Consider the following 57,671-nt stretch of genomic DNA (forward strand, 5'->3'; position numbering starts at 1 on the left):
TTCTCGGTGAATATCTGTCCACTGATGAGGGGCTGCCTGAAGCAGACGGACAGCGATACAATCTGCCCGCGGGTGCCTTCTTTGATATCCGCGATGGGCAGGTGGCGCGAGTGACCAACTACTACAATCTGCAAGACTGGATCGCCCAGGTGTCAGGCTGATCGGCGATGTTGAGATTTAAGCGGTTCTCAGGTGAAGCCTTAGTTCGCTACCTTCCTGAACTGGCGCAACTACGCATCCGGGTGTTTCGTGACTGGCCCTATCTCTATGACGGTGATCTGGCCTATGAGGAGCGTTACCTGCAAACCTATATACAGGCGCCCGACAGTATCATCGTGTTAGCGTTTGATGGGGATCATGTGGTCGGTGCTTCCACCGGTATTCCGCTGGTACATGAAACCCCAGAGGTTAAACAACCCTTTATCGAGGCTGGTTTTGATCTCGACAGGGTCTTTTATTGTGGTGAATCGGTGCTGCTCTCCGCTTATCGGGGGCAGGGCGCGGGGGTTGAGCTTTTTCAGCAACGGGAGGCTCATGCCCATGAAGTTGGCGGCTTTGACTTATGCTGTTTTTGTGGTGTGCAACGTCCCGATGACCATCCGGCCCGTCCTGCGGGTTATGTGCCGCTTGATGATTTCTGGCGTAAACGGGGTTACCGTAAACACCCGGAACTGAGTACCACATTCAGTTGGAAAGAGTCAGGCGAAGCCCATGAATCGCCCAAGCCGATGGCCTTCTGGATGAAGCGGCTATAATTCTGGCAGGATCTGAGTCAGATGGTCTGGCCGATCAGTATATGCAGATAGAATCGGAAACAGCGGATGAAAAACGTCAAAGTAGCGGTCTCTCAGTACGACATCGGCTTTTTTACACAATGGTCAGATTTTTCTGACAAGTTAACCTGTTGGGTGAAAACCGCGGCTGATAACCGGGCGAAATTACTGCTCTTTCCGGAATATGGCAGTATGGAACTGCCATCGTTGTTGGGTAAAACGGTTTACAACGATCTTCATGGTCAGCTGGACGCGATGCAGTCCCTCTATCCGCAATGGCAGAGGTTGCATATCGAGCTGGCGCGGCAGTTTGATCTGATGATCTTAGCGGCCTCTTTCCCGGTACAGCAACCGGATGGCTCGTTTCGCAACCGTGCTAACCTCTATGGTCCGGATGGCCTGATCGGTTATCAGGATAAACTGATCATGACCCGCTTCGAAAATGAACAGTGGCGGGTGGCGGCAGGTAGTGAAATCAAAATAATAGAGTCTGATATCGGTCCACTGGGCATCAATATCTGTTATGACTCAGAGTTCCCTATGATCGCCCGTCAACAGGTCGAAGCCGGGGCTAACCTGATACTGGTGCCCAGCTGTACTGATACCGAGGCCGGGTTTCACCGGGTACGGATAGGCTGTCAGGCCCGCGCTCTGGAGAATCAGTGTTATGTGCTGCAATCCCCCACCTTTGGCCGGGCGGACTGGTCAGAGGCGGTCGATATCAACACCGGTCGGGCCAGCATCTACACTCCGGTCGATTACGGTTTTCCCGATAATGGCATCCTGATCGAAGGCTCGTCAGACCGGGCCGAGTGGGTCTATGCTGAGCTGGATCTGGAATCAATCGCACGGGTACGGGCAGAGGGACAGGTGTTTAACTATCGGGACTGGGAGAAACAGGAGGGGCTGATATCGAAATGAGTCTGGAGGCTTATGCCTTTAAGTGAAAGGACTTGTTTACACCAGGGGGGCTAAGAGTACCGGGGTAGTGAGTTTGCTCTGAACTGTCGGGTTCAGAATTAGCCCGGTTAAACGCTGTTTTATTGATTAAAAACAACTTATTAGCGTGAAAAAAGCAGGATATAAAGCTGACTGGTTTTATACTGTGAGAATGTCATAGAATGGTCATTCTCTTAGTCAGGCTGCGTTGGTGTCTCTGTGAACAAGCCTCTTCGTTACTCCCGCACTGAATGGCGGCGGCGTGCGGCAATTATAGCGTTTGCTGTTTTTGCCTTTGTCAGTTACATCGTACTGATCTCCCTCAGCCTGTACCATGCCAGAGAGCGGGAGTTAGAAACGGTGCTGACTCAGCAGACGAGCCTGGTGAAGGTATTAGAGAGTCAGGCTGACGCCACCCTCAAAAAGATCGATACAGTACTGCTCTCAGTGCAGCAAAAGCTCACCGGAACGCCAGCAAACCTCCGCCCTGCGCCCTCCGTTATGAATCAGATACTGGCATCTCACCTTGCGTTGATCGGTGAGTCTCAGAGTCTTCGTGTGGCGGATGCTCAGGGGCGATTTATCTACGATGCCAGTGGTGTTCTCCATTCCGCGACCATCAGTGATCGCAAATATTTTTTACGTAATCGTGCCGATCCCAACGGCGAATTAATCATCTCTGAACCGTTGTTTGCCCGTATCACCCATAACTGGGTGGTTACTGTCAGTCGGCGCATCAATGATGACAAGGGTGGGTTTGCAGGGCTGATTCAGGCAGCTGTGCGAGCCGAGTTCTTCGAAAACTTTTATGAGTCTCTCAATCTGGGAAAATCGTACAGCGTGACTCTGGTCGATGGAAAGTCGCGCATGCTGGCCCGCTTCCCCGCAAAAGAGGACCAGTTGGGTAAACCTATCAAGAGTCCTCTGTTACGTGATTTTATGGCGAGTGGTGCCAACGATACCCAGTACACAACCATCTCTGCAGTGGATAATGTCGAACGAAGTTATATGGTGCGTAAGGTCGGCCCCTATCCCCTCTACCTGATCATCGGTCATACAAAAAGCGATCAGTTGTCTGCATGGCACCAACAGCTAGTCTGGAGTATTGTCGGCATCGTCGTGCTGGGAGGAGTGTTGCTGGGCTGGATCATTGTCTGGCTCCGCAGTTACGATTCGGCACTGGCGCTGGCGGGACGAATGACCTCGGCTTACGAAGTAACACTGCAACGTATGCGTCATCTTGCCGGACATGATCCACTGACTGACTTGCCAAACCGGGCTCTTCTGGAAGAGCGGATGGCAACTGCACTGGCTGATACAAAAGGTCGCCGGGCGGATCTGGTGCTGATGTTTATTGATCTGGACCACTTCAAGGATATTAATGACACCCTTGGTCATGCAGTGGGTGACAAACTGTTGGTTCAGGTGGCAGAACGTTTGCGGCAAGGGCTGACGGATCAGGATACGATAAGTCGTCAGGGAGGGGATGAGTTTGCCGTTCTGTTGCGGGGGTATGCCAACCTGACCCAGGTGGCAGAAACGGCGCAACGGCTGATCGAACAGCTTGATCCACCCTTCGAGGTCAATGAGCACGAACTACGGGTAACGGCGAGTATCGGTATCAGTGTTTATCCACAGGATGGCCCCGATATTGTCACACTGCTGAAGAACGCGGATACCGCCATGTATCAGGCCAAAGCAGAAGGGGGGCGGGCCTTTCATTTCTTTACTGAGGAGATGAATGCCCGGGTGCTTAATCGCGTTACTCTGGATAAAAATCTGCACTCTGCGCTGGAGTATCAGGAGTTTGTGTTACTCTATCAACCGCAGGTTGACGGAGCCAGTGGACAGATTACTGGCGTCGAGGCTTTAATCCGCTGGCACCATCCGCAACAGGGGGATATCTCCCCGGCCCAGTTTATACCTGCAGCTGAAGAGAGCGGAATCATTAATGGCATCGGCGACTGGGTTTTGAATCAGGCCTGTTTTCAGACACGGCGCTGGCTCGATCTCGGTCTGCCAGAACTGACCATGGCGGTGAATATTTCAGCGGTGCAGCTGCGCCAGCCCGATTTTGTCGATAAAGTGATGGCCACTCTTTGCCAATATGGCCTGCCGGCCGAATACCTGGAACTGGAAATTACCGAAAGCGCGCTGATCCGCGATACTCAGAGAATTGTCCGCATACTCAATGAGTTGCGTAAACAGGGCGTGCGGCTCTCGGTAGACGATTTTGGCACGGGTTACTCCAGTCTGGCTTATCTGAAAAACCTGCCCTTCGATAAGATCAAGATCGATCAGTCCTTTATCCGGGGGATCCCTGAAAGAGAGGATGATGCCGCAATCACTGAAGTGATCATTGGGATCGCCAAAAGCTTAAAAATGGAACTGATTGCGGAAGGGGTGGAAACCAAAGAGCAGTCCGCTTTTTTGTTACAGCATCATTGCCAGCAGATGCAGGGGTTCTTTTTCGGCAAACCGATGCCCGCAGCGGAGATTGAGCAGCGTTTACGACAGAGTGTCGAAGCATGCCCCGTTCAATAACGCCGGATTAACGGGGTGCATGCCGTTTATGTGAAGGTGGCTCCTGCCGTTATCGGTCAGATAGATCATCAACAATATAGCGGTGCCTTTTCCCTGGAAGCGGTTTTTATGGTATTCCTGCAGTTATGACTTTATCCCGTGAATTTTATCGCCATGGCCCCGTTGTCCGACAGGGGCAGTCCGTTACCTTTCTTGATGTCAGAAAACGTTTTGATTTCAGAACCATCGGCATTGGCCGCTGGGTGACGCAGCCGGAGCAGGAAAGGGCAGCTGGACTGTTTTATGATGCACTGGTTGATCTGATGACCATCTTAAGCAGTCCAGAGACGCTGATATCTCTGCGTGGAACCCTGTCGCTGCAATATGGGATCGGTGGGCGTCCCGGTGTCGCGGCGCATTATCAGCCCTCGACGCGCTGCTTCTCGCTGGCTAAAAATGCCGGGCCCGGCAGTATTGCCCATGAGTGGTTTCATGCGCTGGATCACTACCTTGGCGGTACGGCCTTTGCAGATGCCCCGACAGGGATGTTTGCCTCAAAAGCCTGGTTGTCAGAGGCGACGCCGGTGGTTCATCCCCTGAATGATGACCTGTACGCCTGTTTCAAAAACATTATGTTGGATGAGGACGGTGACTCCCCCAGCGAGTTATTTGAGGCATCCGTTAAGATCGACAGGGAGATGAATCAGGTGTATTACAGCCAGGCTGAAGAACTCTGCGCCCGGGCGTTTGAAGCTTTTGTTCAGGATGCTGCTATAGCCAATAATTTTCTGGTTTCCGGGACGAAAGCCACAGCCGAAGCCCGGCATGGCCTCTATCCGCAAGGCGAACAGCGGCAGCGTATCAATGCTGCGTTCAAGCGCTATTTTAATCGCCTGGGGGCGGCATTGAATCGTGAGACTCGCAGTAATACTGGTTAGGGAGGAGGGAAGCGAACAAGGGTTTTCGCTGGGCACAGATGTTGGTCATAGCAGAGACTGAATGATCTCAAATATCACCACAGAGGGCACAGAGAACACGGAGAGAGGCTTAGCCCCCTCCCTCGTGTATCGTTAGCAGAATACTTCACGAAATAGATCTGTCGCCCGTTCCTTTTCTTTTTCCTTTTAGTTTAGAAACTAAAGTTAAGCGCCAGGCTCAGGCGCGTATCTTCACTATTATCGTTGGCAACCATCTGCACTACGCGGCCATTCAGTGAGGTTTGTTGTGAAATCTGACCATTGATGCCCAGCGTGATCTGACCATAACTGTCATCCTCGCTGACAGACGGCAGACTAAAGCGGTTGTTTGGCATACTGGTCAGCGCAACGGATACCGGGTCTGGATCGTTACCGAAACTCTGTGTCCAGACTGCCGCAGCGAAAGGTTGCCAGCGTCCTTGTGTTGACTGCAATTGCCAGCCCAGACTGCCGGTGAATTGATTACGGGTCTGGCTGTCATATTTCATCGCCGTGGCGCTGCCGGTTGAGCTCTCTTCGGTGAATCCAGACAGATCCTGCAGTTGGTAGCCCAGTCGCGCAATGGGGCCATGACTCAGGGAGTCACTGCCAAACAGGTAGTTTACGCCCAGTTGCATACTGATCTGGGTTCCCTCGGTGCTGCCTTTAACGGTGCGTGTCGCTGGTCCAAGATCAACCTTACGACGGGTGTCGTAGTCACCTTTGGTGACGACAACACTGGTCTGCCACTGCCATTGGGAACGTTGCCAGCCACTGTACAGACTGAAGGAGCGGGCTTGCGTCTCGACAGAACCACCTGACAGGTCAACATCGTCGCGGCTGACATGAAAACCAAAGCCGAAGCTGTGATCTGCATTACGCTGAGTGATGCCTGCCCCGATGGATGCCCGGCTGCCCTCTAGTTCGGCATTCCCCGTACCGCCCTCTCCGATAACCCACAGATCGGTACTGTCTTCCGCTTGCAGAAAAGATTGTGCCAGACGTCCATCAATCGCATCCATCAGGGCAAGCTGTTGGTAGTGAACGGCACGGCTCATGCCTTCAGCAAAGGCCGGCGCGCTGAGAATGCTCTGCACGTAATCACTGATAATCTGGTGACCGCCACTGGTCGGATGAACACCATCAGCGTAGAGGAATGTCTGGTCTGTCCCGCTAGCATACCCTCCCGCACCTTCAACACAGAGTAGCGAGGCCGTTGCACCACAGGCAGGCGTCGTGACATTGGTAAAACCATACATTGCTGGTTGTGCCGAAACCTCTCTAAGCAGCGTAAACATGTCGACCGGTATCACCTCGATACCACTCGCCTGCAGGGTAGCCAGTAAAACATTGTTATAACCCGCAGACAGGGCGGTCAGGCTGGCGGCACCGGCGGCCCCCTGAGACACACCAAAGGGAGTTGCGCCGATATCGGGCAGGGTTGGCACCAGCAGATAATGTGCACCCGCCGCTTTCAGTGCGGCTAGTGCCTGTACCTGCTCACCGGCTGTGGTCGTAATATAACTGGTGATGTCAGCCGGAAGCACGCCGCCGCCAGCGATCCAGAAGATATCATTGGCACCACCCCAAAGCGTGTACAGGGCATTGGGGTCAGCAACACCGCCATTAGCGCTCAGGTAATTTTGCACCTGGGTTGCAATCGGCGTTGCGCCACTGGCAGGTGCCGCTCCAATGCCGGGGCTGCCGCTAATGCGGGCACCACCTTCAGCATAGTTAGTGCCGCCCTGGTTGGCAGGGCTCAGCGTACCGCCATACTGACTGGCGAGCAGTTCAGACCAGACGGGGCCTGGATTGGTGGTAAATTTAGCGGCCCCGGTATACGTCGGGTCGACCATCTGCAGAAGCGGTAGAAATGAGCCCGAGTCGGTGAGACTATCGCCAAAATAATAGGTATTACTGAAATCCGCCGCCTGAATCTGAGACGCCATTAGCACTGTTATCAGGGAGGAAAGAACTGTTTTGTGAGTCATTTTGCCTTCCATGCTTATTATTCTCTATGAGTAAGAACAGGACTCCTGAACTTAAGCAAAACCACGTTCTGTCGCAATGGCAAAAACCGCAAGAATATGTGGCAAATCAAGTCACGCGCGAATATTCGATCAGGGCCGGGATAAGTCTTGTATTTTGCATGTCGATAACTAACAGTTATTCAGTTGAGTTGCTGTTCTGTAAAACGCAAGACCCGCCCCATTGACCCACTTGCCTCGTGCATATAAAAATTCACTACAGAGGGCTCGAAGGCCATAGAGATAAAGCAATAACGTGAGAGGTAATAGATCGAAACTCTTTTATGTACGATCCGCTTAGCTTACAGACTCACCTGCTTTGAGATACTTCAGCAATTCACTTTCATCAATGGGGCCAGTGATTTCCTCGTCCAGAATGGATGAGTCTTTCCACCAGTTGTTGATACTTTTTCAATATTATTGGCCTGTTTGTTTGCTTACACTGTTTTAAAAATTTTTCTTCCAACCCTGTTTGAACAACCTCCATAAAGGTTTCACCAACGCCATCAACCCCCCGGCTGAGGCCGCGAAAACTACCCGCTAATGAGCGAACAGTGGTTACCTTTCCCTTTCTGGCATTATCCAATGCTTCTGTTGAGCGTTGAAGCATTCCATGAAAGTTGGGTAGAACCCGGTTCTGCCAAAACGATTCTTCAAAGGCCATTACATCGTTTGGTTTGAACTCTGGATGTTGCTGTCGGTACGCTTTGTAAGCATCGAAAGCATCCAGCCCTGTTTGAATAAATTGCTGGTAGTTTGTAATAAACTCTTCGATGTATTCCAGGCTCTGAAATTTGCGTTTCAAAAGCGTTATTTTCAGTGTCTGATTCATAGTCCAGCGTCCGGCCAATTGGTTGGGAACTACACCTCAAGACCCTCCGCTAAATTTGCAAATCTACTATAACAATCGGATAGCTCCATATTGTTTGCCAAATCACCTTCAATGAATAAACGATCAAGCCTTATGCGCCCCAATACCGCATACTGATTCATGCTCTTAACTTGGTTAAATATGACTTCAAGCTCATTCAAAGCTACAACTGCATTTTCGCTAGAAACAGCTTCTTGTTTAAGAAGCTGTTCTAGTGACTTTGCCTCAGTTTTTAGTCTTTTAAGTTTGTCTTCTGACATTTTATTGCCCCGTTATGTAACGATTCATAGATTGAGCTTCCGTAAACAAATCACGCCTTGTCACTAACGTTTGAATCTCTCCGCCGCTTCTCAAATACTCTCCATTGTTAACCGAGAACTTTGCGATCTGACTTTGGAAAACATCAACATTGCTTTTCGCTGTTATTGAATATAATTCAAAGCTATTGGGGACTTGTGGCAAACCGAGTATTTCCCCAATAGTTTGAGGATTATTAGGCAAACGCTCTAGTACATCCCCAGTCACAAAATATGGAGTTGAGCCACTCGGTGGTGCCCCTGTTGGAACTAACTTAAATAACTGGTCGCCCTGTTGTAGTGATACTGTAGATGGTAAATCAGTGCCGGATTCCAACATATCCCGTGACATACGCAATGCCCTATCTGGGGACACCCCTGCTTGCTGCAAGGACTCAAACATTTGCTTACCAACTGCATAATCTCTTGGGTCGCTTATTTCCATGCCTAAGGCTCTTGAAGTATTCCAGCTAACTTCTGCTGGAGATACTAACGCCTTGTCTGGAACAACAAGCTAGGAGTATTTCTGAATCAAATGTTGCAACCTATTCTCTGACTGGCTCATTAATGTTAAGTATGCCAACAAGTCCTCGTCTTCGTCTCCAGAGCTCCCAAATCCAGCAGGGCTACCAGCTGGTTTGCTTTTCCACCACGCATCATATTTCAACGAAAAAATAATGCCCTTCCTATTACTTACCTTAAATTCTGAAACACCATCTTCAGGCTGATTAAAACTCAGCGAGATGTCAGGTTCAGTCAAGTCAGTTTCGATATTTCGATACCTGAGAAGCAATTTTCCATTAGATGAATAAAAGTAGATTAGCTCTCCTTCTAGAATATCCCCAACACCAGTTACAACTTCTCCACCAACTTCATCGACGTATGTATATTTAGATGATTCAAGTTCATCGCCCACATTAATTAGTTTTGGGTAATCATTGAATTTTTCTAACAACATTTCATGTACCCCTAGTATTTCGAAGGATCAATGCCCAGAAGCATATTAATTTCAGGATCTTTTCTGAGAGAGGACTCAATCACAAGATCCCAATCTCCTAACTTATCAAACATCTGGTTTGGGGTCGGCCCTACCCCTGCATTAGGGTCTCTAAATCGTTTTATGTTGCCACTTTCTAACAAATTGACCTCGGCTTGAGTCATCAATGATCGAGCCTCCATTTTCTGGCTATTTCGTTGCAACACAACTCGCCGTGCGATTTCTTCTGAACTCCGCCCAGCCTCTCTCATCGACGAAATAGCATTTTCGAGCTCACCAGTTCCACTAATATAGCCCTCTCGAATTTGTCGATTTCTAGCCACAAATGCTTCGTCAGTAAAATCGAATAACTCATGATCGTATCTTGACCCCTGTTTCGGTAAGTAACCATAAACCCCTCTGCTATCACGCAATATCCCATCGGGGATATTGTCTGGAACAACACTCCCACCCCGCATCGTACCATCATTTCGATTCCCATCAACCCGCTTAGGCTCTGCCACTTTCTGTGCTTTCGGGCGCCGAATTTCCAGCTTCTCCAGCTTATTACTCATCTTGCTGAATATGCGTTCTGAAAGTTTAGCTTTTTTCAGCGCTTTACCCAGATCAACCAGAAGTTTACCCAGATCGGCAAACTCTTTAGCCACTCTCCCTGCTACAACGGCCCCGCCTGCCCCCAGTGTCGTCGCCGTTAAGATCGCACCCAGAATAGTTACAATTACCGTTGGTGCCACGGATTCTGCAAACTCTACACTGTCTTGAGCGGCGATGTATTCTCTTCCGAACTTAGTCAGCATTTTTTGAGTAGGCGGATCCTCATACACAAAGTTGGCAAATTCATAGGCTTCTGCCAGTTGAGCCATGGTGATCTTTGAAGGATCAAAGCCCAGCGCTTCTACCCACTCCCTGTGCTGAAGATCGTTATAAGTTTCTCTGAAGGTTTCCGACCAGTCTGATTCAGGCCCTGTCTGACGTGCCACATAAGCAGCTTGTAATGCATTGTTATAAGCAACCACTGGATTAATAACGTCAGACCACTCTTTAACAGCAACAACTGAGTCTTTAGCCAGGTTCCAGATACCCCACATCACAGCACCGGTATGCACCCGAACATTATCAACAACACCCATCTGATCTTGCAGGGACTGATGTATTGCCGCCTGGGCTTTTTCTTTCTCAATGATCGCGGTGAGGGTTTTCTGAATCGAGGTACGAAGTGCTGATAACTCGGTGTTATCCAAATCTGGTTTTAGCTGAGCTTTATAGAAGAGGGAGGAAACCCCTGTGACCTGCAGATGACCATTGGCGGGTAGCATGTATCGCTGCACTACACCATTATCAAAGCTCAGTTGTATGGGAATTTCACCCACTGACTGGCCATTATCCCAGACACACTGAAGGTCAACCACATACTCTTTATCTTTTGCTTTTTTGTCTTCGCTCAGCAGGTATTTGTTGTTGACTGCGATACTATCGGCAAAACTCATTGGTGCTGTTTTCGGCTGATCCGCAGGGTTGATACGACCACTGCTGAAGCTACTGCGATTCAGCGCCCGTTCGATGGTGGTGCGAAACAACAGTGATTCCCGTTCTAAGCCGGATGTCTGCAGCTCACCATTTCGTTGACTGACAACCGGTGCCGTGATCATGCGGGCATAGTATTAGCCGACCAGTACGGATAGCGTTTTCCAACGATGAGGGAAAGGGTAAGCGTTGTGTATATCGGGTATGCCGGGGCATTGGGTCAAAGCGGATCAGCTTCGAGCGCTCGAAGTCATTGGACCACATCCGCTGAGCGACACTGAGGGCATTCTGTGGACGTAAAACATAGGGGAGTTTTTCGGCAGTCAGATCGTTGCCGTCGCATAACTGAGCCCTGTCCATGGCGTGTAGCATACTCACTGTCCTTGTGAGGTTGGTTTTTGAAGAGTGCAGAAGATAACCGATTTGAGGTTAAAGTAAAACCACTCTGTCAGATTGTGTTAAAGAGTTTACCGGTAAAGTGTACCGTTATAATCAAGGTTGAGGAGGCTCGCTGGCATACCCTTTGGGTATCGCGCGGCGATTAAATCCGATGATCTATCTCTACGCTTCGATCGTTTGTAACTGGCATTATCTTATTCAACGAACCTGATCATACCATTCAAAAAGTGGAGACACATCCGGCCTTCCATGTTCTTTCTATTTTTTTATGACTTCCTATAACCAAAACTTTGTCTTGTAAGTGTTTCTATAGGGTTGTAATAAAAATATCTTTTGTCTGTCCTCTGGGGTTCACAATTCCTCCGTAAGCTTCAGACCCATGATGTGAAATTCGGGTCTGGTTGAAGATATGTCGAATAAAGTGATACTGGTGCTGCTGGATGGTCTTGCCTATGAGACCGCACAACAGTGTATGGGATTTACCCAGGGGTTGGTGGAACAGAGTCCGACTAAAAAGTGCAGGGCAACGCTGTACAAACTGCAGTGTGAACTGCCATCAATGTCCCGGCCACTGTATGAAGCGATTCTGACCGGTGTTGCACCGGCAGACAGTGGTATTGTCCACAACCATATTATCCGTAGCTCCAATCAGCAGAGTATTTTCAGCCTGGCCCGTCGTGCCGGACTGAGCACTGCTGCGGCGGCCTATCACTGGGTGAGTGAGCTGTATAACCGTAGCCCATACGATGCGCTGCGGGACCGTTTTACCGATGATCCCGAGCAACTGATTCAGTATGGGATTTTTTATCATCAAGACAGCTACCCGGATAGCCATCTCTACCTGGATGCTGAATGGTTGCGCCGTCACCATGATCCCGATTTTCTCTTAGTGCATCCGATGAATATCGATGATGCTGGTCACCGGGCCGGGTTAGATAGTGCTCACTATCGCAACACCGCCCGTCATTCCGATACCTATCTCTCTGAATACCTGCTGACCTGGATCGATGCGGGTTACCAGATTCTGATTACCGCCGATCACGGTATGAATGGGGACAAAAGTCATGGCGGTACGCTGGCAGAAGAGCGGGACGTGCCCCTGTATGTGATCGGTGAACGTTTCTCCCATGATCCGGATGCCGCGCCGCGCCAGCTTGAACTGTGCGGCACTCTGTGTGAGCTGCTGGGGATTGAGGGTCACATGAAGCCGGTTGCGACTGCACTGCTGAACCAAGGGCTGAACAAAGGACTGAACCGATGACTCTGGCGATCTTTGATCTGGATGAAACCCTGTTAGCCGGAGACAGCTGCACCCTGTTCTGCCAGTTTCTGGTGGATGAGGGGATCGCGTCAGAGGCGTTTTTACAGCAGGATGTTCTGATGATGCAGCGCTATCACGCCCAGACGCTGGTGTTGGCTGACTACGTCGGTTTTCTGCTTGAACCGGTGCTGCATCTGTCTGTCGATCAGATTGACGCGCTGATGCCGCGTTTTGTTGAACGCTATATCGCGCCTCGCATCTATCCCGAAGCACAACAATTGCTGGCGGATTATCAGCAGCAGGGGCTGCGGCCTCTGATTATCTCCGCCACCTCAGAGTTTATCGTTAAGGCAGTGGCTGCCCAACTGGGGGTCAATGATCTGCTGGCGATTCAGCTGCAGACTGAGAATAACTTTTATACCGGTGATGTCCGCGGTGTTCCGACTTTTCGCGAAGGCAAGGTGACCCGCCTGCATAACTGGCTGGCGGAGCAGCAGGAGTCCCTCGAGGACGCGCTGTTTTACAGTGATTCAATTAACGATCTGCCGCTGCTGGAACAGGTCGAATACCCGGTGGCGACTAACCCCGATACCGCGCTGCTGGCAATTGCCAGCCAGCGCAACTGGCCAGTGCTGCAATGGACAGCTCCGAAATGGACTGCGCCGCAGCTAAACCGATCTACCCCAACCCACGATCAACCCTTATTACGACAGGAGCAAAACCATGTCTAAACTTTTCATCGCCGGTGCTATGGCACTGATGGCGGGTAACGCACTGGCTGTCTGCCCGGCGGTTACCGGACCCGACGCGGGTGGTGCCTATCCTCACCTGTTTGAAAAAGCTGAATTTGAAAGCCAGCAGGGCTGCACACTGAGCTTCAGTGAAAACCCGGCGATCAGCCAGCTGAACAGCCGCATTGCCGGTAACCCTGCACTGTTACCTCTGGCCCAGCGTCTGCCGCAGGAGCCGTTAGTGATTGCGCCTTATCAGAGCATCGGTCAGTACGGCGGGGTACTGGATGGTATCTCTAAAGCCACTGAGTCTGGTACCTCTGATCTGCTCTCTGTACGTCATGTTAACCTGGTACGTTTCAGCGATGATCTGGCGACAGTTGTACCTGAGGTCGCGAAATCCTGGGAGTGGAACGCTGATTTCACCGTACTGAAAGTGAATCTGCGTAAGGGCCATAAGTGGTCTGATGGGGCACCGTTCACCGCTGCCGATATCGCCTTCTGGTACAACAACATCCTGATGGACAGCCATGTGATCGAGAAGCCAAAGGATCGCTTCCTCTCCGCCGGTAAGCCTGTCAAAGTGGAAGCTCTGGATGACACCACCGTGCAGTTCACCATGAATGAGCCCGCCCCCGGTTATCTGGATAACTTCGCGCAGGACTATGCTCAGCCATTTCTGCCGAAGCATCTGCTGGAAAAATTCCACCCGGCGTTTAACAAGGATGCCGACAAACTGGCGAAGTCACTGGGGTTCGACGATGGCTATGCGCTGGTTAACTTCTATTACGGTCAGTCTGACTGGAAGGATATCCCGACGCCGCTGCTGAAAGATAAAGCCGCCACTGAGCGTCTGGTCAAAGCGGGCTACACCGCCATTATGCCGACCCTTGAGTCCCATCTGGTGGTTGAAGATACCCTGGAAAAACGTCACCTGGTGGCGAACCCATACTTCTTCCAGGTTGATACTGCCGGTAACCAGTTGCCCTATATCAACGAGATCAATGAAGTCTATATCGGTGATGAGGATATTCAGACCGCTAAGCTGATCTCCGGTGATGTGGACTATAAAGCGCAGGCGGTTAACCTGCCGCAGGCACCGGTGTTGCTGGAAAACAAAGATCAGGGTAAATATACCGTGGCACTGCGCCCGACCATTGCCCAGACCACCTTTGCCTTCAACCTGACCGATAAAGATGTCGAAAAGCGGGCGGTGTTTAACGACGTTAACTTCCGTCGGGCGATGTCGGTTGCCATGGACCGTAATCAGATCAATGAGATCGCCTATTTCGGCCTGGGTACACCCACCCAGTACACCGGATTTGACGCTGACACCACGCCGTTTATTACGGACAAACAGAAAAACAGCTGGATTCAGTATGACCCGAAACTGGCTGGTGAGCTGCTGGACAAAGCCGGTGTTGTGGATAAAGACGGCGATGGCCTGCGTGATCTGCCATCCGGCAAGAAGTTTGAACTGAACATCCAGTATGCCACTCAGGGGACGCCCTCTGAAGTAGTTGAGATCGTGGCAAAAAGCTGGAGCGATGTGGGGGTGAAAACCACCATTAAGGAAGTGACCTCAGATGAGTACCGTAACTCTCAGACAGCCAACGACCTGAGTGTGCTGAGCTGGGTTATGGGCCGTCCGCTGGCCAATATCGCCAGCAACACCGAGACCCTGGTGCCACCGTATGGCAGCTTCTTCGATCTGCGTACCGGTATGCTGTGGTCGCAGTATCTGGACACCAACGGTGCTGAAGGGGTGGCGCCGCCTGCGACTGTTGCGGAAATGAAGAAACTGACGGATCGCTTCGTCACCCTCAAAGCGGGTACCGAAGCGTCCAACAAGGTGGGCAGTCAGATCGCCGACAGAGTAGTGGATGACCTGTTTATCATCGGTACGGTGAAAGCGGTATCTCCCGTCTATTACAGCAACTCACTGAAAAACTTTGAAGTGCCTAAGACCTCCTCCTATGAGTTCTATCGCATGTACCCCTACCTGCCATCGCAGTGGTACCTGAGCGATGAAGGGGTTGCTCAGCAATAAACCTGAGTGAATCAGAAAAGGGAGGGGCGGGGCCTCTCCCTTTTAGCCGTTATAGCAGCGATTAATGATGATCGTTTTTTTGGGTAGTCGTTTACTAACCCAATTCTCAGGTCTGTAAACCCGGGTTCAGATAATCAGACCTGGAAATAGGGTTAGTAAGCTCAGCAAGGAGTCTTATTGAAATGATGCAATTCTTATCTGATACCTGGCTGCTGTGGATTCTCCTCAGCGTCGGCGGCCTGCTCTGGTGGAGCGGCCGTGACAGCCAGTATTTTCACTATGTGTTTAACCGCTATCTGTTGGCGCTGGCAACTCTGCTGCTGGTTAGCGGTATTGTGTTCTCTCTGATGGAGGTGTTGCCGGGGGATTGTGCCGAGAAGTATATCGCCTATAAAAACACCCAGGGGGAGACCATCACCCAGGCGGATATTCAGGCGGAACGGGTGCGCATGGGGCTGGATAAATCGCTGCCGGAGCGCTGGGGCCGCTGGGTCACCAACCTGACCCTGCGAGGCGATCTGGGGTTTAGCTGTGCCAAGCGGCAGTCGGTTAATCTGGCGCTGGGCAACCGCTTCTGGATGAGCTTTATGTTCTGTATTGCCGGGCTGGTGTTTGCCTATCTGATCGCGGTGCCGTTTGGCATTCTGTCAGCCTTCACCATCAATAAATCCTGGCGCGATACAAATCCGCAACACAGCAAAGCTGAACAACTGTTCGGTACGGCGATTCTCAGCCTGCAAAAAATGGTGGATCTGCTGTTGCGTATTATCAGTTACCTTGGCCTGGCACTGCCCAACTTCCTGCTGGCGCTGACTATTATTCTGCTCTATGTGTTTGCCGGTGAGCCGATGCCTACCGGGCTGTTTTCTGACCAGTGGGCTAATGTGCCCTGGTTTGGCGTTGATGGTTTTAGTACTGGCAAACTGTATGACTTCCTCGGCCATATCTGGTTGCCGATCTTTGTGATCGGCTGGTCGGCCACCGCACTACAGCTGCAAACCGTGCGCGCCCTGGTGGTGGATGAATCCAACAAACTCTATGTCGATGCCGCCCGTGCCCGCGGGGTAGACGGGGTTGCCCTCTGGGCCGGTTATCCGGTACGGCACTCCATCAGTCCGCTGTTCAATTCCATCGGTTTTGACTTTCAGCGGGTGTTCAATGATCTGCCGATTGTCGCGGTGGTGATCGGCCTGACGGATTCCGCCGCATTGCTGATCGAAGCGCTCTCTATGACCAACGATCAGGAGCTGGCCGCCGGTATTCTGTTTCTGGTGGCGCTGGTGGTGATCAGTATGAATTTTATAACCGATGTGGTGTTGGCGGCGATCGATCCACGTGTACGTAAGAGTGTCCTGGGGAACTGATGATGACTGCACTGTTAGCCCGCTTCCGGCGTAAGCCGAAGCCACAAAACGATGAGTCTTATTACACCGCCGGACAACTGGCGCTGATTAAGGCGCGCTTTAAACGCAAAACCTCCGGGGTGGTGGCTGCCTGGATTCTCGCTACGCTGGTGCTGATGGGGTTTTTCGCCGGATTTTTCTCGCCGGTTGATCCCACCATTCGCGGTGCCGATGCCGAGTATCGGCGCGGTGTACCACAGCCGATCTTCTTCTGGGATGATAACGGCTTCTCGCTGCGACCGTTCACCTACACCTATACCAAAGCGAAAAGCAAAATAGATCTGAAAGCGCTGGCCGGTGGCGGGCTGGATGCCCTCGATGCGTTTACTGCCAGCGGTGCGCTAACCTCCTCCAGTCAGAACCGGTTTGAAGTGGATAAAGAGCAGCGCCGCTATCTTCAGTTCTTTGTTAAAGGCTGGGAATACAGTCTGATTGATCTGAGTGTTGGCGGGCTGAATCTGGATCTTCGCTGGGACCGCCATCTGTTCGGCGTTGAGCAGGGGCAGATCCATCTGATGGGCACGGATGAAGATGGTAAAGATGTCTTCAGTCGTACCCTGCACGCGATCTGGGTGACCATCAGTATTGCCATTGTGGCGCTGGTGGTGAAGCTGTTTGTTTCGCTGTTTGTCGGCGGTGTCAGCGGTTATTTTGGTGGCCGGGTCGATACCATTATGATGAGCATTACCGAAGCGGTCCGGGTGATTCCGCCAATCCCGATCTATCTTGCCTGTGCGGTGGCGCTGGCACAGCTCGACCTGACCCCGGTGCAACGCTACTTCGCGATTGCGTTGGTGATTGGCGCACTGGATTTTGCCACCCTCGGGCGGCGTTTGCGCACCCACATTCTCACGGAACGTAATCAGGATTATGTGCTGGCGGCGCAGCTGTGTGGCTCCGGCACCTGGCGGATCATCTGGCGTCACCTGATCCCCAGCTTTACCAGCTATATCATCGTCGACACCCTGATCAACTTCCCCTATGTGATTCTGGCGGAAACCAGCCTCAGCTTCCTCGGGCTGGGGCTGACCGAGCCGGTCAACAGTCTGGGGGTGTTACTGCAGAAAGCGCAGGACCCGGATATTCAGCAGAATATGATCTGGCAGTTCTTCCCGGTGCTGGTGTTTGTGTGCCTGATTATGGCGTTTGTGTTTGTCGGTGATGCCCTGCGCGATGCCGCTGACCCCTATTCGGAGAAGAAGTGATGAATGTGAGCAGAAATTTACTGGAAATTCGCGATCTGACCATCGACTTTCATACCGATGAAGGGCGGGTGCGCGCGGTGGAAAACCTCAATCTGAGCATCCGTCCCGGAGAGGTGATGGGGCTGGTGGGCGAGAGTGGTTCGGGTAAATCGATCACCGCCAAGAGCATTATGCGCCTGGCACCGGGGAATGCGGTGATTCAGCATCCCAGCCAGATCACCCTCAACCATCAGGGGCAGGAGGTTAACATTCTGAAACTGCGCGGCCGTGATCTGCGGCTGGTGCGCGGCGATGCGGTATCGATGATCTTTCAGGAACCGATGGCCAGTTTTGCCCCGGCGATCCGCATCAGTGATCAGATTATTCAGACCATGCAGATCCATCTGGGCTATGACAAAGATCAGGCCCGCCGTGCCGGTATCGAACTGTTTGACCGGGTCGGTATAGTCGATCCGGCGAAGCGCTTTGATCAGTATGTGTTTGAACTGTCCGGTGGTATGCGTCAGCGGGCGATGATCGCCATGGCACTATCGACCCAACCGAAACTGCTGATCGCCGATGAACCCACCACTGCGCTGGATGTGACCATTCAGGCGCAGGTGCTGGAGCTGATGATGGAGCTGCGGGAGCAACTGGGGATGGCGATGCTGTTTATTACCCACGATCTGGGGGTGGTTTCCAAAATCGCGGACAACGTCACTGTGATGCAGCGGGGTGAAGTCGTCGAGGCGGGCAGTGCCGACCGGGTGCTGTTTCAGCCGCAACACCCCTATACCCAACGTTTGCTGGATGCCTTGCCGCATCTGGAGAATCTGCCGGAGGCCCCGCAGCATACACCGCAGCCGCTGCTGTCGGTGAAAGATCTGTCGATCAGCTATCCGGTGTCGGGTAACGGGCGTAAAACGGAGCTGTTTACCGCGGTGAAGAATATCAGCCTGGACCTGCCGGAAGGACAGATTATCGGTTTGGTGGGCGAGAGTGGCTCCGGCAAGACCTCGCTGGGTAAGGCGATGCTGGGGGCTGCACCGATCAGCAGCGGTCATGTTGAATACCATCACACCAAAAAGAAAGTGAAGTTTGGCGCCGGTAAAGCGGTTAAACGCAAACGGCTGGCACGCACCGCGCAACTGGTGTTTCAGGACCCGTACAGTTCGCTAAACCCACGCATGACTGTGCGCGATATTATTGCTGAACCCCTGGAAGCGATGAGACTCACCAAAAACCGTGAAGAGACCGATCAGCGGGTAATCGAAGTGGCGCAACGCTGTCATATTGAGGTGGAGCATCTGCGCCGTTTCCCCCATGCCTTTTCCGGAGGCCAGCGACAGCGCATCAGTATCGCCCGGGCACTGGTCTGCAAACCCAGATTTATAGTTGCGGATGAATCGGTCGCCGCGCTGGATGTGTCGATTCAGGCGGAAATTCTGAGCCTGTTGAAACAGCTGAAAGATGAGCTGGGGCTGACCATCCTGTTTATCTCCCATGACCTGAGCGTGATCGCCAACCTGTGTGACTGGGTATGTGTGATGCGCTATGGCGAACTGGTGGAGCAGGGCACGGTGCGGCAGATCTTCCTCGATCCGCAACAGGACTATACCCAGAAACTGATCGCCTCAATCCCGCTGCTGAACTCACCTGAGGGACGGTCGCAACGCTCACCGAGCTTGTTGCAGGTTGCTGAACAGTTTGCCGGCTCAGGTTTAAATTATTCTCAACTGGAGCGTATTTAGTATGGATTACTCAATGGCTGAGATCCGCGCCTTTAACGCGACGTTACAGGCGGGTAATTTCACCCGGGCGGCGGATCTGCTGGAGGTAAGTCAGCCCGCCATTACTGCTCAGATTCGCAAGCTGGAATCCCGTTTCAGCACGCCGTTGCTGGAACGGCTGAGTAAAGGGGTGCGGGCCACGGATCTGGGTAAGCAGCTGTATCAGATTACCCGTCAGTATCATGATCTTGAAGCCGCGATAGAGGTGTTGTCCAACCCCACGCTGTCGCCCGGGAAGATGACCCTGCAGGTGGCCAACGCCTCTTCGATCATCTTCATGCCGCTGATCGCTGAGTTCAGCCGGCGATTCCCGCAGACAACCCTGAAAATAAAGTCGGTGACTACGTCGGAGTGCCGGGCGCTGGTACTCAACCGGGAGGTGGATATCGGTCTGTTTCCGTTGCTGGATGAGAGTAGCGAACTGTCCCGCCTGGCGTTTTCCTCTCACCGTCTGGTGGCGGTATTGCGGCCGGATCACCCTCTGGCTGAGCATAAAGCGTTGTCGGTCAGTCAACTGGTCGGTGAACCGCTGATCGTCTATAAACCAGAAGCCTGTACCCAGCAGTTGCTGGAACAACTGTTTGTGCGTAACCAGCTCAGGGTGTCGGGTAATGTGGTGGTGGATGGACGGCTGGATATGTCTGAGGCAGTGAGCCATGGACTGGGGATCGGCTTTGCGCTGCAGCAGGATATCCGTCCCGATCCGCGTTTGACGGTCATACCGATTACAGAGGCAACGGAGGACGTGGTAGAGCATGTGGTGTGGATGAAAAACCGTCGCAGCCTCCCCGGAATCCGTGACTTTATTCAGCTGGCGCTGGAGCAGCGTTGCGGTGCGCTGTCAGAGGTAAGCGAGTTGTAAAAAATGCCGTTTTTTGTTTGATTTGTTGCTCAAGTTCCCATTGTGCTGCCGATATACTCTATATCGCGAAGGAGTATTACGATGGAAATAACAGCGGCTTCCGCTTCTGCATATCAGCAAGCCTCGTTACAGAATGAGGTTGCACTGGCTGTTGCGGGTAAAGCAAAAGACAATCTTGAACTGCAAGGGGCTATGGCTCTGCAACTGCTGGAAAGCGCGGCTTCGGCTGCCGTCGATCCCTCATCTCCGCTGGGGCAGAATATCGACATCATGGCATGATAGCTGCCAACAACGATGGGGCGGTATTAAATTAATTAACAGCCCCGACCTGAACAAAACCGCCGTCTGGCGGTTTTTTTATCGCTGGAATCAGATTTCGTAGTCCGCCGGGTTAAGAGACAGGACGCTTGACTCTATCTGTCGGATCACTTCAGGTAAACGCTCTGCGGTCACCGGTTTGCTGAGCAGAAAGCCCTGAATATTCGTACAGTTTAACTGATTCAGGTAGTGCAGTTGCTCCAGCGTCTCAACCCCTTCCGCAATCAACTCCAGATCAAGGCTCTGGGACATCGCAATAATCGCGCTGACCAGAGAGGCATCCTCTTTATTGTCTGGCAGGTCACGGACAAAGGCACGGTCAATTTTTAGTTTGTCGACCGGGAACTGCTTCAGATAGCTGAGTGAGGAGTATCCGGTGCCGAAATCATCTATCGCCAGTTTTGCCCCCAGCGCTTTAAACTCCTTTAGCCAGGTTACAGCGGCATCAGAGCTATCCAGAAACATGCTTTCGGTTATCTCAAAAACGAGTTTTTCTGGATCAGCACCGGTACGCTTAATAATCTTTTCAGCCATCCGGGCATCGAAGCCCAGTTGCCGCTGATTACTGGACACGTTAACCGCCATACATAGGTTATCCAGTCCCTGTTCCTGCCACTGCATCAGTTGCTCGCAACCGCGCTGTAACACCCACAGCCCTATCGGCTGAATCAGCCCGGTTTCCTCTGCCAGCGGGATAAACTCTCCCGGGCCGGTCAGTCCGTTGCCGGGACGGTGCCAGCGAATCAGTGCTTCAACTGACACCACCTTGTGAGTCTCCAGATTGCAGACCGGCTGGTAATAGAGTTCAAACTCGTTTCGTTCAAGTGCCAGCCGCAGGGCCTGTTCCATCTCTGTCCGGTTTTTGACATGCTCGCGCATCTCGGCGTTGAAAAACTGGTATTGATTACGGCCTTTCTCTTTTGCAAGGTACATCGCCATATCGGCGTTGCGCAGCATCGAATCACCGTTGTTGGCATCGTTGGGGTAGCAGGAGATCCCCACACTGGCACCGATATAGAGTGTTCTGCCTGCTAATTGAAACGGCGGACTCAGCACCTCTATAACCCGTTGCGCAGTTTGTGATGCATCATCGGCTTCAGCGATACTTTGTAGCACAATAACAAACTCATCACCGCCGAAGCGGGTCAGCAGATCGGTATCACGGATAACCGAAGCCAGTCGGATACTCACCTGTTGCAGCATCTCATCGCCGACCGAGTGGCCCAGGGTATCGTTAACGGCTTTGAAACGGTCCAGATCGATAAACAGCAACGCACAGCTACTGTCGGTCTGATCGCTGAGTTGCTGTATCCTGGCCAGTTCCCGTTTCAACATAATCCGGTTGGGCAGGGAGGTGAGCGCATCAAAGTTGGCTTGCTGGCGAATCTTCTCTTCGTCGTCTTTACGCTGCGTCATATCCGAGAAAACCGCAACATACTGTTCCAGCTGGCCATCGCTGTTTCTGACCGCAGCGATCGACAACCACTGGGGGTAGACTGAACCATCGCGGCGTTTATTCCACACCTCGCCTGACCAACTGCCGTTGTTCTCAAGGGTTTGCCACATCTCCTGATAAAAGGAATCGCTCTGTTTACCAGACTGAAATATTTGTGGGGTTTTGCCAATCACCTCTTCAGCGCGATAGCCAGTGATCTCGGTGAACGCAGGGTTGACAGAGATAATCCGGGCGTCGGGTGAGGTGATAATGATCCCTTCGTTGGTGGTTTCAAACACCGCCGCATTCATCCGCAGCTGCTCTTCGGTAGAACGGCGTTCGGTAATGTCCTCTTTTACGGCGACGAAGTGGGTAATTTCACCGCCGGGATCTCTTACTGCTGAGATGGTTGCCGCTTCCCAATACAATTTGCCACTCTTACGCCGGTTGAGAAAGGTCCCCTGCCAGGCCTTTCCGGCCAGCATCTGCTGCCACATATCCTGGTAATTGACCGGTGAAATATCGCCGGAGCTGAAAATAGCAGGGCTCTTACCGAGCACCTCCTCCAGTGAGTATCCGCTCACCTGTTCCGCTTTGGGGTTGATATACTCGATCAGGCCGTTGATATCGGTAATGACTACTGCGGCGGGGCTTTGCTCCAGTGCCCGGGACAGCTTTCTCAGTTCCTGTTCCCTGAGCCGGGTCTCGGTGATATCGACCCTGACCCACACTTCACCGCCCTCATTGGTGGGGGTGTTACTACACAGGTAGTAGTTGCCGTTCTCGATATGCTGTACAACCCGCCGGTTGGTGGCGCTCTCTTGCTGATAGCGGCATTTCTCATCGATAGCTTTCTGAATGATCTCTTTATGGGTGCCGGGTTTCAGCAGTGAGGTGATCCAGGGGTAAAAGCTGGAAAAGTTACGGTTGCTCAGAATCAGCCGGTTGTCGGCATCGAACAGGGCAAACGCCTCCTTGATGTTATCAACACCATCTTTCAGACGCAGCCGGGCCTGCTCGGTCTGCTGATGGGAACGGATAAGCCGCAGGTAGAGAAAGGTCAGCAACAGTATCAGCGCGGTGGTCAGCCCGATCAGCACCGAATTAAAATACTCGGTTTGCTGGGTAACCTTATTGCGATAACTCAGATAACTGCTGTAGAGCTGGTTGAACGCAGTGCTATTCGGGATCTGCTTATATTCAGCCAGGAGTTGAGTCAGTTGGGTCTGGGCAGTCAGATTTGTCTGAATATGAAAGATCAGATCGGCAATGCCGTCTGAACCGTTATCAGTGAGGGTGTTTAACTGATCTCTGATTTCCCGGGCATCCAGATCGCTGCGGAAAATATGGTATTGATACAACAGGTTAACGATCTGTTCGGCTCGGGGTAAGCCGGCATCATCGCTTTCTTCAATCCGGTTGAGCAGCATAGGCATATAGTTCAAGCCGTTTCGGACCACTGCTGCCAGGGTTTTTATCCGTTCCGTCAGTTGTATTCGCTGATCCAGGGTGTGGCGATACTGCTTTAGTTTGCCAGCCAGCTCTGATGGCAGCTCCCGGAACAGGCTGGCTATCTCCGGGTCGGTCTCCTGCTGTTTTAGCTGTTGGGTTAACCTGACGATCTCATCATAGTTTTGCTGTTGCATTGAGCTGATCAGCAGGATCTCCAGATCAAGGGCGTTATCCAGCACCTGAAGTTGCAACAGAATTTCAGAACGTCTCTGGCCAGATTGAGACTTATCGTCATGCAGCAGATAGAAGAGGCAGGCCAGCAGTATGATTGCCACCATCGATGTCAGATAGAGCCGGGCTTTAAACCAGATCATTGCTGCAGTTCCGGATGCTCACCTTTCAGGGAGTTGATAAAGCTGCTGATTGCCGAAATATGCTCTGCAGGAATTTCACGGCCTAACTGGAAGCGGCCCATGATCTCTATCGCTGTTTTCAGCTCTTTCACCGCACCATCATGAAAGTAGGGGGCGGTAACCGATGCCATACGCAGGCTGGGCACCTTAAACAGGTATCGGTCCGCTGCATCATTGGTGGCGGTGTATCGACCCAGATCGGTATCACTGAGTGGGGTACTCCGGGTATTGAAATACTCTGAGATATCCTTGACCGCCCCAAACGGGGCGTACATATTGCCGCCCACATTGGTGCCCTGATGGCAACTGATGCAGCCATAGGATTTAAACAGGCGGTAACCATGCTTCTGCTCGGCACTCAGGGCGGATTCATCCCCCTTTAACCAGCGGTCGAATGGCGCATTCAGGGTTGATAACGAGCGTTCAAACTGAGTGATGGCATTACGGATGTTTGCTCCATTAATACCATCCGGATAGAGGCTTTCAAAGCGTTGTTTGATGGCGGGGTCCTGATTTAAACGCCGGACGACTAACGGCCAGTTGCTGTTCATCTCAACCGGGTTGTGAACCGGCCCGTTCACCTGTTGATTCAGATCGGCTGCACGGCCGTTCCAGAACTGCACAAAGTTGAGGCTGCTGTTATATACCGTCGGGGTATTGGCTGAACCCAGCGCGCCGCCGACACCCTGTGATACGGCAGAAGTATCGGCACCCCCCTTTGACAGATTGTGGCAACTGGCACAGCTGATACTGCTATCGGAGGATAAGCGGGGATCATGAAACAGTATGCGGCCGAGACTGACTTTATCCGGGTTTAACTGATTGTCCGCCTGGATCGGGCTGATGGGTTCTGAACTCAGGTCCATCGCGTCGGTCGGTGGGCACAGCAGTAAAAGCAGCAATACTGCGCAACAAATCAGATGCTGATGGGGCTTGTGTGTCCGACTGTACTGCTTAAAAGCCTGCACAAAGGCGTTCCTGTATTCTGAGTAGGGTTATGAGTATAAGGGCTATTAGTACCGTATTCTGCGCCTTTTGACCATAATCTGACTACTCAGATCGGTGTCAGCGGTCAATTTTATGGGCCGTAACGCAGGAATAGCAAAGATTGCGGCAAGAACAGGGTGTGGAGGCACCCTGTTTGCGGAGGGGAGGGCTGTGCAGGTCAGCAGAGGCGCTAATCGTTGATTAGCAAGATAACCAGTTTTTTAGGACCATGGGCACCCATCTGCAGTTTCTGTTCAATATCGGCACTGCGGGACGGGCCGGTAATCATATTCACTGTGCGCGGCATGGTGTTACCGAATTTCTCCCGCAGCTTTTTCCAGGCCTCTTCATAGACGCCAACAATCGCAGAGCGGTGCAGTACCACCAGGTGGTTGTCCGGCAGGAAGTTCAGGGTGGTGGGGCTCTGTTCACCCGAGTGCAGCATCAGGGTGCCGGTCTCTGCGATACCGGCAAAGCTGAGTGTCAGACTGGCGATATCACCGGCCTGTGCCACCCGCTCTGTTTTGTCAATCTGTTGCTGCGCAAGGGGGCTCCAGTCCAGCTCACGAAGCTCGCTATTACTGGCGCAGATCAGCTCCCGGATCCCCTGACTGGAAAGCCAGTCAGCACAGGCACTGGGAACCTGATCAAAACGATCCAGTTCGATCAGTTCAGCGACCGCTTCGGTGGCCATCGTTTTAAACAGTTCCACCTGCTCTGCTGCAGGTAGCTGAGCCCGTTGGGGAATCAGATTACTTAGTTTGCAAGCTAACCTGTTCTGTACTGCTTGCTGACGCTCTGTATGGGCTTCGCTGCGGCTGAGTCCGCGACGGATGTTGCCAAGAATCTCTGCGCGACTCATTATTGCTGACCTCCCGCTTTCTGTTGCTCTTTCCAGGCTTGCATAAAAGTTTTGCCCTGTGGCGCAGGCATATCGCGCCAGTCGGTCCAGCCGCCCGCTAAAGGCAGTTTTTTAATCCGACCGTTCTTGCCAGCCCAGGTTTTCATCATCCAGCTGGCCATACGGGTGTAGGGTTTATACAGGGCCGGACGCTTGGCCAGAAAAGCCCAACCGGCCAGACCGTAACGGGCAGCTTTGGGTTGCAGGTGTTTTTCGAATTCATCTTCGCGCCAGTGACGCATCAGTTTTGGCAACGGTATTCTAACCGGACAGACCGATTCGCACTTGCCGCAAAAGGTAGAGGCGTTGGGTAGCATGCCGCCTTTTTCGATACCGATCATCTGCGGTGTCAGCACCGATCCCATCGGGCCGGGGTAGACCCAGCCATAGCTGTGGCCGCCCACTGCACCATAGACCGGGCAGTGGTTCATACAGGCGGAGCAGCGGATGCAGCGGAGCATATCCTGAAATTCACTGCCGACCATTTCACTGCGGCCGTTATCCACCAGTACCACATGGAAGTTTTCCGGACCATCCTGGTCGCCTTCACGGCGGGGGCCGCTGGAGAGGGTGTTGTACACCGAAAATTCCTGACCGGTGGCGGAGCGGGCCAGCAGTCGCAGGAACAGGGTCATATCCTCCAGGGTGGGCACCACTTTCTCAATGGAGGTGACGACAACATGGGTTTTTGGCAGGGTCTGGGTCAGATCACCATTGCCTTCGTTGGTGACAATAATGGTAGAACCGGTTTCCGCAACACAGAAGTTGGCACCGGTAATACCGACATCCGCCGCGACAAACTTCTCGCGTAATACTTCACGGGCTTCCTGCATCAGTACCGCCGGGTCGCTTGACTTCGGTCGATGATGGTTGGCGTGGAACGCTTCAGACACATCCTCCAGATTCAGATGGATCGCCGGGGCGATAATATGGCTGGGGTGATCATGGCGCAGCTGCAGGATATATTCCCCCAGATCGGTTTCCACCGGCTGCACGCCGTTGGCTTCGAGAAAATCGTTCAGGCCGATCTCCTCTGTCACCATTGATTTGCCTTTGGTGACGGTCTTTGCATCAACCTGTTGGCAGATATCGAGAATGATCCGGTTGGCATCATCTGCGGTGCGGGCCCAGTGAACATGGCCACCATTTTCGATGACTTTGCGTTCGAACTCCTCCAGATAGAGATCCAGGTGTTCAAGAATATGGTTTTTCAGGTCGCGCCCCTGATCCCGGAGCTGTTCAAACTCGGGCATCCGGCTGACGGCAATGGCGCGCTTTTCCGGGAAACCGGCTTTCAGGTTACCCAGTGCCTTTTGCAGGTTGGCATCGGCCAGTGCATCGTGGGCGCGTTGTTTAAAGAACGGGGTATTTATCTGCATCGTCTCGCTCCTTAAAGCTGTTGTGCCAGGCCATAATCGGCTTCGCCAATGGCGGGGGTGTCGGTCATACCGGCCAATACTTCGACAATGTGGCGGGCTTCGACCTGTTTTCCTTCCCGCTTCAGTTTGCCGGCCATATTCAGCAGGCAACCCAGGTCACCGCCCAGCACTGTATGGGCGCCGGTATTGCTGATAAATTCAGATTTGTTGGAGACCATTCGGTTGGAGATTTCCGGATATTTGACACAGAAAGTGCCGCCGAAACCGCAGCAGGTTTCCGCTTCCTCCATCTCTTCCAGTTCTACTCCCTGAACCTGTTGCAACAGTTGCCGTGGCTGCTGTTTGATGCCGAGCTGGCGTAAGCCAGAGCAGGAATCGTGGTAGGTGACTTTATGATTAAACTGCAACTGCCTGAGTTGTTCCTGCAGACTGTCCATGCCAATCACATCGAACAGAAATGAGGTGATCTCAAAACTACGGTTTTTCAGCTCCAGGGCCCGCTGGTAGTAACTGTCAGAGGGGTCAAACACCTCCGGATAGTAGTGCAACATACCGATACAGGAACCGGATGGCCCAACGACATATTCATAACCATCAAAGGCATCGATGGTCTGACGGGCGATATCCGCCGTGGTTTTGCGATCACCGGAGTTGAACGCTGGCTGTCCACAGCAGGTTTGGCGTTCGGGCACTTCCGCTTTGCAGCCTGCCTGTTCCAGTAGTTTAACCGTTGCGAAGGCCACGGAGGGGCGGAACATATCGGCCAGACAGGTGACAAACAGGCCGACTCGTGGCCCGGAGGATATATTTGGCATGTGCGTTACCGTAGTTATTGTTTTCGACCCAGAGAGACGGGCCAGAAAACTGACTCTGCTCCCGCTGGTTGGCGTCTTTCATTTGAATTGATGCTATGCAAGATAGTTAATGAAGGCCGGGAAAGAAATGCTACACTGATAACTGGTCTGACCAGAGGGCGGTAAAACCGCAGAATTATTATCCGATGAATCACAATCTGAGCGAAAGTCTGTTGTTGCAACTTAAAGAGCGCCTGTACACCGGAGAGTTATTGCCGGGTGGCGAACTGGAGTCGCAGCGACGCATGTCTGAATCCCGGGGGATCTCCCGTTCGACGGTACGCGAAGCGGTAGGGCAGTTGGAAGCCGAGGGCTATATTGAGGTGAAGCAGGGAGGGAAAACCCGGGTAAAAAACCTGTTGGAACCCTACTTTGAGATGCCTGTCGGGGAGGGCAAAGCGCTTGGCGATAACCCTGAATTTCAGCGTCAGGTGCTGGAAGTCCGGGCGATGCTGGAGGGTGAGGCCGCTTTCTATGCGGCCACCCGTGCCAGCGATGATCAGCTTAAGGCGCTGGATGCTGAGTATCAGAAAATGCAACAGCGGGGACAGCGGGAAACAACCCTGGCAAAGGCCAAGGAGGATCTGCGGTTTCATATGATGATTGCCGAGTCATCCCATCATCTGCTGGTGATCTCTTTCAGTCAGCTGTTTTATACCCGCTTTTTTAACGCGATCTACGGAGTGCTGACCCGCACCCTGAAAAAATATGGCCGCTATCCGGATGGTATCCGTTCGCAACACAGCGCGATCCATCAGGCGATCATGGCGCGCAATGCCGATGCGGCCCGCACGGCGGCCACCGAACATATTCTCTATACCCGCAGGCATCTGGAAAATGAATGAGCGGTTTGCTGGGCGATCATTTATGAAAAAGTGGGACTATCCCGGCGTGCGTCAGGAGGTGCCTGAGTGTTAACTGGAATACAAGCTCTGCTGCTGGATATCAGTGGTGTTATCTATCAGGGAAGTCAGCCTGTCGAGGGGGCGGCTGAAGTTATTGAGAAAGCCCGTCAAAAGGGCCTGACAGTCCGCTTTCTCACCAATACCGCGAGTAAGTCTTCGGTGCAGATTGTGCAGGAATTGCGCAGTATGGGCGTCAGTATTGAACCGCAGGAGTTGTTTACTGCCCCCAGAGCTGCCTGTGATCTTATAGATGAACGCGGTCTGCGCCCCTATTGTATTCTGCCCGATGCTATCGCTGCCAAATTCGAGTGTTATCCACCAGAACAGGCCGACGCTGTACTGTTGGGGGATGCCGGAGATGGTCTCAGTTATGCATCGCTGAATCAGGCTTTCCGGCTGTGTCAGGCGGGTGCTCCACTGATCGCTATCGGCATGAATCGTTACTATATGTCAGACGAGGGTTTGCAGCTGGATGCCGGGCCGTTTGTCAAGGCGCTGGAATGGGCCGCGGGCACTGAGGCGCAGGTGATGGGCAAGCCGGGCCGGGCGTTTTTTTATCGGGCGGTAGCTTCGACCGGCTATCAGGCGCATGAGTGCCTGATGGTGGGTGATGATATCGATGCCGATGTTCTGGGCGCACTGGATGCGGGGATACCAGCGGTGCTGGTACGCAGCGGAAAATACCGCCCTGAGGATGAGCAAAAGTTAACGTCCGGGGGACGGGTAATTGATAGCCTGGCGAATCTGTTCGACTGATCGTTTAATACGGTAAATTCACCTGATTGAAATAGCTTTATACCCTCACATCCGCTAAAATATCGCGCCTTAATGTTGTTACCTGGTTTGTAACAGCGTCAAATTTTTAAGTGTGGCCTGTGGTACTGGTCATCACTGAACAGATAGGAATAGACAATGCCTGTAATTACCCTTCCTGATGGCAGCAAGCGTGAGTTTGCCAATGCCGTTACCGTATTCGATGTTGCCGCTGATATTGGCGCAGGGCTGGCTAAGGTTGCCCTGGCTGGCAGAGTTAATGGTGAGCTGGTGGATACATCCCACACCATCACCGATGACGCTGAGCTGGCAATTATTACCCCTCGCGATGAAGATGGTGTAGAGGTGATTCGTCACTCCTGTGCGCATCTGATGGCGATGGCTGTGCAGCAGTTGTTCCCAACCGCGCAGGTGACCATTGGTCCGGTGATTGAGGATGGTTTCTATTATGACTTCGCTTATGAACGTCCGTTTACGCCGGAAGATCTGCAGAAGATCGAAGCGAAGATGAAAGAGCTGGTCAAAGCCAACTATCCGGTTTCCCGTTCGCTGATGAGCCGCGATGAAGCCGTGAAACTATTTGAAGAGAAGGGTGAGAAATATAAGGTTGAGCTGCTGGAAGCGATTCCCAGCGATGAAGATCTCTCTTTTTACTCACAGGGCGATTTTATCGATCTGTGTCGTGGCCCGCACGTGCCTTCGACCGGTCACATTAAAGTTTTCAAACTGATGAAACTGGCCGGTGCATATTGGCGCGGCGATTCAAACAATGAGATGTTGCAGCGTATCTACGGTACTGCCTGGGGTGATAAGAACGACCTCAAAGAGTACCTGCACCGTCTGGAAGAAGCGGAAAAGCGCGATCACCGTAAACTGGGTAAGCAACTGAACCTGTTCCACCTGCAGGAAGAAGCGCCGGGGATGGTGTTCTGGCACCCCGATGGCTGGACGCTGTATCAGGGGATCGAGCAGTACATGCGTCAGAAACTGCGTAAGCATGGCTATGATGAGATTAAAACGCCCCAGGTGGTTGAACGTACCCTGTGGGAGAAGTCCGGTCACTGGGATAAGTTCTCAGAAGAGATGTTTACCACCCATTCTGAAAACCGTGATTTCGCCATTAAACCGATGAACTGCCCCTGTCATGTGCAGGTGTTCAATCAGGGACTGCGTTCCTACCGTGATCTGCCGCTGCGTCTGGCCGAGTTTGGTTGCTGTCACCGGAATGAACCGTCCGGTGCCCTGCATGGTATTATGCGGGTGCGCGGATTTGTTCAGGATGATGCGCATATTTTCTGTGCTGAAGATGATATTCAGAACGAAGTGGCACGGTTTATCGACTTCCTGCATGAGGTGTATGCGGATTTCGGTTTCAACGAGGTGATCTACAAGCTTTCGACCCGCCCAGAAAAACGGGTAGGCTCTGATGAGGTGTGGGATAAAGCGGAAAAAGCGCTGGGTGATGCTCTGGATGCCGCGGGTCTTGACTGGGCTGAGCTGCCGGGTGAAGGTGCGTTCTACGGTCCTAAAGTTGAGTTCTCGCTGAAAGATTGTCTCGGCCGGATCTGGCAGTGTGGTACCATTCAGGTTGATTTCTCTATGCCGGGAAGACTGGGGGCTCAGTTTGTCAATGAATCCGGTGATCGTGAAACGCCGGTGATGCTACACCGGGCTATTCTCGGCTCATTTGAGCGCTTTATCGGTATTCTGATTGAGAACTTTGCCGGTGCCTTGCCAACCTGGCTGGCGCCAAAACAGGTTGCGATTTTGAATATTACCGACAAACAGGCGGAATATTGTCGCGAACTTGAAGAAAAACTCACAGATCTTGGATTCTTTGCCTCTGCGGACTTGAGAAATGAGAAGATCGGCTTTAAAATCCGCGAGCACACAATTCATAAAGTTCCTTATCTGCTGGTTGTTGGCGATAAGGAGGTAGAAACCGGCGCTGTGGCAGTACGTACCCGCACCGGTGAAGATCTCGGCACATTGTCGATTGAAGAGTTTTGCGAGCATCTGAAGCAGGATGTTGCTCAGAAAGGCCGCAAAGAATAATTAATAGATTGGAGATACAGCTATCAAGCGAGATAACAGAAGAGGGCGTAATGAGCGGAATAAACCGCCTATAAATGAGAATATCAGCGCCCGCGAGTGTCGGTTGATTGGTCCAGATGGTACACAGATAGGCGTAGTTCCTATCAAAGACGCCCTAGAGGCGGCTCAAGAGGTTGGCCTTGACCTGGTACAGATTTCTGATTCAGATCCTATCGTCTGTAAGGTGATGGATTACGGTAAATATCTGTACGAGAAGAAGAAAGAAGCGAATGCTGCTAAGAAGAAGCAAACGCAGATGCAGGTTAAGGAAATAAAGTTCCGTCCTAATACGGAAGATGGGGATTATCAGGTAAAACTACGCAACCTGATACGTTTCCTTGAAGGTGGCGATAAGGCCAAGGTAACTCTGCGTTACCGCGGCCGTGAAATGGCACACCAGGAGTTAGGTATGCAGTTATTACGTCGGGTCGAAGAAGACCTGATTGAGCTGGGTACCGTTGAGCAGCGTCCCAAAATGGAAGGCCGCCAACTGACTATGGTCATTGCTCCGAAAAAGAAAAAGTAGTCTGACATAAGCGTAAAACCCGTGCTGACTCACTGTGAGCCAGATACGGGTTTTGTTGTTTATCAGGACGAAAGATAATTAACGAATGCGTGGGGATTTAGTAATGCCTAAAATGAAATCTTGCAGCGGTGCTGCGAAACGTTTTAAAAAGACTGCGAAAGGCTTTAAGCACAAACAGTCTTACACAAGCCACATCCTGACTAAGAAAACGACTAAGCGTAAGCGTCAGTTGCGTCCAATGCTGCAAGTTGCAGCTGCTGATCAGAAACTGATCCGCCGCATGCTGCCTTACATCTAAGTCGTAGTAACCACAAATTCTAAGTTAGGAAGAAAGAAATATGGCACGTGTAAAACGTGGTGTTATCGCACACCGTCGTCACAAGAAGATCCTGAAAAAAGCTAAAGGTTACTACGGCGCTCGCAGCCGTGTATTCCGCGTAGCTAAACAGGCTGTAATTAAAGCAGGTCAGTATGCATACCGCGACCGTCGTCAGCGTAAGCGTCAGTTCCGCGCGCTGTGGATTGCTCGTATCAACGCTGCTGCCCGCATCAATGGTCTGTCCTACAGCCGCTTTATTGCTGGCCTGAAGAAAGCATCTATCGAGATCGATCGTAAGGTGCTGGCTGATCTGGCTGTTCACGAAGCAAATGTTTTTGCTGCTATCGTTGAAAAAGCTAAAGCTGCACTGTAAGACACCTTTACCTATAACAGGGTAATAACTGATCGTTTAATAGGGGAAGGGTGCAAACTCTTCCCCTATTTTTATCTGGAGCGGTAAATGGAAAACATTGGAATCCTGCTTGAGCAAGGCAAGCAGGCTGCAGAACAGGCAACAAGCGCACAGGATCTCGATCAGGTGCGGGTTCAGTATCTGGGTAAGAAAGGTCATCTTACCCAGCTATTGAAGGGTCTGGGCGCACTGAGCGCAGAAGAGCGTCCCCAGGCTGGGGCGAAGATTAATGAAGCGAAACAGGCGCTGCAGGATGTGCTTAATGCACGTAAGGCAGATCTGGAATCCGCTGCGCTGGAAGCGAAACTGGCGGAGGAGACGATCGACGTCACCCTGCCGGGTCGGGGGCAGTCACTGGGTGGTTTGCATCCGGTCACTAAAACCCTGCAGCGGATCGAAGAGTTTTTTGCCCGGATCGGTTATTCCGTGGCTGAAGGCCCAGAGATCGAAGATGATTATCACAACTTTGAAGCGCTGAATATTCCTTCGCATCACCCGGCACGGGCGATGCACGATACCTTCTATTTCAATGCCAACACCCTGCTGCGCACTCACACCTCCGGTGTTCAGGTACGGACCATGGAAAGCCAGCAGCCGCCGATCCGAATCATCTGTCCGGGCCGGGTATATCGCTGCGATTACGATCAGACTCACTCACCGATGTTCCATCAGGTGGAAGGTCTGATTGTCGATAAAGATATCAGCTTTGCTGACCTGAAGGGCACGCTGGAACAGTTTCTGCGAGAGTTCTTTGAGGAAGATGTCAAAGTACGTTTCCGCCCCTCTTACTTCCCGTTTACAGAGCCTTCTATCGAAGTGGATATCGACCGCGGTGATGGTAAATGGCTGGAAGTGCTGGGTTGCGGCATTGTACATCCGAAAGTGTTTGAGTATTCCGGTATCGATCCCGAGCAGTACACCGGTTTTGCCTTCGGTATGGGGGTAGAGCGTCTGGCGATGCTACGGTATGGCGTTAATGACCTGCGCCTGTTCTTTGAAAACGATCTGCGTTTCCTTAGCCAGTTTAACTAATCAAGCAGTTTGACTGATCAGAAACGGATAACGGCGTTTAAAAGTAGTTAAGAATTTTCGGAAAACAGACTTATGAAATTCAGTGAAAAGTGGTTGCGTGAACTGGTAGACCCTGCCACAGATACTCAGGGGATCGCGGATCAGATTACCATGGCCGGTCTTGAAGTCGATGAGATTGTGCCGGTTGCCGGTCAGTTCAGCGGCGTTGTGGTCGGCGAGATACTCTCTGCCGAGCCGCACCCTAATGCAGATAAACTGCAGGTATGTCAGGTGACTGATGGTAGCGAAACCTTTCAGGTTGTCTGCGGTGCGCCCAACGCCCGGGGTGGTCTGAAAACCGCCTTCGCTAAAGTGGGGGCTGTTCTCAGCGCGCCCGATGGCAGTGATTTTAAGATTAAAAAGGCCAAACTGCGTCAGGTTGAGTCATTCGGTATGCTTTGCGCCGATGATGAGCTGGGCATCTCCGATGACCATGCCGGTATCATGGAGCTGGCGGCGGATGCACCGGTAGGCACAGATCTGCGTGACTATCTGGGCCTCGATGATGCGGTGATCGATGTCGATCTGACGCCAAACCGTGGAGACTGTCTGTCGATTACCGGTCTGGCCCGTGAAGTGGGCGTACTCAATAAGACGTCTGTGGGTTATGTTGAAGCTGACGTCGTGGTTCCGACCATTGATGATACCTTCCCGATCACCCTGGACGATCCGGAAGGCTGCCCCCGTTATCAGGGGCGGGTGATCCGTAACGTGAATATGGCGGCTGAGACGCCGCTGTGGATGGTTGAGAAACTGCGCCGTTGTGGCATCCGTTCCATTGATCCGGTTGTCGATGTCACCAACTACGTACTGCTGGAACTGGGTCAGCCGATGCATGCGTTTGATCTGAGTAAACTCAGCGGCGGAATCGTGGTGCGTAAGGCCACTCCGGGCGAGAAGCTGACACTGCTGGATGGTAACGAAGCGCAACTCAACGACAACACTCTGGTGATTGCAGACAGTGAAAAAGCGGTGGCGATGGCGGGGATCTTCGGTGGCGAAGAGACCGGTGTTACCGCTGACTCTAAAGACATATTCCTGGAATGTGCTTACTTCAACCCGATCAGTATTGCCGGACGCGCCCGTTCCTACGGCCTGCACACCGATGCCTCACACCGTTACGAGCGGGGCGTCGACTGGCAGTTGCAGCGCAAGGCAACTGAACGGGCAACCCGCTTACTGCTGGATATTGTCGGTGGTGAAGCAGGGCCTGTGGTCGAAGCGGTCTCGGAAGAGTATCTGCCCGCTGCGGCAACCGTGACTCTGCGTCAGAGCAAGGTGAATCAGGTGCTGGCATTTGAGATGCCTGCGCTGGAGATCGAAGAGATCCTCACCCGTCTGGGGATGACGCTGGAGCGCAGCGGCGACGGTGAATGGTCAGTGGCGGTTCCTTCATACCGGTTTGATATCAGTATCGAAATCGATCTGATCGAAGAGTTGGCGCGGGTGTATGGTTATAACAACCTGCCGGTTAAAGTGCCGACGGCAGAGCTGAATATGATCGCGAATGATGAGTCTAAAGTGACCATCAGAAGCGTTCGCTCACAGCTGGTGGGTCGGGGTTATCAGGAAGCGGTAACCTACAGCTTTATTGAAAGCGGCCTGGCGGCGCAATTTGACGATAAACATGAAGCGAAGGCGCTGGCGAATCCGATCTCTGCCGAGATGGCGGTGATGCGGACCACTATCTGGCCTGGCTTGGTTAAAGCACTGCAGTACAACCAGAATCGCCAGCAGTCCCGTGTCCGTCTGTTTGAAACCGGACAGCGTTTTCTGCCGGAAGGCGATCAGCTGATTCAGGAAAACGTCGTTGCCGGACTGATCTGTGGCCCGCGTCAGTCGGAAGGCTGGAGTGCTGATTCCGCCTCGGTGGATTTCTACGATCTGAAAGGAGATGTTGAGTCTCTGCTGGCGCTGGGGGGCTGTGCCGATCAGTTCAGCTTTGTTGCTGAGCGTCACGTGGCTTTGCACCCTGGGCAGTCGGCGGCGATTAAGCGTAATGGTAAAACCGTTGGCTATTTGGGGGCGTTGCATCCTGAACTGGTGAAGAGCTTAGACCTCTCAGGTCCGGTCTTCCTGTTCGAGATCGTACAGGCAGAACTGCTGGAGGGTGGGTTACCACGTTTCACCAGTCTGTCTAAATTCCCTGAGAGCCGCCGGGACCTGGCTCTGCTGGTAAACGACTCTGTTGCTTATGATGATATTCGTGCCATTGCACAGCAACAGGGGGGCGAATTCCTGAAAGCGGTGACCCTGTTTGACGTTTATCAGGGTAAAGGTGTCGAACCTGGTCAAAAAAGCATCGCTCTGGGCTTGACCTGGCAGCATCCTTCGCGCACTCTTAACGATGAAGAGATCAACGAAGTTATTGATTTTGTTGTGTCTGCACTGAAAAATGAGTTTGGTGCAACATTAAGAGTTTAATCGACAGGGGTGATTCTGATGGGCTCTTTGACTAAAGCAGATATGGCTGAGCGCCTGTATGAAGATCTGGGGCTGAACAAACGGGAAGCAAAAGAGATGGTGGAAGCCTTCTTCGATGAGATCCGTATGAGCCTGGCTGAAAATGAGCAGGTAAAGCTCTCAGGGTTTGGCAACTTCGACCTGCGTGACAAACGTGAGCGTCCGGGGCGTAACCCTAAAACCGGAGAAGAGGTGCCGATCTCTGCGCGCAGAGTCGTCACTTTCCGTCCGGGGCAGAAACTGAAAGAACGTGTTGAGGCCTATGAAGGAGACTGAACTGGTCTCGGATGATCTGCCTGCTATACCCACAAAGCGCTACTTCACCATCGGTGAAGTAGCGCGTTTGTGTAACCTTAAACCGCATGTGCTGAGGTATTGGGAGCAGGAGTTTGAACAGATCTCTCCGGTAAAGCGCAGCGGTCGCCGTTACTATCAGCGGCAGGATGTTCTTATTATCCGTCAGATTCAGGGGCTTCTCCATGAGCAGGGTTACACCATCAGTGGTGCCCGGCAGTGGTTGAATGGCGAACAGGCGGAGGATGACACAGCTCGCTATAAGCAGTTGATTCGACAAACGATTACAGAACTGGAAGATATTCGTAAGCTGCTGAAATCAGTGAAATAAAGTTGTAAGAAACTTTACAAAAGCCCTTTTCAGAAGCACTCGGTTGGCGTAATATAGCCACCTCTTATCGAGACCTCGGTCTCACTGTGTCGGGATGTAGCGCAGCCTGGTAGCGCACTTGCATGGGGTGCAAGGGGTCGTGGGTTCAAATCCCGCTATCCCGACCAATTAGATATAAAAAAAACCGGCTTATTGCCGGTTTTTTTGTGTCTGTTATATGTCTTGCTGAAGCGGGATTTATTCGCAACGTTGTTGCTCCCCTTCGGGCCGTTGTACCAGTACAACGTTGTCTCGTTGCACTCGGCTGTCTCAGCCGAGCGAAGCGACAGATATAAATACTTAGCATCGCCCGCCTTTGGCGATGGCCCGAAGGGTGAGGAGTGAAACGACGAGTCAATCCCGCTATCCCGACCAATGATTCAACTTAAAAGCCTGATTACTGCAGGCTTTTTTGTGCCTGTTTCTTTCTCATTAAGCTGTACCACAGGGTTAAAACCCTTTTTGATCACTACGATCAAGGTAGGGTAAAGGGCTTTGTCCCCCCCCTTTTTTTTTCGTGCCAGGCAGATGTCTTTTACACCGCTTCGCTCTGTATAGGCTTCCGGTGCGCTAAGCTAAGCATTAGAACACTATGGATACCTGGGAGTCATGATGAAAGTTCGTCGAATTGTCACTAATATAGATAGCAATGAACTGGAAAAGGCCGAAACGTTTTATGGGGCGTTTCTCGGTCTGGATATCCTGATGGATCATGGCTGGATCAAAACCTTTGGCTCCAATGAAAAAATGACTTTGCAAGTTAGCGTAGCGTCGGAAGGCGGTTCAGGTACGGCAGTACCCGACCTGTCTATCGAGGTCGACGATCTGTCTGCAGCACTCCAGAAGGCTAAGGAGTTTGGTATACCCCTCGAATATGGACCGATAGTAGAACCCTGGGGTGTTCGTCGCTTTTATGTTCGAGACCCGTTTGGCAAGCTTATCAATATCCTTCAGCACCAGTAGTCATGCTAGTGACTTAGTGTACTAACAAGCTGCTCAACTTCGTTCCGGTCACAAAAAGTGTGGCCTTCACCGGACTGATTAAAGGTTTTGATCCCTTTAATCAGATTCCTTTAATCCGGCTGATGTCTGGTTTTATGTATCTGGGAGAGAGGCATGACAATTACTGGAGAATGTTTTTGTGGTGAAGTTAAATGTCGGGTAGAAGGATCATTGAGTGATGCCCGATCATGCCATTGTTCTCGTTGTCGTAAAGTATTTAGTTCTCAGGCTTCGGCCTATGCGCTGGTTGATCCAAAAGAGTTCGAGTGGCTGTCAGGGGAAGACCTTCTGACATCCTATGTTGATGAGCAAGGCTTTGGTTTTCAGTTCTGTAGTAAATGTGGGTCAACGCTTTGTGGTCTTTTTAATGGCACGGTCCATGGTGTCACTTTAGGTTGTATTAACGGTGATCCGAAAGTAAAGATTGCCAGACATATTTTTGTTGGTTCAAAGGCAAGTTGGGAAATCATCCCTGAAGGCGTGCTTCAATACCAGGAAGGTGTGCCTGAAAATGAATAACCATGCGCTGTACCAGACAAGCCGGTGAAAGCCGTGTTATGCGAACTGTTCAATACAGGAGGGCTGATTTGCGAAAAGAGCTTAGAGAAAAGATTATCGAAGTATGTGATCTTAAAATAGAGAAGAAGGGCCCGGAGGTTGGGTTATCGTTCTATGCCTTTTTTAAAAACAAAAACGACCAACCCGAGATTCTTATGGAAGCAGCCCGGTGGTGGATAGAAACTCATCAGTTGGATCACTTCGAAAAAGCGGTCAAGATCAGGGGTATGGTGGAATCCGGTGTTTAGTTGTGTCTCCAAATCACATAGCAAGCGGCGGCAGACGGATAAAATTTTTTTCCTTCCGTCGCTCCAATTTGCCAGCAGTGTTGGGTGTTATGTTGTTTAATGAGAGATGCGAAGGTTCACAGTGAGCATTACTGGAGCGATGATTAATGAATACTGAGCTGTTTTTGGCATTTATTGCTGCCACTGCCGTCATATGTACAATTCCGGGTCCTAATATCACACTCATCGTAGCAACTGCTGCCACAAAAGGTATTCGTGCGGGTTTAATGGTGGTTCTGGGGACTACGGTTGCTCAGGTTATTCAAATTGCGATGGTAATCGAAGGCTTGGCGTGGCTTGTATCAGCATATGGCTTTGCATTTGATCTGCTAAGAATCGCCGGGGCGGGTTATCTGGTTTATCTTGGTATTAAAACGTGGCTGACCGCACACCATCCAGAAGGTGAAGCCACCCATAGGAGATCTGTAACGCGTGGCTTTTGGGTTGGTTTGGCAAACCCGAAAAGCCTTGCGCTCCTGGCTGTGTTCATTCCTCAGTTTATTGATCCGACACTGCCGGCCAATTTCCAATTTATGGTTCTGGCATTTACATATCTATCAATAGCGGTCGTATTTGATACGCTTTATGCCGTGTCTGCGGGTTATGGGGGAAGAGCCATTTATTCTAATAGGGTGAAATTTTACACAAGTCGTCTTTCGGGTCTTATTCTGGCTGGTGGTGGTTTGTGGTTAGCAAGCCTTCAGAAAAACGGATGACCAACCGCGAAAATAACCATCAGCTTCACGCGGATATTTTGCTCTGCGCATCACAAAATAGCGGAGAGCTAAAGCGTGATCTGTCATCAGGTCTGGTCGACCATGTTCAGGAGTAGCAGTATTGAGCAATGAATGGGATGAATATGCTGAGGGGTGGGATGTTGATCCCTCAGTAAAAGAATATGCCGCTAAGGCTTTTGCAGAACTTTCAAATGTTATCAGCATTGAGGGGCTGTCTGTCTTTGATTTTGGTTGTGGTACCGGCGCACTTACCCAGCTTCTGAGTCCGGGGGTGAAAGATATCGTTGCCCTTGATGGCTCAGCAGAAATGATAAAGTTCCTGGCTAAGAAAAAACTGAGTAATGTTTCCGCTATTTCAGGCTTCCTGACTCAGGATTTGATTGATAGTCATCCAGACCTGGCCAAAAAATTTGATTTAATCGTGGCGTCATCTGTTTGTGGATTTTTACCAGACTATGAAGGGGCTCTTGGGCTGTTAACGTCTCTCTTGAAGCCGGGCGGTGTGTTCATGCAGTGGGACTGGTTGTCGAACGATGATTCCTCGGAGATAGGGTTATCTGAAAATAGAGTGTTACGTGCTTTCAAAGCAAATAAACTCGGTGATATTCAAGTGACAAACCCGTTTGCAATGAATAGCTCAAAAGGCACTATGGCGGTATTAATGGCTGTTGGTAAAAATGCCTGACCCATGTCAGTGCAGAGCGTTTACTTTCAATGTTATGCACAGATTGGGATAAAGGGATGAAGTAACTGTCGTGCAGAGTAAAGGTCGATGCCGTGTGCTTTATTATCGTTATTGGCCTGTTTCTGGCAGGGTATCAGCTGTTCTCCAAACGTCTTGCGTCATCATCGGACTGAAAGGGGCGGTGAACCGGTTGACTTGGCTTATCTGTATGAGCAGGGGTGAGTCATGCAACTGTCAAAAAAGTACAATCGATAGATCTAATCGTCTATGTTTTAAAGCGCTTGTTACCAGCACTATAGACACAGGTCAATGCAATGCATTGCAGTTCTGTGCTGTTAAGACAAGAGGCGATGATGAAAACTATAAAAACACAAGTAGCGATTATTGGTGCGGGTCCCTCCGGTTTGCTGCTGGGGCAGCTACTGGCGAAGCAGGGGATCAGCAATATTATTCTTGAGCGGGTGACCGGTGATTATGTTTTAGGCCGTATCCGAGCCGGCATTCTGGAGCAGGGGTTTGCCGATCTGGTGCGTGAAGCGGGTGTGGCTGAGCGCATGGATGCTGATGGAGATGTTCATGATGGCTTTGAGATCTCAGCTAATGGAGAACGTTATCATATCGACCTGAAAGGCCTGACTGGCGGTAAAACCGTGGTCTGTTATGGTCAGGTTGAGATTACTCAGGATCTGATGGATGCCCGGGAAGCGGTGGGGCTGACAACCTATTATGAAGCAGCAGATGTACAGCCGTTAAATGTAAAATCGGATAGCCCCTCTGTTACCTTTACTCATGCAGGTGAGCAGTATGAGCTGGAGTGTGACTATATCGCTGGCTGCGATGGGTTCCACGGCGTTTCCCGCCAGACGATTCCGGCAGATAAACGTACCGAGTTTGAACGGGTCTATCCGTTTGGCTGGCTGGGGCTGCTGAGTGATACGCCGCCATGTAACAGTGAGTTGATCTACTGCAAGCATGAACGGGGATTTGCCCTGGCGAGTATGCGTTCTGAAACACGCTCTCGCTACTATTTGCAGGTGCCGCTGACCGATAAGGTTGAAGACTGGTCCGATGAGGCGTTTTGGGATGAGCTGAAAAAACGCCTGCCTGAGGATGTGGCTGCAGGTCTGGTGACCGGGCCGAGTATCGAAAAGAGTATTGCGCCACTGCGCTCGTTTGTTTGCGAACCGATGCAGTATGGTCGCCTGTTCCTGGTGGGGGATGCAGCGCATATCGTACCACCGACTGGTGCTAAGGGGCTTAACCTGGCGGCGTCAGATGTGGCTACTCTCTACAAGATCATGACCCGGGTGTATAAGGATAACGACCCCGAATGTATCACTCAGTACTCCGATATCGCCCTGCGCCGGGTGTGGAACGGTGAACGGTTCTCCTGGTGGATGAGTAATATGTTGCACAACTTCGGTCAGATGGAGACCGGTGATATGGACGCAGCCACCTTCAAGCGGTTTATGGAATCTGAGCTGGATTACTACCTCAACTCAGAAAATGGTCGTCGGGTGATTGCTGAACAGTATGTCGGGCTGCCCTATGAAGAACTGGCGCCATAAGCACGCTTAGTTAAGCGGCCAGACCTGACAAAAACACCAGCCTTGGCTGGTGTTTTTGTTTATGTGGGAAGTTTAACCGCTTTAACCGGCATCTTCTTAATCCGCCAGATACTCTCCGCGGTGAACAGAAGCAGACCACTCCAGATCAGTGCAAAGGTGATCAGGCGGTTGACATCCAGTGGCTCATCGTAGACCACTACGGCAAGCATAAAGGTAAGGCTGGGGGTGATGTACATCAGCAGCCCGTTGACGGTTAGTGTCAGACGTTTAGCCCCCGCTGCAAAGCAGATGAGTGGCAGGCTGGTGACAATACCGGCAGCGATCAGCAGGCCTGACATCTGCAAACCCTCTGTGAGAAAGGTGATCTCGTTGTGTTGTGCCAGCCAGGCCAGATAAAACAAGGCGAAAGGGCTGAGTAAGAGGGTCTCAATCAGCAGGCCCGAGAACGGGTCCACCTCAATCTGCTTGCGCAGCAGGCCATAGGTGCCAAAACTGCAGGCCAGCACCAGTGCAACCCAGGGCAGATTGCCAAGCAGGATAAGTTGATAGACAACCCCGGCAACCGCCAATGAAACCGCAAGCCACTGAACCCTTCTGAGTCGCTCGCCGAGAATGATCATGCCTAATAACAGGCTGACAAGCGGGTTGATAAAATAACCCATGGAGGTGTCCAGAATATGCCCCTGTCCTACGGACCAGATAAAAACCACCCAGTTTATCGAGATCAGAATCGCTGAAGAGGTGAGTTTCAACAGCAGTTTTTTCTGACGGATATTTTTGCTCAATTCCTGCCATCGACCGGTCGCAGCGATAAACAGCGCCATGAAAATCACTGACCATATAATCCGGTGGGAGAGCACTTCAAAAGGGCTGACAGACGCAACGCTTTTAAAGTAGATGGGAAACATCCCCCACATGCCATATGCGCACAGCGCAAAAACAATGCCCCGGTTGGGTGATTGCGGATCAGTTTGCATTCAGAGGTCCTTCTTTTCGGGTGTTGCTGTTGGATGAGTTGAGTAACCAGCGTCGCTGAAAAGCCTCTGAAGTGCGGTTGAGCCAGCGGGTCATAATGGCAACAAATAACAGGCTGAACGCCAGTCGTGCCCAGAGCACTCCTGACAGATCTGCCCCCAGGGTCAGCACCAGCAGGGTGTCTTCGATAACGCTATGGCACAGGCTTAACAGGCAGAGTGCAGAAAAACAGTCTTTCCCGCTGATATGACCGTTTTGTGCTTCCCTGATTAACAGTCCGCCGCCGAAAGATAGCCCCAGGGTGACACCAATAATGGTCAGTGAGGTCGCCTGAGGGCCGATGCCCAGTATCCTGAGCAGGGGTTGCAACAGCCAGATCATCAGGCGTTCTATGTGGATCCAGCGAAGAAAGCGCAGCAGGCTCATTAGCACGGTGATGATCAGGATGATCATGACAAAACTTTTCAGTTGGCCGATCCCCCAGCTTAACAGGCTGTTATCGGTGGCTGGCGTCTGCCAGATCAGCTCGACCGGTTGCTGCAACCAGCCGCCCCACTGATAACTCCAGTGCAGTAGCGCGCCGAGCAGCAGTGCTGAGATAATACGTATCAGCAGAGCGACCATAATACGAACCCCCGCTTTCTGGGTGATGCGCAATTCAAGAGGCAGGCTGTGGGCAATAAGCATCATTGAGCTGAGCACGGTAACCTGGGCCACCGTCAGGCTTTCCTGTGGTGCCAGTTGAAAGAAGATCAGCATACCGCCGTAGATGTTGGTTAACAGGGTGGTGGTCCATACCAGCCCCATTGACTCCGGTAAACCAACCAGCCGCATCACCGGTTCCAGTGCCACACTGATATAGGGAATCGCTCCTAACGCTTCGAGGGCTTTGACGATAATCAGCACCGGAATCATCAGCTTGAACAGCAGCAGGCACACTTCAAATATCTCCTGGGCAAGGCTGGGGAGGGTGTGATTGAAAAACTGACTCGCTGATGTGTGCGGCATGGCTGCTCTTTCCTGAGTAGGGTTGCCAGAGTAGGGGCGCTGGCTGGTGCTCTGTTGCAGTGTTGACAAGAGTTGCTAGTGTAATTAAGAATTCTGTTTTAATGTTTCGTAAATTACTTATTAACGAAATTCAATTTCATTTTGGTGGGTTTAATCCTTACTAAAATTAATTTATCAGGCATCTTTATGTCATTTGATCTGGATCGCATCGATCGCAATATTCTCAATATCCTGCAAAAGGATAGCCGTATCAGTAATCAGGATCTGGCAGAACGGATTGGCCTTTCTCCTCCCGCCTGTCTTCGCCGGGTACGCCGGTTGCGGGAGAGTGGGGTAATCGTGGCGGAGGTGGCGCTGATCAATCCACGTATGGTGGGGCGTTATATCAACATAATTGTGGAAGTGGAGATGGTGCGGGATCAACTGGATATCTATGATGCTTTCAAACGGAAAATGGACGCCGCTCCAGAGGTGACGCAGTGTTATCAGGTGACGGGTGAGGTGGACTTTTTACTGATGCTGCTGGTGGAGGATATGGAAAGCTATGAAGCCTTTACCCGCAAATACCTGTCGACCGATGCCAATCTGGCTAAATTTCGTACCCTTATCTCCCTGCGGCGGGATAAGTTCAGCACGGCGGTCCCTCTCTGATACAGGGGTTTCGTTTGCTGTTGTTGAAGACGCTTTTGCTGTGTGGCTAATGATGAAATAATTGCTACAAAAGCGTGTCAAAGGGGTTGACCGAAACGGGTCATATCAATAAGATACGCACCGTCTTCCGGAAACGGAGTCACGTAGCGTCCCATTCGTCTAGTGGCCTAGGACACCGCCCTTTCACGGCGGTAACAGGGGTTCGAACCCCCTATGGGACGCCATCTTTTGCGACGCGGAATTAGCTCAGTTGGTAGAGCGGAACCTTGCCAAGGTTCAGGTCGTCGGTTCGAGCCCGATATTCCGCTCCATCTCTTCCCCGATATCTCCTCCATTTTATTTTTCACTGCTACATCCTGAATTCGTTGTGCTTTGTCCGTTGCTCCCTGCACATCCTTTTATCGTAATTTTCTGTGTGCTACAGATCTGTTATTTCTGTGGTTTTTTTTGCTTTTTTTTTCTTGACGAGGGGAGGGTTAGTCATTAATATACGCGCCTCCTCTGACGAGGAATGTTACAAATGTGACTGTGTCCCATTCGTCTAGTGGCCTAGGACACCGCCCTTTCACGGCGGTAACAGGGGTTCGAACCCCCTATGGGACGCCATCTTTTGTAAAGCGGAATTAGCTCAGTTGGTAGAGCGGAACCTTGCCAAGGTTCAGGTCGTCGGTTCGAGCCCGATATTCCGCTCCAACTCTACAGTCTGTCTGTATTGCGTCCCATTCGTCTAGTGGCCTAGGACACCGCCCTTTCACGGCGGTAACAGGGGTTCGAACCCCCTATGGGACGCCACTTTATCTCTTTCATCATTTTATCTCTTTATTGCCTGCAACCCTTTTCAATCCTCATTCTGAGTGGCTTTTTATGCTCTGGCGTATTCTGTGCCGGATGCATCGTATATACTTACTCTCCAATGCTTATAAAAGCTTAATGATTTCATGGGTTAATCATCTTAATGATTTCGCTGATAAGGATGTCGTTGCTCTATATTGTGCTAGGGTTGTCTGCAGGACAGGCTCTGGCTGATTCAGTGATTGTGTCACTGGATGTAAAGGAGCAAGCGATAAACAAAAACTTTCTTCTCGCTGCATTCGCAATGCGGATAACCCGTTGGCCAGATGGACGGCCGATAAGGGTGTTTGTATTGCCCGACCGCCACCCTCTGCATCAGCGGTTTGTAAAACAGCGCCTGCAAGTCTTTCCTTACCAACTTCGCAATAATTGGGACCGTCAGGTATTTACCGGAACAGGAGCATTTCCGGTAACCGTTGATAACATGGAGGAGATGTATCGTATGGTAAGCCAAACCGAGGGATCGATTGGTTATATCGCTGATTCTGTTAAGTTAAGTCCTGAACAGGTGAGGGTTGTCGATGAATTTTAAACATCTTACAACCCTGTTGTGTATGGGGATTAGTGCTTACTCTGCAGGGATATATGCGAGTGATTCGGAGAACCACAACCTGTCAGTTAACGGTTTTCTGACCCAGGGATTTTTCTATACAGATCAAAACAATCTGTACGGTGAAAGCAGTGACAATGGCAGTTTTGATTTTCACGAAGTCGCTGTCAACTCGGCCTATCGCTTTACCCCCAAGTTGCGGGGTGCGTTGCAGATAATGTCCCGTCAGGCGGGTAATGTCGATAATGGTGAGCCAAAACTCGATTATGCCCTGCTGGATTACCGCTTTAATGATTCAGTGGAAAAAGCGGTGGGTGTGCGGGCCGGCCGGCTGAAAATTCCGTTTGGCTTTTACAATGAAACCCGCGATGTTGCCTTTACCCGACCAAGTATTATGTTGCCGCAGTCTCTCTATTTTGATCAGGCGCGGGATCTGGAGCTTTCTATTGATGGGGTGATTTTATATAGCTCTCTGGAAGCGCCGGGTGGCTGGCTGGATCTGGATCTGCTGTACGGTAGTCCGCAAACGGATACTAACGTGGAATATGCCTACTTTGCGTTTGATGCCGCAGGTAAGTTTAACGACTCCGATGGTGTAATGGGACGGGCTATCTACAGTGTTGATGGTGGCCGAATCCGGGTGGGGCTGACGGCCTCGGAATACCGGCTGGGCTATAAGCCGGGCAATGACCCAACCCTCTGGAACGAGCTTAATGAGGGCGACCTGAAACTCAATGTTCTGGCATTGTCTGGGCAGTACAATGCAGAAAACTGGAGTCTTACCGGCGAGTATATGCTGCATGAACTCGACTGGCGTGAGCTGGGCGGTGTTTTCACCCTCAATCCGGTGACCACCATTGAATCCTACTATCTGCAGCTACAGTATCGCTTTAATTACAGCTGGGATCTGTTACTACGCTATGATGATCTTAAGCTGGATAAAGATGACCCCCTTGGGAAACAGAATAGTGCTCTGTTTTATACCCGGCCTGCGCATAATTTTTATGCCAGGGATCTGACGCTGGGGGTTGGCTGGCGACCTGCTCCGAAGTGGCTCTTCAGGGCTGAACTGCACAATGTGGAAGGCACTGGCTGGTTAGCAGAGCAGGATAACCCGGACGCGTCGGTCTTGCATAAATACTGGAACGCATTTTCATTGCAGGCAACCTACCGTTTTTAAACAATGAAGTCGTGAGATAACGCATTATGGATGGCACTCACAGAAAGTTTTTAAGTCTCAGGTGGAAGATCTTCATCTTACTGGTGGTTGTACTGGTTGGGGTGCAGGGGATGTATGCCTTTTTTTCGCTGTCACAGCTGAATGAGCAATTCAGACAGCAGCGGGAACAGATCAACGAGTCTGAGGTGGCCCGGCTGGATGGTTCTGTTGAGGCGTCTTACCAGCGTTTGCTTGAAGCGGCAGAGCTGCTGCCCCTGATCGATACCAGTCAGGAGGATCAATATATTTCGCCGCTGGCGCGTCTGAGCCAGACCATCAACCTTAAGTTCGATGCGTTTCAACTGACAGGGTCTGTGAATGCAGCCTACCTCTATGATAGCAAGGCCCGGATGGTTGGCTTCTGGGGGGAAAAAGTCCATATCAGTGAGGCGGATATTCAGCGGGTGTTTGATACCGAGCGCCCGCTACGAAAACTGATCTGCAACTCAATCTGCCTGCGCTATGTAGCGATCCCTATCCAGCTTGATGGCAAGAAGCAGGGCGTGTTGATGGTGGGGCGCTTTCTTTACGATGTTATCTATGAAATAAAACAGCAGACCGCCCTCGATATAGGTCTGGTTCTGCAGGCGCCGGAGGGGGGCGGGGAGCTGGGGAACTGGGGACTGCTGATCAACTCTCTGACAAACCGGGCGCAGAATCAGGAGCTGTTAGAACAGGTCAGTCTGCATCATCGCTTTAAACCCGAAGGGGGAAGCTATGTCCTCGAACATAATGGTCATTATTACGAGGTGCTGTTTTCACCGCTCAAAGGGGTTTCTGAGGGCGGTGCATACTGGGTGATTCTCGACGATATCTCTGGCCATCTGTTAAGCATCCGCCAAAGCCTGATGAACTATCTGCTGCTGGGGGTCGGTGGGATCCTGACGGCGCTGATATTACTCTCGTTGCTGCTGCAAAAACCGATCAGCTTTTTTACCCTGCTGGCAGAGGAGCTTTCCCAACTCAGCAGTGGCGAGTTTAGTCAGTTTCGTCATACCCTGGCGCAGTTTCGCAACCGGGATAAAACCCTGGGTGAGGATGAGCGGGACCTGCTGGTGAAGAGCGCCGTACTCCTGAGTGAACAGCTTGAAAGATTACAGGATGAGGTTGATGAACGCACCGACAGCCTGGAAAAGAGCCGTCAGGCCTTAACCAAAGAGCGGGATTTTCTCTTTGGCCTGTTGGAAACTGCCCCTCTGGTTATTATTACTCAGAACATTAAAGGGCAGTTGCGTAGCGTCAACCATTTTGGTCTGCAGTTGATGGACCTGGATGTCAGGTCTTTGCGTAAGGCGAACTTTATAGACTCCCTGCAGCGGGAAGAGGAACGGCAGGAGTTTCTCTCCCATACCCAGCGGTTGGTGGAGGGGCTTGAATCTGAGGTGCGTACCGACAGTGTGCTGCTGGATGGGGTGGGTAATCGCCATGACCTTTCCTGGCTGCATGTACGGTTGCGAAACTCTCAGGGCGAAGAGCCGCTGATCCTGAGTATCGGTATGGATATCAGTGATCGTAAGCGGGCTGAACGCCGGCTGCAGTGGCTGGCCAATCATGACCCTCTCACCGAACGGCCTAACCGTCTGTTTTTTATGAGCTGCATGAATGATGCGATAGAGAAATGCCGAGGCCAGGATAGCCATGTGGCGGTGCTGTTTATCGATCTCGACCGTTTTAAAGAGGTAAATGACTCCCTGGGTCATAATGTGGGCGACAAATTACTCAAGGTGGCAACCCGGCGGATCAGTGACTGTATTCGTGATAGCGACCTGCTGGCCAGACAGGGGGGCGATGAATTCAGTGTACTGCTGACCAGTGTCCGGGATCTTGAAGGTGCCGAAGTGGTTGCCAGTAAAATTCTTCAGGCGTTTCAGCAACCTTTCTGGATTGGTGAATATGAAATCGTGGTGACGGTGAGTATTGGCATCAGCCTGTTCCCCGACCATGGTGCTGATGGCGCAACCCTGATTAAACATGCTGACGTGGCGATGTTTCAGGCTAAAGATTCCGGCAAAAACTGCTATTACATCTACGATGTGGAAAAAGACCATCAGCGGTTTGAACGGTTCTCCCTCGGCGCTGATCTGCGTAAAGCGATTCAGAATGATGAGCTGCTACTCTATTACCAGCCTCAGGTTGATGCGGAATCTAATCGGGTGGTCGGGGTCGAAGCGCTGGTGCGTTGGCAACACCCTACCGCTGGTCTGCTGCCGCCCGACAGGTTTATTCCACTGGCAGAAGAGTTAGACCTGATTATTCCGCTGGGAGAGTGGGTGTTACGTGAGGCCTGCCAGCAGATGCAGGCGTGGATACGGATCGGTTTACCGAAGATGACCATGGCGGTCAATCTGGCAGGTCAGCAGATCGCCCATGAGCGGCTGATTAAAAGTGTAGAAGAGGCGCTGGCCGACTCAGGCCTGAGTGCGGATTGCCTGGAGCTGGAGGTCACCGAGAACTTTGTTATCCAGCAACCGGAAGTGACCGTGGGTAAATTAACCTACCTGCGGGAGCGGGGGATAACCCTGGCGATGGATGATTTCGGTACCGGCTATTCATCGCTCAGTTATCTGAAAAAGCTGCCGATTGACCGGCTTAAAATTGACCGCAGCTTTGTTAAAGATATCGGCATTGACCGCAATGATGAATCGATTATCAAAGCCACCCTGGCGATGTGTCACTCGCTTGGGCTGGAAGTGGTGGCTGAAGGGGTGGAGACCACTGAACAGCTGAACTTTCTCCGGGAGAATGGTTGCCAGATTATTCAGGGGTATTACTTCAGCAAACCCCTGCCGCCTGAAGCGTTCATGGACTATATCTGCGGTCAGAAATCTCAGGCATAAGAGTGAAACACACCCCGGCCGGCGGCGATTTGAGCAACAGAGCCTGATTCTGGCGCTGACCTGGCTCAGTTCTGACCGAAAACGCTGGCGCGGGTGTTGATATAATCAAATGCTTCACCGCGCTCTTCCGCAGCAAAACGCAGTTCATCCAGCCGCTGAAACTTTTCGATCTCGTCATCGGGCATATTGTGCAGGCAGCTGCCGCCAAAAAACCACAGCAGATCTCTGGCGATCAGGTGCGCCAGTTGAGGATACATGCGGAACGCCCGCTCGATAAACATCTCGCCATCCTCATAGGCTTGTTCTGAGCCATTTTCGAAATCATGGATCAGTTGCTGAAAATCAAGGATGAACTGCTCCTCCTCCGCGGTGATATCATCCAGTGTAAATGGTTCCTGACGGATGAAGTTGTTATAGGCGATTTTCAGGAAATTAAGGTGATGAAACTGATAAGGCGTCATAGAATTCCGAAGCGGTTGCAGGGTTCAGGAAGGGGTATTTTAACGCAGAATTTAAGCGGCGGTAACCGTTGAAAAAACGCTCTTTTGCCCCAATCTATCTTTTCTGATCTCAACTGCATTCTTATTTTCAGAACTTCCCACAGGATCCAACAGGAAACTGCATGACAACTGCGCTCTCCATAAAAGACCTGCGCAAGGTCTACAATAACGGCTTCGAAGCTCTCAAAGGGATCTCCTTTGAGGTGCAGGAAGGTGACTTCTTTGCCCTGCTGGGCCCCAACGGTGCCGGTAAATCAACTACCCTGGGGATTGTCTCATCCCTGGTCAATAAAAGTTCCGGTCAGGTTGAAGTGTTTGGTTACAATCTTGATACCGATGCCAGCAAGGCGAAGTGTGAGCTGGGGGTTGTGCCCCAGGAGTTCAACTTCAATATGTTTGAGAAGGTCGAAGATATTCTTATTACCCAGGCTGGCTATTATGGCATTCCGGCGTCAGAAGCGAAGAAACGCAGTGAGTTTTATCTGCGTAAGCTGGGCTTATGGGATAAGAGGGACGGTCCTTCACGCAGTCTGTCCGGAGGGATGAAGCGCCGCCTGATGATCGCCCGGGCGCTGATGCACGAGCCTCGCTTGCTGATACTGGATGAACCAACTGCCGGTGTGGATATCGAACTGCGCCGCTCTATGTGGGAGTTTCTGCGGGAGATTAATGCCAAAGGCACCACCATTATTCTCACCACGCACTATCTGGAAGAGGCGGAAAGCCTGTGCCGGCATATCGGGATTATTGATCAGGGCACTATTATCACCAACACCAGTATGCGTGAACTGTTGCAGCAGCTGAACACTGAAACCTTTATTCTGGATATCAGCCCGGCGCAAACTGAGTGCCCACCGCTGGATGGCTATCAGGCTACGCTACAGGGCGACCATACACTGTTGGTGGATGTGGAAAAATCTCAGGGACTGAATCAGGTATTTGCCCAGTTATCAGCACAGGGGGTTGAGGTGACCAGTATGCGCAATAAGAGTAACCGTCTGGAAGAGTTGTTTGTTTCGCTGGTGGATAAAACCCTTGGGAATCATGCAAAGGGAGGCTCTGACCATGAGTAACCGCGAACTGTTTATCGCCTTCTGGACCATTCTGGTGAAAGAGATCCGCCGCTTTACCCGGATCTGGGCACAGACGCTGCTGCCGCCGGCGATCACCATGACACTCTATTTCATCATATTCGGCAATCTGATCGGCTCCCGGATCGGGCAGATGGGGGGCTTCAATTACATGGAGTTTATTGTTCCCGGCCTGATTATGATGTCGGTGATCACCAACTCCTATGGCAATGTGGTTTCTTCTTTCTATAGCACTAAGTTTCAGCGCCATATCGAAGAGCTACTGGTGTCACCCACCCCTAACTGGATTATTCTGGCGGGTTATATTATCGGTGGTTCGGTGCGGGGGCTGCTGGTGGGGCTGATTGTCACCCTGCTATCGCTGTTTTTTACCGATCTCTATATCCATAATTTCTGGGTGATCGTGTCGGTGGTGTTCCTCACCGCGATTCTGTTTTCGCTGGGGGGCTTTATCAATGCGGTGTTTGCCAACAGCTTTGATCATATATCGATCATTCCTACCTTTGTGCTGACGCCGTTAACCTATCTGGGCGGGGTATTCTACTCGATAACCCTGTTGCCGGAGTTCTGGCAGCATGTCTCTCAGATCAACCCGATACTCTATATGGTAAACACCTTCCGCTACGGTATTCTGGGGGTCAGTGATATTAATATCGGTGTCGCTTATGCCATGATCATCGGTGTAATTGTGGTACTGTTCAGTTATTCAATGTATCTCCTGAATACAGGAAAAGGGATCCGGCAGTAAGCGAGGCGGTTGCTATGAAAGATCATCAGACAGGTTTGGAACACGCGCCGCTGGGGGCCGATACTCAGTATATCAATCAGTATGATGCCGGCCTGCTTTATCCGATTGCCAGGCACCTTAACTGGAAGTCCCAGGGAGTTGAGCGCAGTGAGCTGCCGTTTCAGGGCTGCGATATCTGGAATGCCTATGAGGTTTCCTGGTTAAACAACCGGGGCAAGCCGGTCGCCAGGCTGGCGGAGTTTCGCATTCCCGCTGACAGTGACAACATCATTGAGTCCAAGTCTTTCAAACTCTATCTCAACTCATTCAACCTGACCCGTTTTGACTCTGAGGCGCAGGTGCTTGCCCGTATGACTGAGGACCTGTCGGCCGCCGCGGGAGGCCGGGTGGAGGTATTACTCAAGCCGCTGGATAACAGCGAACCGATTAGCGCGTTTGAGGGCGATTGTCTGGATGAGCTGGATATTGAAGTCAGCGACTATAGTCCCGCTCCGGAGCGTCTTAAAGCAACCGGCGAAGTGGTGTCAGAATCGCTCTACAGTCATCTGCTGAAATCCAACTGTCCGGTGACCGGTCAGCCGGACTGGGCCAGCATTGTGATCGCGTATCGTGGGCCAGCGATTGACCGCGAAGGACTGTTGCAATACCTGATCTCCTACCGTGAACACGGTGATTTTCATGAACAGTGTGTGGAATCGATCTTTATGGATATCTGGAACCGCTGTCAACCGGAAGCACTGACCGTCTATGCCCGTTATCTGCGACGTGGCGGACTTGATATTAACCCATGGCGCAGCAGCCAGGCGGGCCAGCCTGACAACCTGCGATTAAGCCGACAATAACCACAACAGCTAACAGGATCTTCTATGGACGCTATCGATAATCTGCTTAACCGGGTGTCAATTCCCCGGCTTGAAGGGCCTGCGCCCAGCGCTGATCAGCTTGATATTCTGTTTCGTGCGGCACTGCGGGCACCGGACCATGGCGCCCTGCGGCCATGGCGCTTTCTGACGATACAGGGTGATGCGCTGTACAAACTGGGGCAGCTCTATGTTCAGGCCGCGCTTCAGGACGAACCAGGCCTGGCCGCAGAAAAACGCACTAAACTGGAAAATATGCCGCTACGGGCACCATTGTTGATTGTGGCAATTGCGGCGTTGCAGGAGCATTTCAAGGTGCCTGGTTCAGAGCAACTGATTGCGGCGGGCTGCGCCGTACAGAATATGCTACTCGCGGCTCATGCCCAGGGGCTTGGCGCGATGTGGCGCACTGGTGATATGGCCTATAACGCAACGGTAAAAAAAGGTCTCGGGTTAAGCGAACATGAACAGATCATCGGATTTATCTACCTTGGCGCGCCCGCAAAAGGAAAGCCTGTACCGCAACTGGAAGTAAACGATTTTGTGACAGAGTGGAACTGAAAAGAGAGGCAACCATGAGTGAGCATCAGCAAACCGCCGAACAGTTTCTTGAGTGGCTGAAAGGTCAGATACCGCTGATCAATCATATGGGCCTGGCCGAACCCACTTACGATGGTGTTTCACTCACCCTGTCTGCCGCCCTGGCGCCCAATGTTAATGATAAAGGCACCGGCTTTGGCGGCTCACTGGCGACCCTCGCGACTCTTTGCGGCTGGGCGATGGTGACCCTCTATATGCGACAGCAGGGACGTGACTGCGATGTGATGATCCGTGACAGCCAGCTTAAGTATCTGTTGCCGGTGACCGGAGACTTTGGCGCGATAACCCGCTTACCCGAACAGGCCGAGCTGGATACCTTTATAAGCTTTATGGACAGTAAAGGCCGTGGCCGCCTCAATCTCGATGTTGAGATCCGTCAGGGGGATAAGGTGGCGATGACATTAAGCGGTGCCTATGTGGCGGTGGAAAGGGGTTAAAAACGGAGGGCTGAAGTCCGAAAATAATTTATTATTGTGGGAGCGACGCCCTCGTCGCGATTGACCATCTCAGTTATGCCAATCGGCACGGGGGCGTGCCTCCCACAATTGCTTTAAGTTACTGCTTTAATACCACACTCTGAATCACAATCGGCTCTAGCGGTACATCTTTATAAGGCCCCTGACGGCCGGTCTGTACATGGCCGATCTGGGTGATGACATCCATGCCGTTGACCACTTTACCAAACACCGCATAGCCAGGGCGTGGGCCGTTGGCATTGAGGAAGTCGTTGTTTTTCAGGTTGATAAAGAACTGCGAGGTGGCGCTGTTTGGATCATTGGTGCGGGCCATCGCAATAGTGCCGCGCATATTGGGCAGGCCGTTGGTGGATTCGTTACTGACCGGTGGCAGGGTATCTTTACGCTCCATATCCACGGTAAAACCGCCGCCCTGGATCATAAAGTTATCGATCACCCGGTGGAAAATCGTATCGGTGAAAAAACCGTTTTCGACATAGCGTTGAAAGTTAGCTACGGTCAGTGGGGCTTGTTCCGGCATCAGTTCAAGCTCAATAACACCGGCACTGGTGGTCATCACCACAACCGGGTTAACCTGTTCGGCAACTGCCGGGCTGAGAAACGTGACACTCAATAGAAGTGATAGCAGATATCTCTTTAACATTGTTATTCCTTAAAAATTGAATACTTGTTTCAGCAGGTCGGTGGTGCGCGCCGCCGGATTCTCACGGATCTTTTTCTCTTCCGCAGCCAGCATAGTGAACAGGCCGTTCAGGGCTTCCTCGGTGACGTAATCTTCAAGATTATAATTCTGCGCCAGATCGCCGACCATAGGCACTTTAGTCGCTTCCTGTGTCAGCTCTCCATAGTACTTTGTCACACCAACCTGATCCATCGAGGTTTTCACCGAAGGACGGAACAGCTCGCTCAGACGGGTTGAGGTTTTTTCACGAAAATACTCGGTTGCCGCGTTATCGGGGCCATTGAGTATATTACGGGCATCCTCGATGCTCATCTCTTTGATCGCTGTCACCAGAATCCCGGTGGCTTCCGGCGCGGCCTGTTCCGCTGCCCGGTTCATGCTCAGTTCAAACTGATCGACCTGTGAACCCAGACCAAACTTTCTCAGCAGACCACTGGCCTGTTGCAACTGGTCCGGCAACGGAATCTTAATCTGCGCATTGTTAAAATAACCATTTTCCTGGCTCACGGTTTCAATGGCCTGCCGACTGCCCACTTCCAGCGCCTCTTTGAGTCCGGCGATTACCGTGTTGTAGTCGAGGTTGTTGTTGGCTGCGCTGCCTGTCGTGGATGGCGTGCTGGTTTTCTGCTCGATCAGTTGTTTGCCGCTCTCTTCAACCTTTTTCAACAGATCGCCGAAACCGGCAAACGCGGTCGCGGCGATGGTGCAAGAGAGCAGGGCGATGCCTGCTTTACCGATGGTGGCCTTGCGCATAGTGAGTTCTCCCTGCGGGCTTGGTGTGGATTGGTCCAGTCTAAGCATTAATGCTTAAAATTACCTTAATAATCGTTGAGGAGAGAATATACCGTCTTGTTTCATCTGAACACAGATCAAACTTTACCTTTCTTTACCTGCGGACGACTTAATATTCTGATCAGGACGATTAAAATAGCCTGATCAAATCATTTATGGAGTTCAGCATGGATAGTCGTTCTCAATTTACTAAAACAACGGTGGCTCTGCACTGGATAATTGCCATTGCTATGATTGGCAGTCTGGCATTCGGAATGTTTATCGAAGAGCTGCCGCGGGGCCCGGAAAAAATTGAGCTGATCGGTCTGCACAAGTCGATTGGTGTGCTGGTATTAGTGGTGGCCCTTTATCGCCTTATCTGGCGCATCCGTAATCGTATGCCCGAGCACTTATCGCCGGTAGCTGAATGGCAGGAAAAGGTAACCACGGTTGTGCACTTTATCCTCCTGGCTGGCACCTTGCTGATGCCGATCTCCGGCATGCTGATGTCGATTGGTGGGGGGCATTCAATAGCTGTTTTTGGTTTAGAACTGATTGCCGGTGGCGACAAGAATGAGTTGCTGGGGGAAACGGGAAAAATCATGCATGGTCTGGGTGGCAATGTGATGATCGCCGCGATCGCTCTGCATGTTGTGGCTTCTGTGAAACACCACTTGCTGACCAAAGATGGCACCTTGCAACGGATGCTGGGCCGCCGGGTGGCCTGATACATCAACCGGGTTTGAAGGGGATCAAAAGCCGCGTAATGCGGCTTTTTTATTGCTTGCTGATAAGAAAAAGCCCCTGTAGCCTTTACGCTTGTCTCTGTGTCCTCCGTGCCCTCTGTGGTGAGACCGCAGTTGTAGGCGCTGCATCTTGCAGCGATAAAGCTGTTGTAGGAGCTGCATCTTGCAGCGATAAAGCTTTGCATTTGCTCAGCCCCTCGCCGCTGGAAGCGATTCCTGTGTCCCCCGTGGTGAGCCCGCTGTTGTAGGAGCTGCATCTTGCAGCGATAAAGCTTTGCATTTGCGCAGCCCTTCGCCGCTGGAAGCGGCTCCTACCCTATAAAGCGGGATCACAGAGAGCACCGGGAAGAGCCCCCTTTAGCCTTTACGCTTGTCTCTGTGAGCTCTGTGTTCTCTGTGCTAACACAGCTCTTTGCCTATCCCTTACGTGGATGTTTACTGGCTGATACAACGGGCGGCTATCTCTGTTCCCTGCGGCAGGCTGAAACTCGTTTTGTCATCGCTGTAACGGGCTACTTCGGGGCAGTTGTCAGGATTGATCGCAACGGCAGGCAGACTTAGTTCCCAGCCATTCTCAATGTTGCTGATATCCCGGGGGATCTTATAGCCGAATATGGTGCTGAAGTGCTTATCTACCGCTTTGCGGGTCTCTTTCTTCAGAAACAGATGCCAGTGCCTGGTGGAACCGATATACCGTGGCGGTGTTTTGTAGGCA

At 51.7% G+C, this 57,671-nt stretch carries 57 protein-coding genes and 6 tRNA genes (2 of these 63 running past the window's edge); 45 read left to right on the top strand and 18 right to left on the bottom strand.

What is annotated here, in order from left to right:
- From JW499_RS07725 to JW499_RS07745, 5 genes are all read left to right on the top strand, one after another.
- On the top strand, positions 1–161 hold the end of the coding sequence (locus JW499_RS07725; protein ID WP_205210057.1) for a ketosteroid isomerase-related protein. Its footprint begins 247 nt before the window's first position; the window shows 161 of its 408 coding nt (coding positions 248–408); its start codon lies beyond the left edge, outside the window; its stop codon occupies positions 159–161.
- A 6-nt stretch (positions 162–167) separates the two neighbouring features.
- Positions 168–755, top strand: a complete 588-nt coding sequence (locus JW499_RS07730; RefSeq protein ID WP_205210058.1) for a GNAT family N-acetyltransferase — start codon at positions 168–170, stop codon at positions 753–755.
- A 66-nt stretch (positions 756–821) separates the two neighbouring features.
- The gene (locus JW499_RS07735; RefSeq protein ID WP_205210059.1) at positions 822–1,694 is read left to right on the top strand and encodes a carbon-nitrogen hydrolase family protein; all 873 of its coding nucleotides are present in this window, start codon (positions 822–824) and stop codon (positions 1,692–1,694) included.
- A gap of 237 nt (positions 1,695–1,931) precedes the next feature.
- On the top strand, positions 1,932–4,256 hold the full coding sequence (locus tag JW499_RS07740; protein ID WP_205210060.1) for a bifunctional diguanylate cyclase/phosphodiesterase: 2,325 nt from the start codon (positions 1,932–1,934) through the stop codon (positions 4,254–4,256).
- Positions 4,257–4,381: 125 nt separating this feature from the next.
- Positions 4,382–5,173 (top strand): CLCA_X family protein, encoded by a 792-nt coding sequence (locus JW499_RS07745; protein WP_205210061.1) that lies wholly within the window; start codon positions 4,382–4,384, stop codon positions 5,171–5,173.
- Positions 5,174–5,364: 191 nt separating this feature from the next.
- Here JW499_RS07745 and JW499_RS07750 read toward each other — a convergent pair whose 3' ends face one another.
- From JW499_RS07750 to JW499_RS07780, 7 genes are all read right to left on the bottom strand, one after another.
- A complete protein-coding gene (locus tag JW499_RS07750; protein ID WP_205210062.1) occupies positions 5,365–7,182 on the bottom strand; it encodes an autotransporter domain-containing protein in 1,818 nt (605 codons plus the stop codon).
- Between the two features lie 382 nt (positions 7,183–7,564).
- A complete protein-coding gene (locus tag JW499_RS07755) occupies positions 7,565–8,050 on the bottom strand; it encodes a hypothetical protein (protein WP_205210063.1) in 486 nt (161 codons plus the stop codon).
- Between the two features lie 29 nt (positions 8,051–8,079).
- Entirely contained in the window at positions 8,080–8,349 is a 270-nt protein-coding gene (locus JW499_RS07760) for a hypothetical protein (protein WP_205210064.1), read from the bottom strand.
- A gap of 1 nt (position 8,350) precedes the next feature.
- Entirely contained in the window at positions 8,351–8,830 is a 480-nt protein-coding gene (locus JW499_RS07765) for a hypothetical protein (RefSeq protein ID WP_205210065.1), read from the bottom strand.
- 69 nt (positions 8,831–8,899) lie between these two features.
- Positions 8,900–9,343, bottom strand: a complete 444-nt coding sequence (locus JW499_RS07770; protein ID WP_205210066.1) for a hypothetical protein — start codon at positions 9,341–9,343, stop codon at positions 8,900–8,902.
- An 11-nt stretch (positions 9,344–9,354) separates the two neighbouring features.
- Positions 9,355–10,959, bottom strand: a complete 1,605-nt coding sequence (locus tag JW499_RS07775; protein WP_205210067.1) for a hypothetical protein — start codon at positions 10,957–10,959, stop codon at positions 9,355–9,357.
- Positions 10,960–10,993: 34 nt separating this feature from the next.
- Positions 10,994–11,278, bottom strand: coding sequence for a hypothetical protein (locus JW499_RS07780; RefSeq protein WP_205210068.1), 285 nt, complete (start codon positions 11,276–11,278; stop codon positions 10,994–10,996).
- 436 nt (positions 11,279–11,714) lie between these two features.
- Here JW499_RS07780 and JW499_RS07785 point away from each other — a divergent pair, with 436 nt between their 5' ends.
- The 8 genes from JW499_RS07785 to JW499_RS07820 all read left to right on the top strand — a co-directional run bounded on the left by JW499_RS07785 (position 11,715) and on the right by JW499_RS07820 (position 20,865).
- Positions 11,715–12,566: an alkaline phosphatase family protein gene (locus JW499_RS07785; RefSeq protein WP_205210069.1), complete on the top strand. Its 852-nt coding sequence runs from the start codon at positions 11,715–11,717 to the stop codon at positions 12,564–12,566.
- Positions 12,563–13,297: an HAD family hydrolase gene (locus JW499_RS07790; protein ID WP_205210070.1), complete on the top strand. Its 735-nt coding sequence runs from the start codon at positions 12,563–12,565 to the stop codon at positions 13,295–13,297. The genes JW499_RS07785 and JW499_RS07790 overlap by 4 nt, the downstream gene beginning before the upstream one ends.
- Positions 13,290–15,347 (top strand): ABC transporter substrate-binding protein, encoded by a 2,058-nt coding sequence (locus JW499_RS07795; protein WP_205210071.1) that lies wholly within the window; start codon positions 13,290–13,292, stop codon positions 15,345–15,347. Before JW499_RS07790 ends, JW499_RS07795 begins: the two co-directional genes overlap by 8 nt.
- A gap of 182 nt (positions 15,348–15,529) precedes the next feature.
- Entirely contained in the window at positions 15,530–16,711 is a 1,182-nt protein-coding gene (locus JW499_RS07800) for an ABC transporter permease (RefSeq protein ID WP_205210072.1), read from the top strand.
- Positions 16,711–17,955, top strand: a complete 1,245-nt coding sequence (locus tag JW499_RS07805; protein WP_205210073.1) for an ABC transporter permease — start codon at positions 16,711–16,713, stop codon at positions 17,953–17,955. The genes JW499_RS07800 and JW499_RS07805 overlap by 1 nt, the downstream gene beginning before the upstream one ends.
- A gap of 5 nt (positions 17,956–17,960) precedes the next feature.
- A complete protein-coding gene (locus JW499_RS07810) occupies positions 17,961–19,685 on the top strand; it encodes a dipeptide ABC transporter ATP-binding protein (RefSeq protein WP_416135403.1) in 1,725 nt (574 codons plus the stop codon).
- A gap of 1 nt (position 19,686) precedes the next feature.
- Complete coding sequence (locus JW499_RS07815; RefSeq protein WP_205210075.1) at positions 19,687–20,586, top strand: LysR family transcriptional regulator; 900 nt, start codon at positions 19,687–19,689, stop codon at positions 20,584–20,586.
- A gap of 81 nt (positions 20,587–20,667) precedes the next feature.
- Complete coding sequence (locus tag JW499_RS07820; RefSeq protein ID WP_091357382.1) at positions 20,668–20,865, top strand: putative motility protein; 198 nt, start codon at positions 20,668–20,670, stop codon at positions 20,863–20,865.
- Positions 20,866–20,955: 90 nt separating this feature from the next.
- Here the strand turns inward: JW499_RS07820 and JW499_RS07825 are convergent, their stop codons facing one another.
- The 5 genes from JW499_RS07825 to JW499_RS07845 all read right to left on the bottom strand — a co-directional run bounded on the left by JW499_RS07825 (position 20,956) and on the right by JW499_RS07845 (position 28,286).
- Positions 20,956–24,165 carry an EAL domain-containing protein gene (locus JW499_RS07825; RefSeq protein WP_205210076.1) on the bottom strand — a complete coding sequence of 1,070 codons (3,210 nt, stop codon included), beginning with the start codon at positions 24,163–24,165 and terminating at the stop codon, positions 20,956–20,958.
- Positions 24,162–25,070, bottom strand: a complete 909-nt coding sequence (locus tag JW499_RS07830) for a cytochrome-c peroxidase (RefSeq protein WP_205210077.1) — start codon at positions 25,068–25,070, stop codon at positions 24,162–24,164. The genes JW499_RS07825 and JW499_RS07830 overlap by 4 nt, the downstream gene beginning before the upstream one ends.
- 311 nt (positions 25,071–25,381) lie before the next feature.
- On the bottom strand, positions 25,382–26,053 hold the full coding sequence (locus JW499_RS07835; RefSeq protein ID WP_205210078.1) for a LutC/YkgG family protein: 672 nt from the start codon (positions 26,051–26,053) through the stop codon (positions 25,382–25,384).
- Positions 26,053–27,471 carry a LutB/LldF family L-lactate oxidation iron-sulfur protein gene (locus JW499_RS07840; protein WP_205210079.1) on the bottom strand — a complete coding sequence of 473 codons (1,419 nt, stop codon included), beginning with the start codon at positions 27,469–27,471 and terminating at the stop codon, positions 26,053–26,055. Before JW499_RS07840 ends, JW499_RS07835 begins: the two co-directional genes overlap by 1 nt.
- Positions 27,472–27,482: 11 nt before the next feature.
- Positions 27,483–28,286, bottom strand: a complete 804-nt coding sequence (locus JW499_RS07845; RefSeq protein ID WP_205210080.1) for a (Fe-S)-binding protein — start codon at positions 28,284–28,286, stop codon at positions 27,483–27,485.
- 185 nt (positions 28,287–28,471) lie between these two features.
- Between JW499_RS07845 and JW499_RS07850 the strand changes: the two genes are divergently transcribed.
- The 17 genes from JW499_RS07850 to pobA all read left to right on the top strand — a co-directional run bounded on the left by JW499_RS07850 (position 28,472) and on the right by pobA (position 42,390).
- The gene (locus JW499_RS07850) at positions 28,472–29,170 is read left to right on the top strand and encodes a FadR/GntR family transcriptional regulator (RefSeq protein ID WP_205210081.1); all 699 of its coding nucleotides are present in this window, start codon (positions 28,472–28,474) and stop codon (positions 29,168–29,170) included.
- Positions 29,171–29,236: 66 nt separating this feature from the next.
- The gene (locus JW499_RS07855) at positions 29,237–29,986 is read left to right on the top strand and encodes a TIGR01458 family HAD-type hydrolase (protein WP_205210082.1); all 750 of its coding nucleotides are present in this window, start codon (positions 29,237–29,239) and stop codon (positions 29,984–29,986) included.
- Positions 29,987–30,142: 156 nt separating this feature from the next.
- A complete protein-coding gene (gene thrS, locus JW499_RS07860; RefSeq protein WP_205210083.1) occupies positions 30,143–32,059 on the top strand; it encodes a threonine--tRNA ligase in 1,917 nt (638 codons plus the stop codon).
- Between the two features lie 22 nt (positions 32,060–32,081).
- Positions 32,082–32,624, top strand: coding sequence for a translation initiation factor IF-3 (gene infC / locus JW499_RS07865; RefSeq protein WP_091357368.1), 543 nt, complete (start codon positions 32,082–32,084; stop codon positions 32,622–32,624).
- 103 nt (positions 32,625–32,727) lie between these two features.
- Positions 32,728–32,922 carry a 50S ribosomal protein L35 gene (gene rpmI / locus JW499_RS07870; RefSeq protein WP_091357366.1) on the top strand — a complete coding sequence of 65 codons (195 nt, stop codon included), beginning with the start codon at positions 32,728–32,730 and terminating at the stop codon, positions 32,920–32,922.
- A gap of 40 nt (positions 32,923–32,962) precedes the next feature.
- Positions 32,963–33,316 (top strand): 50S ribosomal protein L20, encoded by a 354-nt coding sequence (gene rplT / locus JW499_RS07875; protein ID WP_091357364.1) that lies wholly within the window; start codon positions 32,963–32,965, stop codon positions 33,314–33,316.
- An 87-nt stretch (positions 33,317–33,403) separates the two neighbouring features.
- On the top strand, positions 33,404–34,387 hold the full coding sequence (pheS, locus tag JW499_RS07880; RefSeq protein ID WP_091357363.1) for a phenylalanine--tRNA ligase subunit alpha: 984 nt from the start codon (positions 33,404–33,406) through the stop codon (positions 34,385–34,387).
- Positions 34,388–34,459: 72 nt separating this feature from the next.
- Positions 34,460–36,850: a phenylalanine--tRNA ligase subunit beta gene (gene pheT, locus JW499_RS07885; protein WP_205210084.1), complete on the top strand. Its 2,391-nt coding sequence runs from the start codon at positions 34,460–34,462 to the stop codon at positions 36,848–36,850.
- A gap of 18 nt (positions 36,851–36,868) precedes the next feature.
- Positions 36,869–37,165: an integration host factor subunit alpha gene (gene ihfA, locus JW499_RS07890; protein WP_091357359.1), complete on the top strand. Its 297-nt coding sequence runs from the start codon at positions 36,869–36,871 to the stop codon at positions 37,163–37,165.
- A complete protein-coding gene (locus JW499_RS07895; RefSeq protein ID WP_205210085.1) occupies positions 37,152–37,514 on the top strand; it encodes a MerR family transcriptional regulator in 363 nt (120 codons plus the stop codon). The genes ihfA and JW499_RS07895 overlap by 14 nt, the downstream gene beginning before the upstream one ends.
- Before the next feature lie 90 nt (positions 37,515–37,604).
- Positions 37,605–37,681: transfer RNA gene (locus JW499_RS07900), tRNA-Pro, on the top strand.
- A 481-nt stretch (positions 37,682–38,162) separates the two neighbouring features.
- Complete coding sequence (locus JW499_RS07905; protein ID WP_232846281.1) at positions 38,163–38,516, top strand: VOC family protein; 354 nt, start codon at positions 38,163–38,165, stop codon at positions 38,514–38,516.
- A 153-nt stretch (positions 38,517–38,669) separates the two neighbouring features.
- Positions 38,670–39,074, top strand: a complete 405-nt coding sequence (locus JW499_RS07910) for a GFA family protein (protein ID WP_205210086.1) — start codon at positions 38,670–38,672, stop codon at positions 39,072–39,074.
- Between the two features lie 68 nt (positions 39,075–39,142).
- Complete coding sequence (locus tag JW499_RS07915; protein WP_205210087.1) at positions 39,143–39,361, top strand: DUF6500 family protein; 219 nt, start codon at positions 39,143–39,145, stop codon at positions 39,359–39,361.
- A gap of 146 nt (positions 39,362–39,507) precedes the next feature.
- The gene (locus JW499_RS07920; protein ID WP_205210088.1) at positions 39,508–40,116 is read left to right on the top strand and encodes a LysE family translocator; all 609 of its coding nucleotides are present in this window, start codon (positions 39,508–39,510) and stop codon (positions 40,114–40,116) included.
- 121 nt (positions 40,117–40,237) lie between these two features.
- Positions 40,238–40,822: a class I SAM-dependent DNA methyltransferase gene (locus tag JW499_RS07925; RefSeq protein WP_205210089.1), complete on the top strand. Its 585-nt coding sequence runs from the start codon at positions 40,238–40,240 to the stop codon at positions 40,820–40,822.
- 362 nt (positions 40,823–41,184) lie between these two features.
- Complete coding sequence (gene pobA, locus JW499_RS07930) at positions 41,185–42,390, top strand: 4-hydroxybenzoate 3-monooxygenase (protein WP_205210130.1); 1,206 nt, start codon at positions 41,185–41,187, stop codon at positions 42,388–42,390.
- Between the two features lie 59 nt (positions 42,391–42,449).
- On the opposite strand, the gene rarD is transcribed toward pobA, so the two are convergent.
- Positions 42,450–43,367, bottom strand: a complete 918-nt coding sequence (rarD, locus tag JW499_RS07935) for an EamA family transporter RarD (protein ID WP_205210090.1) — start codon at positions 43,365–43,367, stop codon at positions 42,450–42,452.
- Positions 43,357–44,373 carry a hypothetical protein gene (locus tag JW499_RS07940; protein ID WP_205210091.1) on the bottom strand — a complete coding sequence of 339 codons (1,017 nt, stop codon included), beginning with the start codon at positions 44,371–44,373 and terminating at the stop codon, positions 43,357–43,359. The genes rarD and JW499_RS07940 overlap by 11 nt, the downstream gene beginning before the upstream one ends.
- Positions 44,374–44,559: 186 nt before the next feature.
- On the opposite strand from JW499_RS07940, the gene JW499_RS07945 reads away from it, so the two are divergent.
- The 9 genes from JW499_RS07945 (at position 44,560) to JW499_RS07985 (ending at position 50,482) form a co-directional block, all read left to right on the top strand.
- Complete coding sequence (locus JW499_RS07945; RefSeq protein WP_205210092.1) at positions 44,560–45,024, top strand: Lrp/AsnC family transcriptional regulator; 465 nt, start codon at positions 44,560–44,562, stop codon at positions 45,022–45,024.
- A gap of 148 nt (positions 45,025–45,172) precedes the next feature.
- Positions 45,173–45,248, top strand: a tRNA-Glu gene (locus JW499_RS07950).
- Positions 45,249–45,259: 11 nt separating this feature from the next.
- Positions 45,260–45,335 (top strand) — tRNA-Gly (locus tag JW499_RS07955).
- 219 nt (positions 45,336–45,554) lie between these two features.
- Positions 45,555–45,630: transfer RNA gene (locus tag JW499_RS07960), tRNA-Glu, on the top strand.
- Between the two features lie 11 nt (positions 45,631–45,641).
- A tRNA-Gly gene (locus JW499_RS07965) sits at positions 45,642–45,717 on the top strand.
- Positions 45,718–45,740: 23 nt separating this feature from the next.
- Positions 45,741–45,816 (top strand) — tRNA-Glu (locus JW499_RS07970).
- Between the two features lie 244 nt (positions 45,817–46,060).
- Complete coding sequence (locus JW499_RS07975; protein WP_332874418.1) at positions 46,061–46,408, top strand: hypothetical protein; 348 nt, start codon at positions 46,061–46,063, stop codon at positions 46,406–46,408.
- Positions 46,398–47,606 (top strand): porin family protein, encoded by a 1,209-nt coding sequence (locus tag JW499_RS07980; protein WP_205210093.1) that lies wholly within the window; start codon positions 46,398–46,400, stop codon positions 47,604–47,606. The genes JW499_RS07975 and JW499_RS07980 overlap by 11 nt, the downstream gene beginning before the upstream one ends.
- A gap of 26 nt (positions 47,607–47,632) precedes the next feature.
- Positions 47,633–50,482 (top strand): bifunctional diguanylate cyclase/phosphodiesterase, encoded by a 2,850-nt coding sequence (locus JW499_RS07985; RefSeq protein WP_205210094.1) that lies wholly within the window; start codon positions 47,633–47,635, stop codon positions 50,480–50,482.
- 65 nt (positions 50,483–50,547) lie between these two features.
- Here JW499_RS07985 and JW499_RS07990 read toward each other — a convergent pair whose 3' ends face one another.
- The gene (locus tag JW499_RS07990; RefSeq protein WP_205210095.1) at positions 50,548–50,943 is read right to left on the bottom strand and encodes a PA2817 family protein; all 396 of its coding nucleotides are present in this window, start codon (positions 50,941–50,943) and stop codon (positions 50,548–50,550) included.
- Between the two features lie 161 nt (positions 50,944–51,104).
- On the opposite strand from JW499_RS07990, the gene JW499_RS07995 reads away from it, so the two are divergent.
- Genes JW499_RS07995 through JW499_RS08015 form a run of 5 tightly spaced genes read left to right on the top strand, consistent with a single transcriptional unit; the run spans position 51,105 to position 54,718 of the window.
- Positions 51,105–52,055 carry an ABC transporter ATP-binding protein gene (locus JW499_RS07995; RefSeq protein WP_205210096.1) on the top strand — a complete coding sequence of 317 codons (951 nt, stop codon included), beginning with the start codon at positions 51,105–51,107 and terminating at the stop codon, positions 52,053–52,055.
- Positions 52,048–52,821, top strand: a complete 774-nt coding sequence (locus JW499_RS08000; protein ID WP_205210097.1) for an ABC transporter permease — start codon at positions 52,048–52,050, stop codon at positions 52,819–52,821. Before JW499_RS07995 ends, JW499_RS08000 begins: the two co-directional genes overlap by 8 nt.
- A 14-nt stretch (positions 52,822–52,835) precedes the next feature.
- Positions 52,836–53,663 carry an NADPH-dependent 7-cyano-7-deazaguanine reductase QueF gene (gene queF, locus JW499_RS08005; protein ID WP_205210098.1) on the top strand — a complete coding sequence of 276 codons (828 nt, stop codon included), beginning with the start codon at positions 52,836–52,838 and terminating at the stop codon, positions 53,661–53,663.
- A gap of 24 nt (positions 53,664–53,687) precedes the next feature.
- Entirely contained in the window at positions 53,688–54,242 is a 555-nt protein-coding gene (locus JW499_RS08010; RefSeq protein WP_205210099.1) for a nitroreductase family protein, read from the top strand.
- Positions 54,243–54,256: 14 nt separating this feature from the next.
- Complete coding sequence (locus JW499_RS08015; protein WP_205210100.1) at positions 54,257–54,718, top strand: YiiD C-terminal domain-containing protein; 462 nt, start codon at positions 54,257–54,259, stop codon at positions 54,716–54,718.
- A gap of 118 nt (positions 54,719–54,836) precedes the next feature.
- On the opposite strand, the gene JW499_RS08020 is transcribed toward JW499_RS08015, so the two are convergent.
- A complete protein-coding gene (locus tag JW499_RS08020) occupies positions 54,837–55,400 on the bottom strand; it encodes a peptidylprolyl isomerase (RefSeq protein WP_205210101.1) in 564 nt (187 codons plus the stop codon).
- Between the two features lie 9 nt (positions 55,401–55,409).
- Positions 55,410–56,192 (bottom strand): DUF4197 domain-containing protein, encoded by a 783-nt coding sequence (locus JW499_RS08025; RefSeq protein WP_205210102.1) that lies wholly within the window; start codon positions 56,190–56,192, stop codon positions 55,410–55,412.
- A gap of 206 nt (positions 56,193–56,398) precedes the next feature.
- Between JW499_RS08025 and JW499_RS08030 the strand changes: the two genes are divergently transcribed.
- Entirely contained in the window at positions 56,399–56,938 is a 540-nt protein-coding gene (locus tag JW499_RS08030; protein WP_205210103.1) for a cytochrome b, read from the top strand.
- A gap of 453 nt (positions 56,939–57,391) precedes the next feature.
- Here the strand turns inward: JW499_RS08030 and JW499_RS08035 are convergent, their stop codons facing one another.
- A protein-coding gene (locus JW499_RS08035) for a hypothetical protein (RefSeq protein WP_205210104.1) crosses the window boundary here: on the bottom strand, positions 57,392–57,671 show its 3' portion. The gene runs 146 nt beyond the window's last position; only the last 280 of its 426 coding nucleotides appear in the window; its start codon lies off the right edge, out of view; its stop codon occupies positions 57,392–57,394.

Origin of the sequence: Amphritea pacifica, assembly GCF_016924145.1 — a bacterium.
Lineage (GTDB): Bacteria > Pseudomonadota > Gammaproteobacteria > Pseudomonadales > Balneatricaceae > Amphritea > Amphritea pacifica.

Coding starts and splice junctions, on each gene's coding strand:
- JW499_RS07765 (WP_205210065.1), bottom strand. CDS start 8,830: ATGGAAATAAGCGACCCAAGAGATTATGCAGTTGGTAAGCAAATGTTT.
- JW499_RS07795 (WP_205210071.1), top strand. CDS start 13,290: ATGTCTAAACTTTTCATCGCCGGTGCTATGGCACTGATGGCGGGTAAC.
- thrS (WP_205210083.1), top strand. CDS start 30,143: ATGCCTGTAATTACCCTTCCTGATGGCAGCAAGCGTGAGTTTGCCAAT.
- pheS (WP_091357363.1), top strand. CDS start 33,404: ATGGAAAACATTGGAATCCTGCTTGAGCAAGGCAAGCAGGCTGCAGAA.
- JW499_RS08000 (WP_205210097.1), top strand. CDS start 52,048: ATGAGTAACCGCGAACTGTTTATCGCCTTCTGGACCATTCTGGTGAAA.
- JW499_RS07910 (WP_205210086.1), top strand. CDS start 38,670: ATGACAATTACTGGAGAATGTTTTTGTGGTGAAGTTAAATGTCGGGTA.
- JW499_RS07895 (WP_205210085.1), top strand. CDS start 37,152: ATGAAGGAGACTGAACTGGTCTCGGATGATCTGCCTGCTATACCCACA.
- JW499_RS07800 (WP_205210072.1), top strand. CDS start 15,530: ATGATGCAATTCTTATCTGATACCTGGCTGCTGTGGATTCTCCTCAGC.
- JW499_RS08015 (WP_205210100.1), top strand. CDS start 54,257: ATGAGTGAGCATCAGCAAACCGCCGAACAGTTTCTTGAGTGGCTGAAA.
- JW499_RS07805 (WP_205210073.1), top strand. CDS start 16,711: ATGATGACTGCACTGTTAGCCCGCTTCCGGCGTAAGCCGAAGCCACAA.
- JW499_RS07840 (WP_205210079.1), bottom strand. CDS start 27,471: ATGCAGATAAATACCCCGTTCTTTAAACAACGCGCCCACGATGCACTG.
- JW499_RS07830 (WP_205210077.1), bottom strand. CDS start 25,070: ATGGACCTGAGTTCAGAACCCATCAGCCCGATCCAGGCGGACAATCAG.
- JW499_RS08030 (WP_205210103.1), top strand. CDS start 56,399: ATGGATAGTCGTTCTCAATTTACTAAAACAACGGTGGCTCTGCACTGG.
- JW499_RS07790 (WP_205210070.1), top strand. CDS start 12,563: ATGACTCTGGCGATCTTTGATCTGGATGAAACCCTGTTAGCCGGAGAC.
- JW499_RS07835 (WP_205210078.1), bottom strand. CDS start 26,053: ATGAGTCGCGCAGAGATTCTTGGCAACATCCGTCGCGGACTCAGCCGC.
- JW499_RS07940 (WP_205210091.1), bottom strand. CDS start 44,373: ATGCCGCACACATCAGCGAGTCAGTTTTTCAATCACACCCTCCCCAGC.
- JW499_RS07990 (WP_205210095.1), bottom strand. CDS start 50,943: ATGACGCCTTATCAGTTTCATCACCTTAATTTCCTGAAAATCGCCTAT.
- ihfA (WP_091357359.1), top strand. CDS start 36,869: ATGGGCTCTTTGACTAAAGCAGATATGGCTGAGCGCCTGTATGAAGAT.
- JW499_RS07750 (WP_205210062.1), bottom strand. CDS start 7,182: ATGACTCACAAAACAGTTCTTTCCTCCCTGATAACAGTGCTAATGGCG.
- JW499_RS07825 (WP_205210076.1), bottom strand. CDS start 24,165: ATGATCTGGTTTAAAGCCCGGCTCTATCTGACATCGATGGTGGCAATC.
- rplT (WP_091357364.1), top strand. CDS start 32,963: ATGGCACGTGTAAAACGTGGTGTTATCGCACACCGTCGTCACAAGAAG.
- pheT (WP_205210084.1), top strand. CDS start 34,460: ATGAAATTCAGTGAAAAGTGGTTGCGTGAACTGGTAGACCCTGCCACA.
- JW499_RS07845 (WP_205210080.1), bottom strand. CDS start 28,286: ATGCCAAATATATCCTCCGGGCCACGAGTCGGCCTGTTTGTCACCTGT.
- queF (WP_205210098.1), top strand. CDS start 52,836: ATGAAAGATCATCAGACAGGTTTGGAACACGCGCCGCTGGGGGCCGAT.
- JW499_RS07850 (WP_205210081.1), top strand. CDS start 28,472: ATGAATCACAATCTGAGCGAAAGTCTGTTGTTGCAACTTAAAGAGCGC.
- JW499_RS07730 (WP_205210058.1), top strand. CDS start 168: ATGTTGAGATTTAAGCGGTTCTCAGGTGAAGCCTTAGTTCGCTACCTT.
- JW499_RS07985 (WP_205210094.1), top strand. CDS start 47,633: ATGGATGGCACTCACAGAAAGTTTTTAAGTCTCAGGTGGAAGATCTTC.
- JW499_RS07735 (WP_205210059.1), top strand. CDS start 822: ATGAAAAACGTCAAAGTAGCGGTCTCTCAGTACGACATCGGCTTTTTT.
- JW499_RS07945 (WP_205210092.1), top strand. CDS start 44,560: ATGTCATTTGATCTGGATCGCATCGATCGCAATATTCTCAATATCCTG.
- JW499_RS07785 (WP_205210069.1), top strand. CDS start 11,715: ATGTCGAATAAAGTGATACTGGTGCTGCTGGATGGTCTTGCCTATGAG.
- JW499_RS07780 (WP_205210068.1), bottom strand. CDS start 11,278: ATGCTACACGCCATGGACAGGGCTCAGTTATGCGACGGCAACGATCTG.
- JW499_RS08025 (WP_205210102.1), bottom strand. CDS start 56,192: ATGCGCAAGGCCACCATCGGTAAAGCAGGCATCGCCCTGCTCTCTTGC.
- JW499_RS07920 (WP_205210088.1), top strand. CDS start 39,508: ATGAATACTGAGCTGTTTTTGGCATTTATTGCTGCCACTGCCGTCATA.
- JW499_RS07980 (WP_205210093.1), top strand. CDS start 46,398: ATGAATTTTAAACATCTTACAACCCTGTTGTGTATGGGGATTAGTGCT.
- JW499_RS07995 (WP_205210096.1), top strand. CDS start 51,105: ATGACAACTGCGCTCTCCATAAAAGACCTGCGCAAGGTCTACAATAAC.
- JW499_RS07820 (WP_091357382.1), top strand. CDS start 20,668: ATGGAAATAACAGCGGCTTCCGCTTCTGCATATCAGCAAGCCTCGTTA.
- rarD (WP_205210090.1), bottom strand. CDS start 43,367: ATGCAAACTGATCCGCAATCACCCAACCGGGGCATTGTTTTTGCGCTG.
- JW499_RS07770 (WP_205210066.1), bottom strand. CDS start 9,343: ATGTTGTTAGAAAAATTCAATGATTACCCAAAACTAATTAATGTGGGC.
- JW499_RS07815 (WP_205210075.1), top strand. CDS start 19,687: ATGGATTACTCAATGGCTGAGATCCGCGCCTTTAACGCGACGTTACAG.
- JW499_RS07755 (WP_205210063.1), bottom strand. CDS start 8,050: ATGAATCAGACACTGAAAATAACGCTTTTGAAACGCAAATTTCAGAGC.
- JW499_RS07760 (WP_205210064.1), bottom strand. CDS start 8,349: ATGTCAGAAGACAAACTTAAAAGACTAAAAACTGAGGCAAAGTCACTA.
- JW499_RS07745 (WP_205210061.1), top strand. CDS start 4,382: ATGACTTTATCCCGTGAATTTTATCGCCATGGCCCCGTTGTCCGACAG.
- JW499_RS07905 (WP_232846281.1), top strand. CDS start 38,163: ATGATGAAAGTTCGTCGAATTGTCACTAATATAGATAGCAATGAACTG.
- JW499_RS08010 (WP_205210099.1), top strand. CDS start 53,688: ATGGACGCTATCGATAATCTGCTTAACCGGGTGTCAATTCCCCGGCTT.
- JW499_RS08020 (WP_205210101.1), bottom strand. CDS start 55,400: ATGTTAAAGAGATATCTGCTATCACTTCTATTGAGTGTCACGTTTCTC.
- rpmI (WP_091357366.1), top strand. CDS start 32,728: ATGCCTAAAATGAAATCTTGCAGCGGTGCTGCGAAACGTTTTAAAAAG.